Genomic DNA, 56,752 nt, shown 5'->3' with positions numbered 1-56,752 from the left:
CACCCGTGTGATCCATGCCGGGCAAACGCCCGACCCTTCCACCGGGGCGCTGATGCCGCCGATTTACGCCAACTCCACCTATTTGCAGCAGAGCCCCGGTGTGCACAAGGGCTTCGACTACGGGCGCTCGCACAACCCGACGCGCTTTGCGCTGGAGCGTTGCGTTGCAGACCTCGAAGGCGGCACCCAGGCCTTCGCGTTCGCGTTCGCGTCCGGGCTGGCGACGATTTCCACCGTGCTCGAATTGCTCGATGCTGATTCGCACATCGTCTCCGGCAACGACCTGTACGGCGGTACTTTCCGCCTGTTCGACAAGGTGCGCCGACGCAGCGCCGGGCATCGCTTCAGCTTCGTCGACCTGACTGATGTGTCGGCATTCGAAGCAGCGCTGCAGGACGACACGCGGATGGTCATGGTCGAGACGCCGAGCAATCCTTTGCTGCGCCTTACCGACCTCGTTGCCATCGCGCGCATCTGTCGCCAGCGAGGCATCATCTGTGTCGCCGACAACACCTTTGCCAGCCCCTGGATACAGCGCCCGCTGGAGCTGGGCTTCGACATCGTGCTGCACTCGACTACCAAGTACCTGAACGGCCACTCCGACGTGATCGGCGGCATCGCGGTGGTCGGACAAAACGCAGACCTGGCGGAGCGTCTGGGTTTTCTGCAGAACGCTGTGGGCGCGATCGCCGGGCCGTTCGACGCTTTCCTCACCCTGCGTGGCGTGAAGACCCTGGCGCTGCGCATGGAACGCCACTGCAACAACGCGCTGGACCTGGCGCAATGGCTGGAGCGTCAACCGCAGGTGGCGCGTGTCTATTATCCGGGCCTGCCGTCGCACCCGCAGCACGAACTGGCGCAGCGGCAGATGCGCGGTTTCGGCGGGATGATATCCCTCGACTTGAACAGCGACCTGGCCGGTGCCACGCGCTTCCTCGAGAGTGTGCGGATCTTTGCCTTGGCCGAGAGCCTGGGCGGGGTGGAAAGCCTGATCGAGCACCCGGCGATCATGACCCACGCCAGCATCCCCGCGGATACTCGTGCGCAACTCGGCATCGGCGATGCGTTGGTGCGGTTGTCCGTGGGGGTCGAGGATGTCGAAGACCTGCGCGCTGACCTGGCACAGGCGCTGGCGCGGATCTGAATTTCAGCAGGCAAAAAAAATCCGGAACCCTTATCGGATTCCGGATTTTTGTGTCGAGCCGGATCAGCTGCCTTTGACAGCCTTGCCGTTGACCGTACCGTCGAGGAGCATGATGTTGTACTCCTTGCCGTCGGTTTCAACCTGTTGCAGACGAACCAGCAGGTAATCCCAGTCCTTGGCGAACCACAGGACGGTGATGCGCTTGCTTTGTGTCGGGTCGCGCACGCGCTCGACCTTGATTGCTTCGATCTGGCCAGCTTTGGTGTCGACCTTTTCCGAACCCAGCACGCGGAAATCATAGGTATCGACTTCACCATCGTCGACGACTTGATAGCTCATGCTTTTCTTGCCAGCGGCCACGTCGTGCTGCAGGGCCAGCTGATAAGTGGATTTGTCGACCATGCCGCGGTTGAGCGGGATCTTGACCGGGTCACCGCGATCGGTGCCGGTGACCATTTTGTTGGTCCAGTCGAAATCCAGGTCAGCCTTCTTGGCTTTACCCAGGCCGCCACGTTCGAAGTGGTAGGACTGCGGCAGCAGCGTGTCCTTGTCCAGGGTCAGGGTGCTTTCTTCAGTCAGGCTGGCGATCATCATCGAGGCCTTGAAGCTGAGCTTCCAGGCGCCGTTGGCTTGCTTGGTCAGGCTGCGTTCAGCGGTGCCGCTCATGGGCAACTGCTTCCAGTCAGCGGTGTAGCTGGCGGAGAAAGGTTGAAGTTCTGCAGCCTGCGCAAATGGCAGTGCGAGCAGAGCGCAAGCGAAGAGCAGGGCGCGACGCATAAAATCTCCTAGGTTCGAATCAAGTGGCCGCTGGCCGCGAGTAACTTTCCATCCAGTAAAGCACCTTGCTCGCCGAGTGATAAACGACCTTCGGCAAACCAGCGTACAGCCAACGGGTAAATCAGGTGTTCCTGGGTATGAACTCGCTGCGCCAGACTCTGCGGCGAATCGTGCAACTCTACCGGTATTACTGCCTGTACGACCAGTGGCCCGCCATCGAGTTCCTCGGTGACGAAGTGCACGGAACAGCCGTGCTCGGTGTCGCCGGCTTCCAGTGCGCGCTGATGAGTGTGTAACCCTTTGTATTTGGGTAGCAGCGAGGGGTGGATGTTGAGCAGGCGACCCGCGTAGTGGCGCACGAAGTCAGCGCTGAGAATGCGCATGAAACCGGCCAGTACCACGAGTTTGGGGTTGAACGCGTCGATCTGTTCGATCAGCGCGGCATCGAAGGCCTCGCGGCCTTCGAACGCCTTGTGATCCAGGGTGCGGGTGTCGATACCCGCGTCCCTGGCGCGTTGCAGGCCGTAGGCGTCGGCGCGGTTGGAAATCACCGCAGCGATGCGGGCCGGGCTGTCGCCGGTCCGCGTGCTGTCGATCAAGGCCTGCAAGTTACTGCCGGTGCCGGACAACAGCACCACCACATCACAGGTCTGGGACATCCGCTCTTGCATCAGTGTGCCTTGAGGTTCTTCAGTTCAACCTGAGCCGCGCCTTCGGCAGCGGTGGAGATCTGACCGATGACCCAAGGCTGCTCGCCGGCTTCGCGCAGGACGTTCAGGGCGGTTTCGACGTGCTCTTGAGCAACGCAGATGACCATGCCCACGCCGCAGTTCAGCACGCGGTGCATTTCGTTTTCGTCAACGTTGCCTTTCTCTTGCAGCCAGTCGAACACGGCAGGACGGGTCCAGCTCGCGACGTCAACCACGGCTTGTGCGCCTTTTGGCAGAACGCGCGGGATGTTGTCCAGCAGGCCACCACCGGTGATGTGGGCCATGGCTTTGACCGCGCCGGTTTCCTTGATCAGCTTGAGCAGCGGCTTCACGTAGATACGGGTCGGGGCCATCAGCAGGTCGGTCAGCGGTTTGCCGTCGAGCTGGATGTTTTCGATGTCGGCACCGGACACTTCGATGATCTTGCGGATCAGCGAGTAGCCGTTGGAGTGCGGGCCGGAAGACGGCAGGGCGAGCAGGGCATCGCCGGCAGCGACTTTGGAACCGTCGATGATTTCGGATTTTTCCACGACGCCGACGCAGAAGCCGGCCAGGTCGTAGTCTTCGCCTTCGTACATGCCAGGCATTTCAGCGGTTTCGCCGCCAACCAGGGAGCAGCCGGACAATTCACAGCCAGCGCCAATGCCGGTCACGACCTGGGTCGCGGTTTCGACGTTGAGTTTGCCGGTGGCATAGTAGTCGAGGAAGAACAGCGGCTCGGCACCGCAGACCACCAGGTCGTTCACGCACATGGCAACCAGGTCGATGCCGATGCTGTCGTGCTTGTTCAGGTTCAGCGCCAGACGCAGCTTGGTGCCGACGCCGTCGGTGCCGGAAACCAGCACGGGCTGCTTGTAGCCGGCAGGGATTTCGCAGAGGGCGCCGAAACCGCCCAGGCCGCCCATGACTTCCGGGCGCGCAGTGCGCTTGGCGACGCTCTTGATGCGTTCGACCAATGCTTCACCGGCGTCGATGTCTACACCGGCGTCCTTGTAGCTCAGGGAGGGTTGCTTGCTCATGATCCAGGCCTTTAGGGGGGATTCAGGGGTAACGACCGAGTCCAGTGGGACCACCGAAACTGACGAAGGCGATTGCCATCCGCGAATTTCAGGGTGCCCGGCTGTTGCCGGTCTGCGAAGGCGCGCGATTTTATCAGGCTTGAGGGGCAGCGGCCATCCTCAGGCCGACGGCAGGGGCATATCAGCTTAAAAAAACCTTCATTGCCCGTGTTGGCTGCATCCTTCATGGCTGTATAAGGTATCGCTATTAACCGTCTATCGTTAGCACAGTGCAAAAACTTACCAGGGTCAGGTGAATGTTTTGCTTGGGGGCGTGGTCACAGCCTTGCTCAATCCGGTTCACGCGGCCTGTTCCAGCCGCTCTTGTCGTCAGGAATCCTCCATGCGTTTTTTTTCTAGATTTTTGTTTGCGGGCTGTATGTCATTGGTCAGCCTGGCGAGTCATGCCGAAACCGTCAAAAATCTGTATCAGGTGCGTCAGCCTGTCAGTGGTCAAACCCCGGAAGTGCGTGATCAAGCGACCCAGCAAGCGCTGGATACGTTGGTGTTGCGTCTGACCGGCGATCCCAAGGCTGCGCAAAACCCGGGGTTGGCGGCACTGCGCAAGGACCCGCAGCAAATCATCAGTCAGTACGGCTTTGACGCTGGTCCGCCGGAAGTGCTGAAGGTCGATTTCGACCCGGCCACCACCGAGCAAGCGTTGCGCCGTGCCGGGCTGTCGTTGTGGGGGGCGAACCGGCCTTCGATCCTCGGCTGGTGGTTGAACGATTCCACCGAGGGTTCGAGCCTCGTCGGTGATGGCCAGGCCAGTGCTGCACCGCTGCGCCGAGCAGCGCAACACCGTGGTTTGCCGCTGCGCCTGCCGCTGGCAGATCTGAGTGAGCAGATCGTCGCCACGGCACCGAATCTGGAAGGTACGGACGCGACGCCACTGCGCGGGGCATCGGAGCGTTACAACGCTGACGCCTTGCTCGCGGTGCATGCTCGTGAAGAGGGCGGCCAGTGGCAGGCCAAGTGGCAGTTGTGGCTGGGCGACAAGAAGGAGGCGGGCAGTGTTCAGGGTGCGGATCAGGCTGCTGTAGCCGATGCAGTGATGCTGGCGGTCAGTCAACGGTTGGCGCCTCGGTTTGTGGTCAAGCCAGGTGCTTCGGGCGAACAATTGCTCGAAGTGCAGAGCATGAACCTGGAGCGCTATGCCGCACTTGGGCGCTTGCTGGAGCCGTTTGGTGCGCGCCTGCAAAGTGTCGACGGCGACCGGATTCTCTACCGGGTCAATGGCAGCGCCGAACAGTTGAAGGCGCAATTGTCGCTGGCCAAATTGCAGGAAGTTCCAGCGGGTGAAGCGCCTGCACCCGTCGCACCGGTTCAGCCGGCCGAGGGTTCGGCACCAGTAGTAGCGCCCGCTCCGGCACCTGTGCCGCAGCTGCGATTCCGTTGGTAACGGTTTTCTTTCTTTATATAGATGCATAGGGAGTTGTAAATGGCCGATACGCGGCGTTGGTTCTGGTTGGGTGGGGTGATCCTGCTCTGCGTGTTTGTCTGGTTGTTGCATCCGATTCTGACCCCGTTCCTGATCGCGTTGCTGCTGGCCTATCTGTTCGACCCGCTGGTGGATCGGCTGGAGAAGGCTGGCCTGTCTCGGACCTGGGGCGTGGTGGCGGTGTTTGCGCTTTTCACCCTGATCTTCACGACCTTGCTGCTGGTGTTGATACCGATGCTCGCCAAGCAGTTGTTTCGTTTGTACGAACTGACGCCGCAGATGCTCGACTGGTTGCAGCACACCGCGCTGCCGTGGGCGCAATCGAAATTTGGTCTGTCGGATAATTTCTGGAAGTTCGACAAGCTCAAGGCTGCGATCAGTGAGCATATGGGTCAAACCACTGACATTGTCGGTGTGGTGCTGAGTCAGGCAACGGCCTCCGGCCTCGCATTGATTGGCTTGCTGGCGAATCTGGTGCTGATCCCGGTGGTGGTCTTCTATTTGCTGCGGGACTGGGACCTGATGATGGCCAAGATCCGCAGCCTCCTGCCCCGTGATCGCGAAGAGCGTGTTATGACCCTGGCAGGTGAATGCCATGAAGTGCTGGGTGCATTCGTGCGCGGCCAGTTGCTGGTCATGGTGGCATTGGGCGTGATCTACGCGGCCGGCCTGATGTTGGTCGGGCTGGAGTTAGGGCTGTTGATCGGGTTGATTGCCGGTCTGGCGGCGATCGTGCCGTACATGGGGTTCGTTATCGGGATCGGTGCGGCCTTGATTGCCGGGCTGTTCCAGTTCGGCGGCGATCTGTATCCCATGTTCGGTATCGTCGCGGTGTTCATGGTGGGGCAGGCGCTGGAAGGCATGGTGCTGACGCCATTGCTGGTGGGGGACAAGATCGGTCTACACCCGGTGGCGGTGATCTTCGCGATTCTGGCAGGGGGCGAGCTGTTCGGATTTACCGGTGTGCTGCTGGCACTGCCGGTGGCGGCGGTGATCATGGTGCTGGTGCGCCATATGCATGATTTGTATAAAGATTCGGGTATGTACAGCGGTGTTGATGAGCCCGAGATTTAAGAGGGCCTGATCAAGCATCGCGGGCAGCCTGGTTCCATGCCAGGCTGACCCGGATCCCTCGTGCGGCTGTCACATGCGCCGCCAAAGAAACTGTCATAAAACCAGGGTGTTAACGCAAACCTTTGATTTTGCTTGTGGTCTGTCGCATTGTGCGACTCGCCTCACGGGTATAAACTTCGCAAACTTTACACAGAGGCCACTAACGGTTCCTTTGGAACTGTTCAGTCAGCATGAAACCGATTCAGCTGCCCCTAGGTGTGCGTCTGCGTGATGACGCTACCTTTATCAATTACTATCCAGGCGCCAATGCCGCTGCACTCGGCTATGTCGAGCGGCTATGCGAAGCCGACGCCGGCTGGACCGAAAGCCTGATTTATCTCTGGGGCAAGGACGGGGTAGGGCGTACGCACTTGTTGCAGGCGGCCTGCCTGCGCTTCGAGCAACTGGGGGAGCCGGCGGTGTATTTGCCGTTGGCCGAACTGCTTGATCGCGGCATCGCCATCCTCGACAACCTCGAACAGTACGAACTGGTCTGCCTGGATGATTTGCAGGCGGTGGCTGGTCGGGCGGATTGGGAAGAGGCGCTGTTCCATCTATTCAACCGTCTGCGTGACAGCGGTCGACGCCTGCTGATCGCCGCGTCGACATCCCCGCGTGAACTGCCGGTGAAACTGGCGGACCTCAAATCCCGTCTGACGTTGGCGTTGATCTTTCAGATGCGTCCGCTCTCCGACGAAGACAAATTGCGTGCCTTGCAACTGCGCGCATCTCGTCGCGGTCTGCACCTGACCGATGAAGTCGGGCATTTTATTTTGACCCGCGGTACGCGCAGCATGAGTGCACTTTTCGAGCTGCTTGAGCGTCTCGATCAGGCCTCCCTCCAAGCTCAGCGCAAGCTGACAATTCCCTTTCTGAAAGAAACGCTTGGCTGGTAACAAAAGCCTGGTAAAGCCAAGGCCCTAGCGGGTTTCGGCATATTTCAGGCGTCAAGAAATCCGCTTTCCTACAGGGTTGCAGGCTGCGCGAGTGTCTAAAACAGGCTTAAGCGCTTAGATGTAAACGAGAAACCGAGAAGTCACATAAAGATCGATTGAATTTGCAAATGAGGTTGATAGCGGGCATAGTCTCGCCTTCTTTACAACTATCAGCCACGGTCGTGCCCATGCTAAATCGCTTTGCACCCCTCGTGCCCCTCGCACTCGTCACCCTGTTGTTCGGTTGCGCTGCTCACTCTCCAGTGTCCCAGCAAGAGCAACAACAGCAGGTTAAAAATTCTGCTACCGACCAATCTTCCGTTCTTTATCAGCAAGCGCTTGAACAGGAAGAAGCGGCCACCGAAAAAGAACTGGCAGACTTCGCCGGCGGCAAGTCGTACCAGCTTCCGGTTCTGGCTGACAGCATCCTCGAACGGGGCATGTCCCTGATTGGTACCCGTTACCGTTTCGGTGGCACCTCCGAAGCTGGCTTTGATTGCAGCGGCTTCATCGGTTACCTGTTTCGTGAAGAAGCCGGCCTGAGCCTGCCACGCTCCACTCGCGAAATGATCAACGTCGACGCTCCGCTGGTTTCTCGCAGCAAACTGGAGCCGGGCGACTTGCTGTTTTTCGCCACCAATGGCCGTCGCGGCCGCGTCAGTCACGCCGGGATCTACCTGGGTGACAACCAGTTCATCCATTCCAGCAGCCGCCGCAGCGGTGGTGTCCGGATCGATAGCCTGGGCGACAGCTACTGGAGCAAAACCTTCATCGAAGCCAAGCGCGCACTCGCGATGGCACCGACTGCGGCCCCGACGATCGTCACGGCGCGCAAGTAAGCGGACTTTTTGTAAGGTTAACTTAAAGTCTTACTTGAAGTTTGCCACGTAGCAGCTAGAATCCTGATCTATTATTGATGGCAAACCGCCTGCGTCCTGCGCAGGCGGTTTTCTTTTCTGCGCCCCCTGCAGAAAAAGCCGCAGCCAGATCAGGATGCTCTGCCTATGTCGACGTCGGCCCGCCTCGCAATCATGTTCTTCGCAGCGCTGCTCAGCGCCTGCGCCAGCCGTACACCGCCACCTGCACCGGTGGTTCGCGCGCCCATTGTTTTCGGTTCCTCCCAAGCATTCTCCCCAGAGGCAGAAGACGTATTGTTCCGCGCGCTCGGCCTGGTGGGCACGCCGTACCGTTGGGGTGGCAACACGCCGGATTCGGGTTTCGATTGCAGCGGGCTGATCGGTTATGTCTACCGTGACGTCGCCGGCATTTCTCTGCCGCGTACCACGCGCGAGATGATCAGCATGCAGGCGGCCAGTGTGGGCAAGGAAGGTCTGCAAACTGGCGACCTGATCTTCTTCGCCACCAATGGCGGTTCTCAGGTCAGTCACGCAGGGATCTACGTCGGTGAAGGTCGCTTCGTCCATGCACCGGCCACCGGCGGCACGGTGAAGCTCGACAGCTTGTCCAAAGCTTATTGGCAGAAAGCCTATCTGAGCGCCAAGCGCGTCTTGCAACCTGAGCACTTGGCACGCAACCCCTAAATGGCAGAGGTTGTCATGACCGCTCGCACACTCAATCTCGACGATTCCCTGTATCAATACCTGCTCGACGTTTCTCTGCGCGAAACGCCGCTGTTCAAGCGTTTGCGCGACGAAACCCAAGCGCTGCCCATGGCTCGCTGGCAGGTGGCGCCCGAGCAAGGTCAGTTCCTCGCGCTATTGGTGAAACTCACCGGCGCCAAGCGTCTGCTGGAAATCGGCACCTTTACCGGTTACAGCGCCTTGTGCATGGCGGCTGCATTGCCGGATGACGGCTCGCTGATCTGCTGTGACATACCCGGCGACTACAACGCCACCGCGCGTCGTTACTGGCAGGAGGCGGGGCTTGCTGAGCGGATCGATCTGCGTCTGGCACCCGCGCTGGAAACCCTGGCTCAGCTGGATCAACAAGAGCCATTCGACCTGATCTTCATCGATGCCGACAAAGCCAACTACCCACGCTATCTGGAGCACGCATTGCGTCTGCTGCGCGTCGGCGGTCTGGCGGTGTTCGATAACACGCTGTGGAGCGGCCGGGTGCTTGAGGACAATCCCGAGAGCGAAGACACCCGAGCCATCCAGGCGCTCAATCGCGCCTTGAAGGATGACTCGCGTGTGGACCTGTCGCTGTTGCCGTTGGGCGATGGATTAACCTTGTGCCGCAAAAGGTAGGCGACTATTGAAAAAGATCGCAGCCTTCGGCAGCTCCTACAGTGGATGGTGTACACCCTGAGCTGCCGAAGGCTGCGATCTTTTGACGTTTACTTGGCCGCCGACACGCGCCACACCTTGTTGCCCACGTCATCCGCCACCAACAAATCACCCTGCTGGTCAATCACCACGCCTACCGGACGGCCCATGGCTTTTTCCTCGTCATTGAGGAAACCGGTGAGTACATCAATCGGCTGCCCGGTCGGTTTCCCTGCGCTGAACGGTACGAAAATCACTTTGTAGCCACTGTGCGGTTTACGGTTCCATGAGCCGTGCTGGCCGACGAATGCCCCTTCCTTGAATTGCGCCGGCAGTCTGTTGCCTTCAGCAAACGTCAGGCCCAACGAGGCAGTATGCGGGCCGACCGCGTAGTCTGGAGCGATGGCCTTGGCCACCAGGTCGGGGTTTTGCGGCTCGACGCGGATGTCGACGTGCTGACCGTAATAACTGTAAGGCCAGCCGTAGAACCCGCCGTCCTTCACTGAAGTGATGTAGTCCGGCACCAGATCGCTACCGATTTCGTCGCGCTCGTTGACTGCCGTCCACAGTGCGCCGCTCTGAGGTTCCCAGGCCAGACCGTTTGGATTACGAATCCCCGAGGCGAAGATTCGATGGTTGCCGGTGGCGCGATCCACTTCCCAGATCGCCGCGCGACCTTCTTCCTTGTCCATGCCGTTTTCGGCCACGTTGCTGTTGGAACCCACCGTGACGTACAGCTTGCTGCCGTCCTTGCTGGCGATGACGTTTTTGGTCCAGTGGTGATTCAGCGTACCGCCCGGCAGGTCGATCACCTTCATAGGCTGCGACTTGATCGCCGTCTCGCCGTTTTCATAGTGGAAGCGCAGCAAGCGGTCTGTGTCGGCGACGTACAGGTCATTGCCGACCAGGGTCATACCGAAGGGCGAGTTGAGGTTTTCCAGGAACACCGTGCGGGTTTCGGCGATGCCGTCGTGGTCCTTGTCCCGCAGCAGCGTGATGCGGTTTGGGCTCGGTACGCCGGCGCCGGCACGGCCCATGACTTTGCCCATGACCCAGCCACGAATACCTTTGCCGTCATCGGGTTTGGGTGGTGCGTTGGTTTCGGCCACCAGCACGTCGCCGTTAGGCAACACGTAAAGCCAGCGCGGGTGATCGAGGCCTTCGGCAAATGCCGCCACCTGAGTCCCTGTCGCGGCGATAGGCTTCGCGCCGTCCGGCCAGCCAATCGCCGGGGCGATGTTCACTGTCGGGATCAGGGTTTTGTTCGGTTCTGGTAGCTTGGGTGACGGGCCGGTGCCGTCGGAGACTTGCAGTCTGGAGGTTTCACCGCAGGCGGCAAGCCCTCCGGCGAGCACGATGACGAGAACGAGCGGGGGCTTGCGCATGCTGATCTTCCCTATGAATGCATTGACCTAATCAATAGAGAAGCGCAGGTGCGCGATGGTTCAACCGCTCAGCCGCGGGCTTCCTTGAACAGCACGGCAATGCCGGGGTGATAGTTGCCGGCTTCGTTGCGCAACTTGCGATAGGCATAGGGGAAGTACCAGGCCACGGCGCAGGTGTGTTCCTTTTGCAGATCGTCGACCATGTCCTGGAGTTCTTCCGGGGTGGCGCTTTGTTGGGCTTTTTGCGGCGCAACGAACAGGCAACCGAGTTTCAGGTCGCTGGCGTAGCTGATGCGTTTGGCGTCGCTGGTGATGTCCTGCAAGGCTTGAGTCAGGTTCAGGCTGTTGACGCGTGGCCAGCGCTGGGTCGCTTGAAGGTAAGCGCGTTCTTCGCTGGTCGCGATAAACAGATCGGCGCGGCCATTGCGTTCGCCTTCTTCGGTCTGCTTACGGGTCGGTGTTTGTTGCAGCGTGACCATTTCCGCCATCCAGGCCGCGGCGGAAAGCAGGCTCAGGTTGGCTTTTTCGTCGAACCAGTAAGGCGTGTCGTTATCGCCGCGCACGGCGTTGTAGCGGTCGATACAGTCAAACCAGCGTTCCAGCACCGGGCGCAGGAATTCCAGCTTCGGATTGCTGATGATCATGCCTTGCATGTGGCTCACCCTTGTTATTGTGTTGTGAGATTGTGGCTCTTTGATATCACTGCTGAGAGTGTGGCACAAGATTGGCGTCAGATAATTGATCGACGGCAGTTATTCGCTCGCAGGCCGCCCGTCTTCAATTGACGCTCCATCCCCAACCCTCTAACCTTCGCGGCTTGTTTCAGGTGCTCTGTGACCTTGGTCGACAGAGTGAAACAGGGAAGCCGGTGAGTGACTCTCTTCAAGCGACGAAGAGCCATGATCCCGGCGCTGCCCCCGCAACGGTAAATGAGTGAAGGCTGCGCCTTGAGCCACTGTGTTGATATCAACATGGGAAGGCGCGCAGTCAGGCAAAAAATGCCGCTCATGAGCCCGGAGACCGGCCTGATCCATCCAGCGGCATCACGGTGGGCGATGCCAGGCTTTTTGCCGTCTATTCTTGTGCCTGCCCGCCGTTATCCAGCCTCAACGGAGAGCTCCCCCATGACTGATACCCCCGATCGTGACGAACGTCATCTGGCGCGCATGCTGCGCAAAAAAGCCGTGATCGATGAACGCATCGCCAACTCCCCGAATGAATGCGGCCTGCTGCTGGTGCTGACCGGCAACGGCAAAGGCAAAAGCAGCTCGGCCTTCGGCATGCTCGCCCGGTCCATGGGCCACGGCATGCAGTGTGGCGTGGTGCAGTTCATTAAAGGGCGCAGCAGCACCGGCGAAGAACTGTTCTTCCGGCGCTTTCCGGAACAGGTGCGTTTTCATGTGATGGGCGAGGGCTTCACCTGGGAAACCCAGGATCGTCAGCGCGACATCGCCGCCGCTGAAGCCGCGTGGGCGGTGTCCCGCGAATTGCTGCGTGATCCGTCGATCGGCCTGGTGGTGCTGGATGAATTGAACATTGCGCTCAAGCACGGTTATCTGGATCTCGATCAAGTGCTCAGCGACTTGCAGGCCCGTCCGCCGATGCAGCACGTGGTGGTCACCGGTCGCGGCGCCAAGCCGGAGATGATCGAACTGGCCGACACCGTCACCGAAATGGGTGTGATCAAGCACGCGTTCCAGGCCGGGATCAAAGCGCAAAAAGGCGTCGAATTGTGAGTCAGCCACGTCATTGCCCGGCGGTATTGATTGCCGCGCCGGCCTCCGGTCAGGGCAAGACCACCGTCACCGCTGCGCTGGCCCGTTTGCATCGCAATCAAGGGCGCAAGGTTCGCGTGTTCAAATGCGGCCCGGATTTTCTCGACCCGATGATTCTCGAGCGCGCCAGCGGTGCGCCGGTGTATCAACTGGACATGTGGATGGTCGGGGAGCAGGAAAGTCGTCGACTGTTGTGGGAAGCCGCCGGCGAAGCGGATCTGATCCTCATCGAAGGCGTCATGGGACTGTTCGACGGTACGCCGTCCAGCGCTGATCTGGCGCGACACTTCGGTGTGCCGGTGCTCGGTGTGATCGACGGCACTGCCATGGCCCAGACCTTTGGCGCACTGGCCCTGGGGCTGGCGCGTTATCAGCCGGACTTGCCGTTTGCTGGCGTGTTGGCCAATCGTGTGGGCACGTTGCGACACGCGCAATTGCTCGAAGGCAGCCTGACTGAAGGCTTGCGCTGGTACGGCGCCTTGTCCCGGGAAACCGGGATCGAATTGCCGAGTCGCCATTTGGGTCTGGTTCAGGCCAGTGAGTTGAACGATCTCGATCAGCGCCTCGATGCGGCGGCCGATGCACTGGCCAGCAGCTGCGAGGTCGCGCTGCCACCGGCGGTGGAATTCGGCGCGCCTGATGTGATCGCTGCAGAACCGTTGCTGGTCGGTGTGCGAATTGCCGTGGCCCGTGACGAAGCGTTTGCCTTCACCTACGGTGCAAGCCTGGATTTGCTGCGAGCCATGGGCGCCGAGTTGTCGTTTTTCTCGCCGATCCGTGACACGCAATTGCCGGAGGCAGACAGCCTCTATCTGCCGGGCGGTTATCCAGAATTGCACCATGTGTCGCTGTCACAGAACACCACGATGCTGGCCGCAATCCGCGCTCACCATGCGGCGGGCAAGCCTTTGTTGGCAGAGTGTGGTGGCATGCTGTATTTGCTCGATTCGTTGACCGATGTCGAGGGCACTCGCGCTGAACTGGTCGGCTTGCTGGCCGGTGATGCGGTGATGCAAAAGCGTCTGGCCGCGTTGGCGTTGCAGGCGGTCGAGTTGCCGGAAGGTTCATTGCGCGGGCACACCTATCACCACTCGCTGACCAGTACCGAGCTTGAGCCCATCGCTCGTGGCCTGAGCCCTAACGGTGGGCGTGGGGCGGAAGCGGTTTATCGTGAGGGGCGGATGACGGCTTCTTATGTGCATTTCTATTTTCCGTCCAATCCCACCGCTGTAGCCGCATTGTTTGCGCCTGACTTTGAAGCCGCCATCGCGAGCAAGTCGAATCGTCGCACCGTCGCTCCCACAGGGGACCGCGTTTCTTCAGGCAGCACACCTTCCAATGTGGGAGCGAGCCTGCTCGCGAAGAGGCCATGACTGACAACGCCTTTTCCGAAGCTGAGCGCGCGGCGGTCTACCGAGCCATCGGTGAACGCCGCGACATGCGTCATTTCAGCGGCGGCACCGTCGAGCCCGAGTTACTGCGGCGCCTGCTCGAAGCTGCGCATCAGGCGCCGAGTGTCGGTCTGATGCAGCCCTGGCGGTTCATCCGCATCAGCGATCGAGCCTTGCGCGGCAAGATCCAGTCACTGGTGGAAGACGAACGCATCCGCACCGCCGAAGCCCTCGGCGAGCGCACCGACGAATTCATGAAGCTGAAAGTCGAAGGCATCAACGATTGCGCCGAGGTGCTGGTCGCTGCGCTGATGGACGATCGAGAGCGCCACATTTTCGGCCGTCGCACGATGCCGGAAATGGACATGGCTTCGTTGTCCTGCGCGATCCAGAACCTCTGGCTGGCCTCCCGCGCTGAAGGATTGGGCATGGGCTGGGTCTCGCTGTTCGAGCCGCAAGCCCTGGCGGACCTGCTGGGTTTGCCCGCCGGAGCCAAGCCGTTGGCTGTTCTTAGTCTCGGCCCGGTCAAGGAATTCTATCCGGCGCCGATGCTGGTACTCGAAGGCTGGGCGCAGGCGCGTCCGCTCAGTGAGCTGCTGTATGAAAATTATTGGGGAGTGAGTCAATGAGTGTGGCGTTGTTGAGTGTCGCCGCGGTTGCGCTGGATGCGCTGCTGGGTGAACCCAAACGCTGGCATCCGCTGGTGGCGTTCGGCCGTTTTGCCGACCGCATCGAGCAACGTTTCAATGGTGAAGGTCGCGGCTGGCGCAGCCATGGCGTCACCGCTTGGGTGATTGCAGTGTTGCCGCTGACCTTATTGGCCACGGCGTTTTCCTGGGCGCCCTATGTCGGCTGGATCGTCGAGATTCTCGTGCTCTATTGCGCCCTCGGCATGCGCAGCCTTGGTGAACACGTCGAGCCGGTGGCCAAGGCGCTGCGCAGCGATGATCTGGACGAGGCGCGCAAACGGGTCAGTTATCTGGTCAGTCGCCAGACCAGCGAACTGGATAAAACCGAAGTCGCCCGCGCCGCCACCGAATCCGTATTGGAGAACGGTAGCGATGCGGTATTCGCTGCGCTGTTCTGGTTTGCTGTGGCCGGCGCGCCTGGCGTGGTGCTCTACCGTTTGAGCAACACGCTGGATGCGATGTGGGGTTACCGCAATGAACGCTTCGAGCGTTTCGGCTGGGCCGCGGCAAAGATCGACGACGTCCTCAACTACATTCCCGCGCGCCTGGTGGCATTGACCTACGCGCTGCTGGGCAAAACCCGACTGGCGCTGAAATGCTGGCGCACCCAAGGTCCGACCTGGGACAGCCCGAATGCCGGTCCGGTGATGGCGGCCGGCGCCGGAGCGCTCGGTGTCGAGTTGGGCGGGGCGGCGATTTATCACGGTGAACTGCATCAGCGTCCGCCACTGGGCGAAGGCATGCCGGCAGACGCCGACTCCATCGACCGCGGCTGGCAATTGGTGCAGCGCGGGGTATGGTTATGGTTGCTGATTCTCTGCGTGGGGGCTGAATTTTATGCTTGAGCACGGTGGTCGGTTACGCAAGGCGGCGCTCGATTACGGCATCGCCGAAACCGATTGGCTCGACCTGTCCAGCGGACTCGCGCCCTGGCCGTTTCCGGTTCCGGAAATTCCGTTGCGGGCTTGGGCGCGTTTGCCGGAAACCGATGACGGTCTGGAGCAGGCGGCCTGTGATTATTACGGCGCCGCTCAGGTGCTGCCGGTGGCCGGCTCGCAAATGGCGATCCAGTTGCTGCCGCGTTTGCGCCGGGCCGGCAAGGTCGGCGTGCTCTCGCCGAGTTACGCCGAACACGCCGAAGCGTGGCGCCGTAATGGCTACATCGTGCGTGAAGTGCTGGAGCAGGAAGTCGACTTCTTTCTCGACAGCCTCGACGTGCTGGTGGTGGTCAACCCGAACAATCCTACCGGCCTGAGCCTGACACCAAGTCGGCTGCTCGACTGGCATTCGCGGCTGGCCCAGCGTGGTGGCTGGCTGGTGGTGGACGAGGCGTTCATGGACAACACACCGCAGCTGAGCCTGGCACCTTTTGCCAATCAGGTCGGGTTGATCGTGCTGCGTTCTTTCGGAAAATTTTTCGGCCTGGCCGGTGTGCGGCTGGGTTTCGTGCTGGCCGAGCGCAAGTTGCTCAAGTTGCTGGCCGAGCAAGTGGGACCGTGGGCGGTCAGCGGGCCGACGCGGGTGCTGGGTCAGGCCTGCCTGCTGGATACCGAAGGGCATGCCCGGCAACGGGTTCGCGCTGAAGAGGCCAGCGAGCGTCTGGCGCTGCTGCTTGAACAGCACAGCTTCGAGCCCCAGGGCGGTTGCGCCTTGTTTCAATGGCTGATCACCGACCGCGCCGAAGCCCTGCATGAGTTCATGGCCCGGCGCGGCATTCTGCTGCGGTTGTTCACGAACAACAGCAGCCTGCGTTTCGGCTTGCCCGCCGATGAAGCTGACTGGACACGTCTCGCGCAAGCGTTCGAAGCCTACGCCAAGGAAACCCAATGACTACGTTGATGGTGCAAGGCACCACTTCCGACGCCGGTAAAAGTACGCTGGTGACGGCGTTGTGCCGCTGGGTCAGGCGTCAGGGCGTCAGCGTCGTGCCGTTCAAGCCACAGAACATGGCGCTCAACAGTGCCGTGACCGCCGACGGTGGCGAGATCGGTCGCGCGCAAGCGGTGCAAGCTCAGGCCGCCAACCTTGAGCCGCACACCGACATGAACCCGGTGCTGCTCAAGCCCAACAGCGATACCGGCGCCCAAGTGATCATCCATGGCCGCGCGGTCACGACGATGAACGCCGTTGCGTATCACGACTACAAAGCCATCGCCATGCAAGCGGTGCTGGCCTCCCATGAACGGCTGAGCGCAGCGTATCCAGTGGTCATGGTCGAAGGCGCGGGCTCGCCGGCCGAGATCAATCTGCGTGCCGGTGACATCGCCAACATGGGCTTTGCCGAGGCCGTGGATTGTCCGGTGGTGTTGATCGCCGACATCAATCGCGGCGGGGTTTTTGCGCATCTGGTCGGCACGCTGGAACTGCTGTCGCCCAGTGAGCAGGCGCGAGTCAAAGGCTTCATCATCAACCGGTTTCGCGGCGATATCGCTTTGCTGCAACCGGGGCTGGACTGGCTGGAAGCGCGCACCGGCAAACCGGTAATCGGCGTTCTGCCTTACGTGATGGACCTGCACCTGGAAGCCGAGGATGGCATCGATCAGCGTCAGACCGACAAGGCCGACCAGGTGCTGAAAGTGCTGGTGCCGGTACTGCCGCGCATCAGCAACCACACCGATTTCGATCCGCTGCGCCTGCATCCGCAGGTGGATCTGCAATTCATCGGCCCCGGTCAGGCGATTCCGCCGGCCGACCTGATTATTCTCCCCGGTTCGAAAAGCGTGCGCAGTGACCTCGCGTATCTGCGCGCCAATGGCTGGGACACCGCGATCAGTCGCCATCTGCGTTATGGCGGCAAAGTGCTGGGCATTTGCGGTGGCCTGCAAATGCTCGGCGAGCAGGTACACGATCCGCTGGGCCTCGAAGGCGCACCGGGTTCCAGCGCCGGTTTGGGCTTGTTGGCGTTCGAAACCCAGCTCGAAGAAGAGAAGCAATTGCGCAATGTGCGCGGGCGTCTGGCGCTCGAAGACGCGCCGGTCAGCGGTTACGAAATTCATGCCGGCGTCACCACCGGGCCGGCGCTGGAAAACGCCGCGGTGCAGCTGGACGACGGTCGCTGCGACGGCGCGCAAAGTGTGGACGGGCAGATTTTCGGCAGCTATCTGCATGGGCTGTTTGAATCGTCCGCGGCGTGCAGTGCGCTGTTGCGCTGGGCAGGTTTGCAGGCTGTGCAGGACGTGGATTATCACGCGTTGCGTGAGCGCGATATCGAGCGGCTGGCGGATCTGGTGGAGCAGCATCTGGATACCCGACTGCTGCGTGAGCTCTGTGGGTTTTAGGGTGAATTTGATGGCCTCTTCGTCGGAACGCCGCCCGGACCAAGCTCGCTCCCACATTGGAATGCGATCACCTGTGGGAGCGAGCTTGCTCGCGATGAGGCCCGTCGCCACACCGCCAATTTGAAGGAATGAACCATGCTGCAACTGATCCTCGGCGGCGCCCGATCCGGCAAAAGTCGCCTGGCCGAAAAACTCGCCTCCGACAGCGCTCTGGCAGTGACGTACATCGCCACCAGCCAACCCCTCGACGGTGAAATGAACGAGCGGGTGGCCCATCACCGCGCCCGTCGTCCAGCCGAATGGGCGTTGATCGAGGAGCCGGTGGAGCTCGCCCGCATCCTGCGCGAAACCGCCAGTGCCGAACGTTGCCTGCTGGTGGATTGCCTGACCCTGTGGCTGACCAACCTGCTGATGCTCGACGACGCCGAGCGGCTGTCGGCCGAGCGTGATGCGCTGCTGGACTGCCTGGCGTCGTTGCCGGGTGAAATCATTTTTGTCAGCAACGAGACCGGAATGGGTGTCGTGCCGCTGGGCGAATTGACTCGCCGCTATGTCGATGAAGCCGGTTGGTTGCATCAAGCTTTGGCTGAACGCTGTCAGCGCGTCGTCCTGACCGTCGCCGGCCTGCCCCTGACTTTGAAAGGAACTGCGTTATGACTCAATCCTGGTGGCTTAACCCGTGCAAACCGATCGATGTTCAAGCGGTCGAGCAGGCGCAGGCCCGTCAACAGCAGCTGACCAAACCGGCCGGCTCCCTCGGTCGGCTTGAGTCGGTGGCCGTGCAATTGGCCGGGATGCAGGGGCAGGTCAAGCCGAGACTGGATCAGCTGTGGATCGCGATTTTTGCCGGTGACCATGGAGTGGTCGCCGAAGGAGTGTCGGCGTTTCCCCAGGAAGTCACCGGGCAGATGCTGCTCAACTTCGTCAGTGGTGGGGCGGCGATCAGCGTGTTGGCGCGGCAACTCGGGGCCTCCCTGGAAGTCGTCGACCTCGGCACGGTGACGCCGTCGTTGAATTTACCGGGTGTGCGTCACTTGAACATCGGTCCGGGCACGGCGAATTTCGTCGAAGGGGCGGCGATGACGCCGGCTCAAGGCGAACTTGCTTTGCAGGCCGGCCGCGACAGCGTGCAGCGCGCCATCGTGGCGGGTGCGCAGTTGTTTATCGGTGGTGAGATGGGCATTGGCAACACCACCGCGGCCAGCGCGTTGGCCTGTGCCTTGCTCGATTGCCCGGTGGTGCATCTGGCCGGGCCGGGCACGGGTTTGAACGCGGCGGGTGTCAGTCATAAAGCCCAGGTTATCGAGCGCGCTTTGGCATTGCACAGCGCTCAGCGTGGCGATGCGTTGCAAACCCTGTTCAACCTCGGCGGTTTTGAAATCGCGGCACTGGTCGGCGCGTATCTGGCGTGTGCCCAGGAAGGCATCGCGGTGCTGGTGGACGGTTTTATTTGCAGCGTCGCGGCATTGGTCGCGGTGCGCTTGAATCCTGAATGCCGTCAGTGGTTGTTGTTCGGTCATCGCGGCGCCGAGCCGGGCCATCGTCATGTACTGGAAACCCTGAACGCCGAACCGCTGCTGGACCTCGGCCTGCGTCTGGGCGAGGGCAGTGGCGCTGCGTTGGCCGTGCCGTTGCTGCGTCTGGCCTGCGACCTTCACGGGCAGATGGCGACCTTCGCCGAGGCCGCTGTGGCGGACCGTCCGGCATGACCTTGCACCTGGACCTGTTGCGCCACGGGGAAACCGAACTCGGTGGCGGTTTGCGCGGCAGCCTCGACGATGCGCTGACCGAAAAGGGCTGGGCGCAGATGCGCGCGGCGGTGGTCGAGCAGGGGCCTTGGGATCGTTTGGTCAGCTCGCCGTTGCGGCGGTGTGCGCGGTTCGCCGAAGAACTCAGCGCACAGCTGGGTTTGCCGGTGCAATTGGATAAAGACCTGCAAGAGCTGCACTTCGGCGCCTGGGAAGGGCAGAGCGCCGCCGCGCTGATGGACACCGATGCCGAGGCGTTGGGATTGTTCTGGGCCGACCCTTATTCGTTTACGCCGCCTCAGGGTGAGCCGGTGGTGGATTTTGCGACGCGGGTGTTGGCAGCTGTTGAGCGCTTGCAGGCTGCCTACGCCGGCGAGCGGGTGTTGCTGATCAGTCACGGCGGGGTCATGCGCTTGTTGCTGGCTCAGGCGCGGGGATTGCCTCGTGAGCAGTTGCTCAACGTCGAAGTCGGGCATGGCGCGTTGTTTTCGCTGTCGGTCGAATCCGGCGTGTTGTTAAGGGAAGCGAGCTGACCATGTTGCCGTTCTGGATCGCCCTGCAATTTTTGAGCAGTCTGCCGATTCGTCTGCCGGGCATGCCGGCGCCACAGGAATTGGGGCGATCGCTGCTGTTTTATCCGCTGGTCGGCCTGCTGTTTGGCGGGATTTTGTGGGCGTTCAACTGGCTGTTGCTCGGCACTCCGTTGTTGCTTCATGCAGCGCTGTTGCTGACGGTTTGGGTATGGCTCAGCGGCGCGTTGCACCTGGACGGCCTGGCCGACAGCGCCGATGCGTGGCTCGGTGGGTTCGGCGATCGCGAGCGCACGCTGACGATCATGAAGGACCCGCGCAGCGGGCCGATCGCGGTGGTGACGCTGGTGCTGGTGTTGCTGCTCAAATTCGCCGCGTTGCTGGCATTGATCGAGCAGCAACACGCCGTTGTCCTGATCATTGTTCCGTTGATTGGACGCAGCGCAATGCTGGGCTTGTTCCTGACCACGCCTTATGTGCGTGCCGGTGGCTTGGGGCAAGCGCTGGCCGATCATCTGCCGCGTTTGGCGGGCAAGCAGGTGTTGGCGGTGAGTGCGTTGGCTTGCGTTTTGATTGCCGGTCTCAGCGGCGTGTTGGCAGTCGTGCTGGCGGCGCTGGTGTTTGTCTGGTTGCGGCAAGTGATGCTGCGCCGATTGGGCGGCACGACGGGCGATACGGCGGGGGCGTTGCTGGAAATCCTTGAGGTCGCGGTGCTGGTGGGATTGGCGATCTCCTGAACTTCCCACATCATGTAACTTGATTTAACACAACCGCGGGTATATACACGCACCATGCTCGATTCCCAATGTTTATGCATCAACCTGCGTCGCGCCGCCCGTGGCGTCAGCAGGCACTACGACGGCGCTCTCGACGGCTTCGGGATCAACGTTGCCCAGTATTCTCTGCTGTGTAATCTGCAGCGTCTGGATAAACCGAGTATTTCCACGTTGGCCGAGGCCATGGGGCTGGATCGCAGCACCTTGGGGCGCAATTTGCGGGTGCTGGAAGGCGAAGGCCTGCTGATGCTGGTCGAGGGCGAAGACATGCGCAATCGCATCGTCATGCTCACCGAGGCGGGTGTTGAACGCCTGAAAGCGGCCTTGCCGGCTTGGGAAGCGGCGCAACAGCGGTTGATTGACCGTCTGGGTGCCGAGAAACGCGAAACCTTGCTGCGACTGCTGGACGAACTGGCGTGATGCCGGTTTTTCCGATCTTAAGCGGGTATATACCCGCTACCGGAGAATAAGAATGACCTCGATGTGGCGTACGTGCGGTTGGGTTTTGTTGGGGAGTACGCTGATTCTCGCGTTGTCCTTGGGCGTCAGACACGGCTTCGGGCTGTTTCTGGCGCCAATGAGTGCCGAATTCGGCTGGGGGCGTGAGACGTTTGCCTTCGCCATTGCCTTGCAGAACCTGATCTGGGGCTTGGCGCAGCCATTCACCGGCGCGCTGGCCGACCGCTTTGGCGCCGCGAAAGTGGTGCTGATCGGCGGTGTCTTGTATGCATTGGGCCTGGTGTTGATGGGCCTGTCGGATTCCGCCGTGACCTTGTCCCTGAGTGCCGGCCTGTTGATCGGTATCGGCCTGTCGGGCACTTCGTTCTCGGTGATCCTTGGCGTGGTCGGTCGCGCGGTGCCGCCAGAGAAACGCAGCATGGGCATGGGCATTGCCAGCGCAGCCGGCTCTTTCGGTCAATTCGCCATGTTGCCCGGTACGCTGGGGTTGATCGGCTGGCTCGGCTGGTCCGCGGCATTGCTGGTGTTGGGCCTGTTGGTGGCGCTGATCGTGCCGTTGGTGAGCATGCTCAAGGACAAGCCGCTACCGGTGTTCGGTCATGAGCAAACACTGTCCGAAGCCCTGCGCGAGGCCTGTTCCCATTCGGGATTCTGGCTGCTGGCATTCGGTTTTTTTGTCTGTGGTTTCCAGGTGGTATTCATCGGCGTGCACTTGCCGGCTTATCTGGTGGATCAGCACCTCCCGGCGAGCGTCGGCACGACGGTGCTGGCGCTGATCGGGCTGTTCAATATTTTCGGTACCTACACGGCAGGCTGGCTCGGCGGGCGGATGTCCAAGCCACGTTTGCTCACCGGCCTGTATTTGCTGCGGGCGGTGGTGATCGGGCTGTTCCTGTGGGCGCCCGTCACGACGACCACCGCGTACCTGTTCGGCATGGCGATGGGCTTCCTGTGGCTGTCGACGGTGCCCTTGACCAACGGCACCGTCGCGACCTTGTTCGGCGTACGAAATCTGTCCATGCTCGGTGGGATTGTTTTCCTGTTTCACCAGCTCGGATCGTTCCTCGGCGGCTGGTTGGGCGGGGTGGTGTACGACCGAACCGGGAGCTATGACTTGATCTGGCAGGTAGCGATTCTCTTGAGTCTGTTGGCCGCCGCCCTGAACTGGCCGGTGCGTGAGCGGCCGGTGGCGCGCCTGCAAACACAGATGAGTGCGATATGAACAGCCTCTGGCCGCGGATCGCTGTCGTCGCTGTATGCGCCTTGCTGCTGACCCTGTCGTGGTGGGGCTGGCATCAGGGCGGGCTGGCGTTGATGCAACTGGGCATGGGTGCTTGCTAGCAGGATGTGAGGGCGAGTAACTTCGTTATTGACGATTTCTCTAGGATGCACCGACATGATGATGCGCTGGCTCGCAGTTTCCGCGTTACTGGTAGCGTTTAGTGGATTGGCTCAAGCGGCCGAGTGCCCGGACCTTTTGCAAGGCTCGTTGCCCAAGTTACGCGCCAAGGAATCCATCGACCTGTGCCAGCGCTTCGCCGGCAAACCGCTGGTGGTGGTCAATACCGCGAGCTTCTGTGGTTTCGCCCCGCAGTTCAAAAGCCTTGAGGCGCTGAATCAGCGTTACAAGGATCAGGGGCTGGAGGTGATCGGTGTTCCGTCCAATGACTTCAAGCAAGAGTCCAAGGATGGCGAAGAGACTGCCAAGGTCTGCTACGTGAACTACGGTGTGACGTTCACCATGACTGAACCGCAGAAAGTCCGCGGTGATGACGCGACGCATTTGTTCAAGATCATCGCCAAGCAGAGCACCGCGCCTAAGTGGAATTTCTACAAATATGTGGTCGATCGCAAGGGCAAGGTGATCGCCAATTTCTCCAGCCTGACCACGCCTGACGATCCCGAGTTCATCGCTGCGGTGGAGAAAGCCCTGGCCTCGCAACCCTGATCGACACCCGTTAAAAAGCCCCGCCTCTGTACAAGAGGGCGGGGCTTTTTCAATTCAGGCGGCGAGTGGTTCAAGCTCGCCGTGAATCATCAGAAGCGGTAGGTCGCGCCAACACCGAAACCGTTCGCATAGTTTTCATACTCGGCGCTGTAGTTCTGACGGCCGTTGTTGTTGTTGACCTTGACCGACTCTTCGCGCAGGTACGAGTACGCTACGTCGATGGTCAGGTCGTCGGTCGGGCTCCAGCCGGCGCCCAGGCTGAAAATCTTGCGATCGCCAGTCGGGATGCGTGGAGAGCGGTTTTCGTTGTTGGTCGGCGACTGGTCAACCGACAGGCCGGTACGCAGCACCCACTGCTTGTTCAGCTGGTACGAAGCACCGATGGCGTGAGCCCAGGTGTCGTGCCAGTTCTGCTCTTCGGTGATAGTGCCAAAGCCGCGTGCGGCCAGGGCGGCAGGAACGCCTTCGTTCTCGACGGAGATTTCTTTCAGGCGGCTCCAGCGAGTCCAGGTGCTGCCTGCGTAGAGGGTCCACTGATCGTTCAGCTGGTGAGTGACCGAGAAGTCCACCGACTCAGGCGTGGTGATGTCCAGCGAAGCGTCGAACTTCTGGTTCGGGTTCTGGCCCAGCGCCGCGAGCACGCCGTAGTTGACCTTGGTGTCACCTTCGAGCTTGTACTTCACTTTCGAGTGATAGGTCAGGCCGAGGCGAGTGCTTTCGAGGGCTTGAACCATGATGCCGATGTTGTAACCCAGCGCGGTGTCGTCACCCTTGATCTTGACGGTACCGTCTGCTGCGCGAGGGTTCAGCGACAGATTCGATTCCAGGGTGCCGTCAATGCGGTTGATGGTCGGACCGAAACCGATCGACACCTTGTCGTTGAAGGCGTAGCTGACGGTTGGCTGGAGAGTCACGATTTTGACTTCGCTCTTGCTGCCGAAGTATTTGCCGGCGAAGCCGTTCTCGTAGTCGGTCACCAGGCCGAATGGAGCGTAGACGCCGAAACCGACTGCCCACTGGTCATCGATTGGCTTTACGTAGTAGCCCATGGGGACGCCCATGAAAGGGACCATGTCACCTTTGTTGGTACCACTATTCGGACTGGAGCTCGCATCACTGATATCAGTGTGCGCGTCGATAAATGCAACACCACCGGTCACTTGTTCGCGCTTGAGGCGAGACATGCCGGCAGGGTTACCAAAAACTGTGGATGCGTCGTCGGCAGATGAAGATCGCCCGGCAAAACCTGTCCCCATCCCGCTGATGCTTTGTTCGTTGAGGGCAAAGCCACTTGCGAAGATCTGGGTGGATGCCAAGGCAACGGCGAGGCTAAGGGTGGTTTTGAGCATTACTTTTTTCATTATTAGAACTCCTGGTGATCACCGGGGCGAAAATTACCAACATTTTCGTCCCAGCGCTATAGGCTGTGAGGCTTGATTTAGAGCGGTTTTGTAGGACAATCCGACCAAAATCGCAGCAGTTGCGCGATCTTGTGGAAACAGCAGATCAGCAGGCGACCTGATTCAGCGGTGAGACACAGGTTTGCCAGGCGCAGGTGAAGTCTCTCAGGCGTCCTTGAGGCTGGAAGGTCTGGCGCCAGATGCGGGCCATTCCCAGTAGGTCGTCTGCTTCGGGGAGGGGGGTGTTCTGTTCTTCTACCAGCAGCCAGGCGATGGCTGTGGCGTAACGCAGGTTGACGGTCAATTCGAGGTGCGGACCACTCAGGAACGCATGTTGGCTGGCCAGGCCGCGAACCAGGCTTGCGCGTTCCGGATCAAGTGCCAGGTAGTGGTCCCAAAGTGCTTGATGGCGGGGTTCGGCGATTCGGTACAGGCCGTGTCCTCGGCGGTCATGCAGGGCAGTACCAAGGGCTGACTGGCTGGCGGCGACGCCCAGCAGCAGGGATTCGGCAGTTGCGCTATGGCGCCCGAGATAAATCAATGTCGGACGGATCACATAACGGCACAGTTCGCTGGCAGCGATACCCATAAAGCCCTCGAAACATGAAATGGTCGGCGATACCTGAAGGGGCCTTGGCAGCGGGTGAATCGACTCAGGCTCGCCGGAAGCGGCTCAAGCCGCTTGAGTTGAAGTGTAGTGTCATATTCGCGCCGTAAAGGCCTGTTTTTAAAATATTTCCGGCTGGGAGTTATAACCGTTATATCGGTTTGTGCTTAGGCGGTGGCAGCGAAAAGAGAAATATCGGGCAATAAAAAGCCCCGCTTTTTGAGCGAGGCTTTTGAGGTTTTCAGTCTTTCTGGCGTATCAGGCAACCAGTGCCTGACGGGTACGCTCGATCACGGCCTGCAGCGGCTCGGCGCTGGAGTATTGATCGGGGTACAGGCGTTCGCTGTGACGAGCGATGCCGTGTTCGTTGACCAGAGTGAAGCTGAAGCAGCCTTTGCGAGCAGCCATGATCAGGCAGTTCATTGGTGCAAAAGCATTGGTTAGGGTGCGAATGGCATCCTGGGTGTGGATTTGAGTAGACATAGTCATTGGGTGTTCCTACAAGCGACACGGATAAGAACCGTGCAAAGTTAAAACGTTCCAGTGACGACGACCACCATTGGTCGAACGAAGAACCCGACTGGAACAAAGCAGCCAGTTTGAAGCGCTGATAAATTGGCGCGCTTGGGCTGGCAGGTAGGTACTTAGGAGGGCAGGCAACACATCAAGGGCAAAGGTTCTGGGCCCAGGGTGAAGATCCTGATCAATTTGCAGGTTGGTTCGGTCAGAGTAAGTGAGCTTCGCAACACCCTTTGCTTTCGATTCAAAGGCTGTGTTGACGCAAGGTTTACCTGGAAACCATCGAGGTGGTCGATCCCGCCTTGTCGGTGGAGACTTCCTTTGGGAAGGCTGACCGGGGGGATTTGTTCGACCAGAATTGACTTTCAGCTTGGTACTAACGCCGCGGATACTAACGGATTGAATTGCTGAAGGGAAGTGTGTTAGCAAAAAAGTTCTCTGGATGCCCCTCATTCAACGCCCGGATTGGCGCTCGGAAAAAGCCATGACCCGCAGACTTGCCCTGTAATAGCACAAATTCCGACTATTGGTAGTCACGGCTCATCGGGCCAGGACCAGCCTGGATCATGGGTTTGCCAAGGTTTATCCCCAGGTGCAGGCGAAAAATGCGCCGAAAAAGCGCATCGATATAACTGCCTCGAAGATACTTGTGCACATAAGTCACGGAGGGTGTCACGCCGCTGTCATCTTCCCTTCAAACGCAGTGGGTGCCTGTAACCAAAATTTAAGTCAATGAAAAACATCGCTTTTTTTTGCTGGTGAAAAAATCGTCAGTTTGACTGCGGGCCCCATTCCATAGGGCTTTGCGAGAGTTCAAGGGCGGTTGTCCACTGAGTTATCCACAGCTTCTGTGGATTGTCCCGAGCGCTTGCTCTAGGACGGTCGTACTGGGTTTTTTTAGGCTTTACCTGTAAGAAAAAAAGAGTAGAGTGGCGCGCCTTCCGATCTGCCCCACAGTGCTTTATGAAGTTTCGCTCAGTATCAGTCTCTGCAACCTCCACACCTCCCAGCGTAACCCCGCCCAAGCGCTTTTCGATGCGTGTGGCTGAGTGGCTGCTGGACAGCCCGCGTCTGGGCGAAAACCCCAACGTCAAACACTTCGCCGGACGTTTGCTCAAGCAGCCAGCCCGTGAAGGGGTCGTGGCCGCGCAAAGCCGACTCGGTCAACTGATGTGCCGTGAATGCGGGAATGCCCGGGATCGCCGTATCGGTCAGGACCTTCTGCGTTCGGCCGCGCGGGCAGGGGATCGGCGCGCCCAGCAAGAACTTGGGCTGATCGAAGACTGAGCTGTCCAAGACCTGACGCCTTGGTTAACCTTCAAGCTTTATTTCATTGGCAGGAGTGGCTATGGCTATGGACTTGACCAGCGCATTGCTCGGTCTGGCGGGCGCTGCGCTGCCGTTACTGGTACTGGCCTGGCAACTTCAGCGGCGAGCGAGCGCCACACATTCAGAAGTTGCACTGCTGGAAGAGCGTCTGGCCACGGCCCATCTGGCTCAGGATGGATTGAACGCGCAACTCGAAGCCTGTCGCGATGAAATGGGTGATCTGGGCCAGGCCAACGCCGCCAAACAAGCAGACCTGGCCGCTGTGCGCCGTGAAGTCGAACTGCTGCAGATCGAACGTGACGACGCCCGCGATGCCGCCCACGCCTGGAATCTGGAACGCGCCGGCAAAGAGGCTGAGTTGCGTCGTCTGGACGCCCAGGCCGCTTCGCTCAACGCCGAGCTACGTGAGCAGCAGGAAAGCCATCAGCAGCGCCTTAACGACCTGCAGGGCTCGCGAGACGAGCTGCGAGCGCAGTTCGCGGAGCTGGCTGGCAAGATCTTCGACGAGCGCGAGCAGCGCTTTGCCGAAACCAGCCAACAACGCCTCGGTCAGTTGCTCGATCCGTTGAAGGAACGCATCCAGTCCTTCGAAAAACGCGTCGAAGAAAGTTATCAGGCAGAAGCCCGCGAACGTTTTTCCCTGGCCAAGGAACTGGAGCGGCTGCAACAGCTGAACCTGCGCCTGAGCGACGAAGCCACCAACCTGACCCGCGCCTTGAAAGGGCAAAAAACCCAAGGTAACTGGGGCGAGCTGATTCTTGAGCGAGTGCTTGAACACGCGGGCCTGGAGAAGGGGCGCGAGTACCAGACCCAGGTCAACCTCAAGGGCCCGGACGGTGAGCGTTTCCAGCCGGACGTGATCATTTATCTGCCGGGCGACAAACAGGTGGTGGTCGACTCCAAGGTCAGCCTCACGGCCTATCAGCAATACGTCGCGGCCGAAGACGATGCCATCGGCCAGATCGCCATCAAACAGCACGTGCTGTCCCTGCGCACTCACGTCAAAGGGCTGGCCGGCAAGGATTACAAGCGTCTCGACGGTTTGCACAGCCTGGATTTCGTCCTGCTTTTCGTACCGATCGAAGCGGCGTTTTCCGCCGCATTGCAGGCTGAGCCGACGCTGTTCCAAGAGGCCTTCGACCGCAACATCGTGATCGTCAGCCCGACCACGTTGCTGGCGACCCTGCGTGTCATCGACAGCCTGTGGAAGCAGGAACGCCAGAGCCAGAACGCCCGGGAAATCGCCGAGCGGGCCGGGTGGCTGTACGACAAGTTCGTGTTGTTCATCCAGGATCTGGATGAAGTCGGCAATCGCTTACAACAATTGGACAAAGCCTACAGCTCTGCGCGCAATAAGCTGACGGAGGGCCGCGGCAATCTGGTTAGTCGTAGCGAGCAGCTCAAATTGCTTGGCGCGCGGGCGAGCAAGAGCCTGCCGGCAGACTTGCTGGAACGGGCGATGACGGATGTCGATGGTTTGGCCGAGTTGCCTGAATAACATCAAAAGATCGCAGCCTGCGGCAGCTCCTACAGGTGTACGTAATTCCGTGTAGGAGCTGCCGAAGGCTGCGATCTTTTGATTTTGACGTTACAGCGGCAAATGCCGGCTCAGCAACGCCCGCAACGCCGCCGGTTTCACCGGTTTAGCCAGGTAGTCCAGCCCCGCCGCATGCACCTGGGCCACCGTCTCCGGTCGCCCATCGGCGCTGATCACTACCCCTGGCACTGGCTCACCCAAACGGGTTCGCAGCCATGCCATCAGTTCGGTCCCGGTCTCGCCATCGTCCAGGTGGTAATCCACCAAGGCCAATTGAGGTCGCATCCCGTCGCTGAGCAGCGCCGCGCATTCATCGCGGTTGCGCGCGGTCCAGACCTGACAACCCCAGCGCGTGAGCAAACTGTTCATGCCGATCAGGATGCTGTCTTCGTTGTCGATGCACAGTACCTGCGCGCCGCTCAGCAATTTGCCATTGAGTTCGGCGACCTTGGTCGGGGTCGGGGTCGCGGACTGCGCCCGAGCCAACGGCACACTGACACTGAACACGCTGCCGCGCCCCGGCCAGGAGCGTACGCGCAAGGTATGACCCAGCACGCGACACAACCCGTCGGCGATCGCCAGGCCCAGCCCCAGGCCTTTCTCAGCACGCGTCTGGTGGCTGTCGAGGCGTTTGAATTCTTCGAAAATGACCTGCTGTTTATCCACCGGAATGCCCGGACCACGGTCCCAGACTTCCAGACACAGCTCGCCCTTGCGTCGGCGAACCCCTAGCAGCACCGGGCCTTTGGCATAGCGGAAGGCATTGGTCAGGAAGTTCTGCAGGATTCGTCGCAGCAGTTTGATGTCGCTGTCGACGCGCAACGTACTGCCCCTGACACGGAATTTCAGCCCCTGGTCGCGGGCCAGCGCCTTGAACTCGGCACCGAGGATGTCGAACAGTTCATTGAGCACAAAAGGCTTGGGATCAGGATTGATCTTGCCGTTCTCCAGGCGGGAAATGTCCAGCAGGTCGCTGATCAAATCTTCGGCTGAGCGCAGTGAACTGTCCAAGTGATGGACCAGTTTCTGCGCCTCGCCGGATAAGCCGTCGTCTTGGTGGGAAAGGGCGGCCGAGAACAGTCGCGCAGCGTTCAACGGTTGCATCAAGTCGTGGCTGACCGCCGCCAGGAAACGGGTTTTCGACTGGTTGGCCGACTCCGCGGTGCCCTTGGCTTCGGTCAGGGCGACGTTGAGTTGCGACAGTTCGTGGGTCCGCTCGGTGACCCGTCGCTCCAAGCCCTCGTTGGCTTCGGTCAGCGCTTGCTCAGCCTCACGGAACGCGGTGATGTCGGTGAAACTCATGACAAAACCGCCGCCCGGCATCGGGTTGCCGATCAGCTCGATCACACGGCCATTTGGGAAAAGTCTTTCAGATGTGTGGGCGCGGCCCTGACGCATCCAGTGCAAGCGGCGGGCGACGTGCACTTCGGCTTCGCCGGGGCCGCACAGGCCGCGCTCGGCGTTGTAGCGAATGATGTCGGCAATCGGGCGGCCAAGCCTGATCAGTCCATCCGGGTAGTTGAACAGCTCCAGGTAGCGCCGGTTCCAGGCCACCAGTTTCAGCGACTGGTCGACCACACTGATGCCTTGGGTGATGTTCTCGATCGCGCCTTGCAGCAGCGCGCGGTTGAATTGCAGCACTTCCGAGGCTTCGTCGGCGATTCGGACGACGTCCTCGAGTTGCATTTCCCTGCCTTCGATGGCGGCTTTTACCACCGCCCGGGTCGAAGAAGCACCCAGCACACCGGCCAGCAAGCGTTCAGTGTGGGCGATCCATTCACCGTCGGCGTTCTGGTTCGGGTTGAAGCCTTTGCCCTGACGGTAGGCGAAGCGGATAAAACTCTGACGGGCGCGTTCTTCGCCGACGAAGCGTGCGGCCAGCTGCAACAAATCGTCGATCTGCACCGACAGCATCGAACGGGCGCTGGGGCGGGCGCTGATTTCCTGACCGATGAAGCGACCCGCCTGCCAATGTTCCGAAACCCTCGTACGCGACAGCACCGACACCCAGGCGAACAGCGTGAAGTTGCCCGCAAGAGACAGCACCACGCCTTGGGTCAGCGGGGTAATCGGCAGGTGCAACGGGTTGCTGTGTAACCAGGCCAGGCCAGGGAAACTGCTCAACGACAAGCCGAGGCTGTTGGCGGCAATCGGCAGGATCAAGGTATAGAACCACAGGAACGTCCCGGCGGCGAGACCGGCGAAAACACCGCGACGATTGGCCTGTTTCCAGTACAGGGCGCCGAGCATGGCCGGTGCCAGTTGGGTCACGGCGGCGAAGGCGATCTGGCCGATGGTCGCCAGGCTCGCCGTCGAGCCGAGCAGGCGATAACTGACGTAGGCCAGCAGCAGAATCACCACAATGCTCACTCGGCGCACCGAGAGCATCCACTGGCGGAACACTTCGAACGGCCGCTCGGCGTTGTTGCGCCTCAGCAACCATGGCAACAGCATGTCGTTGGAGACCATGGTAGACAACGCCACGCTGGCGACAATCACCATGCCGGTCGCCGCCGAGGCGCCACCGATAAACGCCAGCATCGCCAGGGCAGGATGGGATTGGGCCAGCGGCAGACTGATAACAAAAGAGTCCGGCAGTACCGAGCTCGGCAGCAGCATCTGACCGGCGAGGGCGATAGGAACGACGAACAGCGCCGCCAGCGCCAGATAGGCTGGAAACACCCATTTGGCCAGACGTAGATCCTGAGGGTCGATGTTTTCCACCACGGTCACGTGGAACTGCCGGGGCAAGCAGATGATTGCCATCATCGCCACACCGGTCTGCACCACCATCGATGGCCAGTTGATGGTTTCCTTCCAGTATTCTTCCAGACGTGGGGCGAGCATGGCCTGGTCGAACAGGTCCTCGAAACCGTCGTACAGGCCGTAGGTCACGAACGCGCCGACCGCGAGAAAAGCGAACAGCTTGACCAGCGATTCGAACGCAATCGCCAGCACCATGCCGCGGTGGTGTTCCGTGGCGTCGAGGTTGCGGGTACCGAAGACGATGGTGAACAGCGCCAGCACCAGCGACACGATCAGCGCCGTGTCCTGGGCGCGAGTGCCCATGGCGTCGGCACCGGCGCCGATCAGCAAGTTCACCCCGAGCACGATGCCCTTGAGTTGCAGCGCGATGTAGGGCAACACGCCGACCAGGCAGATCAGCGCCACCACCACGGCCAGCGACTGGGATTTGCCATAACGCGCGGCGATGAAGTCGGCAATGGAGGTGATGTTCTCCTGCTTGCTGATCATCACCATTTTTTGCAGGACCCACGGCGCGCACACCAGCAGCAGGATCGGCCCGAGGTAGATCGGCAGGAAAGACCAGAGCTGTTCGGCGGCCTGGCCCACGGCGCCAAAGAAGGTCCAGCTGGTGCAATAGACGGCCAGCGACAGGCTGTACACCCAAGCGCGCACTCGCGGCGGCAACGGTGTGCTGCGACGGTCGCCGTAGAAGGCGATGGCGAACAAGATGGCCATATAGGCCAGGGCGACGGCGGCGATCAGCCCGCTGGACAGCGACATGGGAACTCCAGACAAAATACACCCGGGACTCCCGCCCGGACAGACAGTCTCGCACGATGGCAGGGGTTAGTCAGTGTCGACCAAGGTCGCGGCGCGGCGGGGTGTCGCAGGGTGCGTGCCAGTTGGATCTTTGGTGTTTGTGCAGGCCTCATCGTCGGAACGCCGCCCGGAGCAAGCTCGCTCCCACATTGGGTCTGCGTCGTTCACAAATCCCTGTGGGAGCGAGCTTGCTCGCGATGGCGGTATCACTGACTCAGCGCAATCTCGATCAACCGATGCAGCTCCTCAACCTCCAGCGGCGCCGCTGAAAAGAGGATACGAAACACCGTCGGCGCCGCCACCATGTTGATCAGCCGATCGACGTTCGGCTTCGGCTGATCGGGGTAACGATCCAGAATCGTCTGCAGCTGCCCACCAATGATCGTCGCGCAGAGGGCTGGTGTGGTGCTGCATTGCACGTCGCGCAAGATGTTGCGGCCGGGCTCGGAGCTCATCTCGTCCAGATACTGCTCGGCCCAGGCGCGCACGTCACCGCGCAGGCTGCCGGTATTGGCCGGCTCGCTCTCGGGGCGCATGCGGGCGAGGGCGACGTCCGCCAACAACACCGACAAATCGCCCCAGCGCCGGTAGATGGTCGACGGCGTGACGCCGGCTCGCGCGGCGATTTGCGGGACGGTCACGGTGGCGCGGTCCTGCTCTTCGAGGAGATCGCGGACTGCCGAGTGAACCGACTCTTGCACCCGGGCGCTGCGTCCGCCGGGGCGTAAACCTTCTTTAATAGCCATGCATCGGACCTTAACACAAAGAATTTGCTTTAAGCGTCAGCCAGTCGCACACTCCGCAAAAGCAAAAATTTAGCTTTTACGGAGTGTATTCATGTCCAGTTCAACGTCTAATCGTTCAAGCCTGTGGTTCCTGGCGATCACCTTACTCAGTTTTCTTGCCGCTTCCACCGCGCCGACGCCGTTGTATCACTTGTACCAGGAACACCTGCAGTTCTCGGCAGCGACCCTGACCCTGATTTTCGGCGTGTACGCCATCAGCTTGCTGGCGGCATTGCTCACGGTCGGTTCGCTCTCGGATTACCTGGGGCGCAAACCGGTGATCTTCACCGCTGTGATGTTGAACATGCTGGCGATGCTGCTGTTTATCAATGCAGACAGTGTCGCCTGGTTGATCAGTGCGCGAGTGCTTCAAGGTTTTGCTACAGGGATGGCCACTGCCGTATTGAGCGCGTCGCTGTTGGACACCGATCGCCAGCAAGGTTCGCTGGTCAACAGTGTCGCGCCGTTGCTGGGCATGGCGGCGGGTGCCATGGGCTGCGGCTTGTTGGCCCAGTTCGCACCACTGCCGTTGCAATTGACCTATTGGGTGTTGTTCGCGCTGTTCGTGATGCAAGCGCTGTACGTCTGGCGTTTGCCGGAAAGCGTCAGTCCCCAGCCGGGAGCCTGGGCCTCGCTGCGCCCGACCCTGCATGTGCCGATCCAGGCGCGGCGTGCGTTGTGGCTGGTGCTGCCGATCAACATCGCGGTCTGGGCGCTCGGTGGTTTTTACGCTTCTTTGGCGCCGTCTCTGGTGCGCACGGCCACCGGATCGACCTCAAATCTGATTGGCGGTGCGACGGTGGCGGTGTTGACGGTGACCGGCGCGTTGATGATCTACACCCTGCGTGATCGGCCGGCCGACAAGGTTTTGCGATTAGGCGGCAGCCTGCTGCCCGCCGGCGTCGCGCTGATTCTGATGGCGGTGCATAGCGCCAGCCTGACACTGTTTTTCATCGGGACGCTGTTGGCCGGTGGCGGTTTCGGTGCCGGTTTCCTCGGTGCGCTGCGCAGCGTCGTGCCGCTGGCCTTGCCCCATGAACGGGCGGGGTTGATGTCGGCTTACTATGTGCTCAGTTATCTGGCGTTCTGCTTGCCGTCGTTGCTGGCCGGAAACTTGACCCGGACCTTCGGGCTGGTGGCCACCACCGATGGTTACGGCGCGGTGCTGATTATTCTCTCGGTCGGCGCTTTGTTCGCGTTGATGCGTCAGCAGTCCTTGAAAGTATGTGGCGTCGATGTTCGATGACCGCTAGCCTTGGCACCGCCATACCTTTCGACGGACCGACGCATGAAAATCATCCGCAGCAAATCCTTCACCGCTGACCGAGCCTGGGGCGCTTTGGATATCGCCAACATGAACGGCATCACCACGCGTTTGCACTGGACCGATCAGCCCTATAAATGGCACATCAATGATGGGCAAGAAGTGTTCGTGGTGCTGGATGGTCAAGTGCAGATGCGCTATCGCGAAGCAGGTCAGGAGAAAGAAGTGATGTTGGGTGTAGGAGATATCTTCTATGCCGACGTCGGTACCGAACACGTTGCCCATCCGCAGGGTGCGGCGAGAATCCTGGTGATCGAGACTGAAGGCAGCGTCTGACGCTATATCTGCAAAACAGATAACAGTTAGAGATATTACCCGTTATATCGATATTCGATTCGGATCTACCATGAGCTCCACCTCAACAGAGGACAGGAGTTCACCATGACATGCCCCAACACCGCCCCAGCCGGTTTCAAACCCTTCAGTCATTTGCAGCACCCGCGTGAAGTCATCCGCCAGTTCACGCCTAACTGGTTCGCCGCCACCATGGGCACCGGTGTGCTGGCGTTGGCGCTGGCGCAGCTGCCTGCCGCAAGTCCCGGTTTGCACGTGATTGCCGAAGCCCTTTGGCTGTTCAATATCGTCCTGTTCGTTTTGTTCACTGCGGTATACGCGACGCGTTGGGTACTGTTTTTTGATGAGGCGCGTCGGATTTTCGGCCACTCCACGGTCTCGATGTTTTTTGGCACCATCCCCATGGGCCTGGCGACCATCATTAATGGCGTTCTCTTGTTCGGTTTGCCGCGTTGGGGCGAGGGCGTGATTCATGTCGCCGAGGTGCTGTGGTGGCTGGATGTGGCGATGTCTCTGGCATGCGGCGTGCTGATTCCCTACATGATGTTTACCCGTCAGGAACACAGCATCGACCAGATGACTGCCGTCTGGCTGTTGCCGGTGGTGGCGGCGGAAGTGGCGGCCGCCAGCGGTGGTCTGTTGGCGCCGCACCTGGCCGATGCCCATTCGCAACTGGTGGTGCTGGTGACCAGCTACGTGCTTTGGGCATTTTCCTTACCGGTGGCGTTCAGCATTCTGACCATTCTGTTGCTGCGCATGGCGCTGCATAAATTGCCCCATGAAAACATGGCCGCCTCCAGCTGGCTCGCGCTCGGCCCGATCGGCACCGGGGCGCTGGGCATGTTGCTGCTGGGCGCGGACGCGCCGGCGATCTTTGCGGCCAACGGTCTGGCGGGCATCGGTGAAATCGCCGCCGGGCTGGGGTTGGTGGCCGGGATCACCCTATGGGGTTTTGGTCTGTGGTGGATGTTGATCGCGGTGCTCATCACCCTGCGTTACCTGCGCATCGGTATTCCGTTCAATCTCGGCTGGTGGGGTTTCACCTTCCCGTTGGGCGTCTATTCCCTGGCGACGTTGAAACTGGCCAGCACCTTGAACCTGACGTTTTTCAGTGCCTTCGGCTGCGTGCTGGTGGTGATGCTGGCGGTGATGTGGCTGATCGTCGCCAAACGGACAGTGCAGGGCGCCTGGCGGGGCGAGTTGTTTGTCTCGCCGTGCATTGCAGGATTAAAGAAATAACCTGCAAGTTTTAGGTAATGTGTGGCCTGGATCGCCGTTAGATATTCCAATAACTGCATCCACGCCACTCTCAACCCACTCTTTTATGCAAATCAGGGACACATGGAAGATGAGTCACCCCTCACAGTTCACCTTGCTTCGCACCCGGCGCTTCCTGCCGTTCTTCGTCACACAGTCGCTCGGGGCGTTCAACGACAACATCTTCAAGCAGTCGCTGATTCTCGCCATTCTCTACAAGTTGACTATCGACGGCGACCGCTCGATTTGGGTCAACCTGTGTGCGCTACTGTTCATCCTGCCGTTCTTCCTGTTCTCGGCATTGGCCGGGCAGTTCGGTGAAAAGTTCGCCAAGGACGCGCTGATCCGTCTGATCAAGCTCGGGGAAATCGCCATCATGGCGGTAGGTGCGGTCGGTTTCATGTTCGATCACCTGTGGCTGATGCTGGTGGCGCTGTTTGCCATGGGCACGCACTCGGCGCTGTTCGGGCCGGTGAAATACTCGATCCTGCCCCAGGCCTTGCGTGACGAAGAGTTGGTGGGTGGCAACGGCCTCGTGGAAATGGGCACCTTCCTGGCGATCCTCGCCGGGACCATCGGTGCCGGGATCATGATGTCCTCCAGTAATTACGCGCCGATCGTCTCCACGGCGATCATCGGTGTTGCGGTGCTCGGCTATCTGGCCAGCCGCAGCATTCCACGGGCTGCGGCCGCCTCCCCGGAAATGCGTCTGAACTGGAACATTTTCAGCCAGTCCTGGGCCACGTTGAAACTGGGCTTGGGGCAGACGCCAGCGGTGTCACGCTCGATTGTCGGCAACTCGTGGTTCTGGTTTGTCGGGGCGATTTATCTGACGCAGATCCCGGCCTATGCCAAGGAGTGGATGCACGGCGACGAAACCGTGGTGACGCTGATTCTTACGGTGTTCTCGGTCGGCATCGCGCTCGGTTCGATGCTTTGCGAGAAACTGTCCGGCCGCAAAGTCGAGATCGGTCTGGTGCCGTTCGGCTCTTTCGGTCTGACGGTGTTTGGTTTGCTGCTGTGGTGGCATTCCGGTGGAATTCCGGACAGCGTTACCGGCCATGGCTGGATCGAAGTCCTGGGTTTTGGCCACGCCTGGCTGGTGTTGATCGACATTCTGGGGCTTGGGGTATTCGGCGGTTTCTACATCGTGCCGCTGTACGCGCTGATTCAGTCACGTACTCCCGAGAACGAGCGGGCGCGGGTGATTGCCGCCAACAATATTCTCAACGCGCTGTTCATGGTGGTCTCGGCGATTGTCTCGATCGTCTTGCTGAGCATGGTCAAACTGTCGATCCCGCAGCTGTTCCTGGTGGTGTCGCTGCTGAACATCGGCGTCAACGCCTACATCTTCAGCATCGTCCCCGAGTTCAGCATGCGCTTCATGATCTGGCTGCTCAGCCATTCCATGTACCGCGTGGAACATCGCAATCTGCAGCTGATTCCCGATGAAGGCGCGGCGTTGCTGGTGTGTAATCACGTGTCCTTCGTCGATGCCTTGCTGATTGGCGGCGCGGTGCGTCGGCCGATTCGCTTTGTGATGTATTACAAGATCTACAACTTGCCAGTGCTGAACTTCATCTTCCGCACGGCCGGGACCATTCCGATCGCGGGGCGTCAGGAAGACATTCAGATCTACGAAAACGCGTTCACGCGCATTGCTCAGTATCTGAAGGACGGCGAGTTGGTGTGCATTTTCCCTGAGGGCAAATTGACCGCCGATGGCGAGATCAACGAGTTCAAGGGTGGGCTGAAGCGGATTCTCGAAGAGACGCCGGTGCCGGTGATTCCGTTGGCATTGCAGGGTTTGTGGGGGAGCTTCTTCAGCCGCGATCCGCAAAAGGGCGTGTTTCGCCGGTTGTGGTCACGGGTGACGCTGGTGGCAGGGCCTGCGGTGTCGGTTGAAGTGGCAGAACCAGCCCGGTTGCAAGGGTTGGTGGGGGAATTGCGCGGCGCTGTGCGCTAATTCCTTTCGTTGCGGGCCGCTGCACCAGCGAGCCCGCTCTGGCGGATGTTAGCCCGCCATCGCCAACCGGTTACGTCCCTCGCGCTTGGCCACATACAACGCACTGTCGGCCCGTCGCAACAGGCTCTCGGCAGACTCGCCGGGCAATAGCGTCGAGCAGCCAAGGCTGACCGTCAGCTCGATCGCATGGCCGTCGGCCGAGTATTCCTCTGCCTGCACTGCAAATCGTAGCCGTTCGCCAACCATGGCTGCCGCCTCACGACTCGTGTTGGACAGCAGGATCAGGAACTCCTCGCCACCAAACCGGAAAACCATGTCCACGTTGCGCAATTGGCTTTTGATCGAGGCTGCGACGGCCTTGAGCACGTCATCGCCGGCGCTGTGTCCGTGGTTGTCGTTGATGTGTTTGAAGTGATCGATGTCCAGCATCAGCAGCGACAAGGGTTGCAGATGCCGACGCGCCATCTCGATTTCCCGTTGCAGGGTCTGATCCATGGCGATGCGGTTGCCGGTGTCCGTGAGCGGATCGCGCAAGGCGCTTTGGGTGGCGGCGCGGTAGAGCAGGGCATTGCGCATCGGATACATCAATGCGGACAGCAGCGACTCAAGGTTGCACTGTTCCTGTTCACTGAACCGCTGATTGCGGCGGAATACCAAGTCACCCAGGTGCTCGCCTTCATGGCTGAGGCTGTAGCTGATCGAATGATGGCCGCGCTGGCCGAACTCCAGGCGCAAGTCGCTGGCCTTGTGCTGATAGATCAAGGTGTCGAGCGGTACAAGTCGCTGAATTTCACGAAAGAAGAGCCCGAGAATGCGTTGCGGCTCAAGACTGGTTTGCAGCTGCAGGCTCAGCTTCTGGCGCAGTTGCGCGACGTTGACAGGCCGCTCCCGAAGGGGAGGCTGCTGACCAAGACCCAGGCGTTGCAATTTGGCAACATCGAAGTCAATTGCGTTGGTCTGGGAAGGTGATTTCATATGGCGTCCGCCCGATTGCTTTCACACTGCGTGTCTGAGCAAATTTAGAGCGAAAGTCGTGCCATTCAGTTCAGTCGAATATAAAGCGTTATAAATCAATAGGTTGATAGTTGTTTAAAAAATTTTTCCGAACGCGGTGACAGTTGTTTGACTTGCATCAGTGTGGTTGTGGCGCACTTTGAGTGCCGCGACGGGAAGCCGTCGCAGCACAAAAGCAATGCGCAGGCGTTACTGAGCGTTGAACGCCTGGCCGTTGATGCCGGTGCTGTCCGGACCCATCAGGTAGAGGTAGACCGGCATGATCTCCTCGGGCGTCGGGTTGTTCAGCGGGTTTTCACCGGGATAAGCCTGGGCGCGCATGCTGGTGCGGGTGGCGCCCGGGTTGATGCTGTTGGAACGCACCGGTGCCACGGTGTCGACTTCGTCGGCCAGGGTTTGCATCAAACCTTCGGTGGCGAACTTGGACACGCCGTAAGCACCCCAATACGCACGACCCTTGCGGCCGACGCTGCTGGAGGTGAACACCACCGAAGCGTCCTGGGACAGCTTGAGCAGCGGCAACAGGGTGCTGGTGAGCATGAACATGGCGTTGACGTTGACTTTCATGACCCGCATGAAGTTTTCGCCGGACAGCTGCTCGATCGGCGTACGCGGGCCAATGATCGACGCGTTGTGCAGCAAACCGTCGAGATGGCCGAATTCGGTTTCGATCATCGCTGCCAGCTCATCGTATTGATGGGGCAGGGCGGTTTCCAGGTTGAACGGGATCACGGCCGGTTGTGGATGGCCGGCGGCTTCGATTTCGTCGTAGATCTGAATCAGGTTGGCTTCGGTCTTGCCCAGCAGCAGCACGGTGGCGCCGTGTGCGGCGAAGGTTTTTGCGGCGGCAGCGCCGATGCCACGGCCAGCGCCGGTGACCAGAATGACCCGGTCCTTGAGCAATTCTGGGCGGGCGGAATAATCAAACATAAGAAACCTCACAAAAACAGAAGACAGATCGCGGCGCGGCCAATCGCGGGCAAGCCCGCTCCCACAAGAGTCGAGGGTGTTTACACAATTTGTATTCGCCACCAGAACCCTGTGGGAGCGGGCTTGCCCGCGAAGGCGTCAGCATTCACGCCACATACCCGAAGCTTGAAATCGATTTTCAGCACCCACACAGCGCGCTATCCAGCACCTTGCGCAACTCCAGCGGATGATCGACCACCACATCCGCGCCCCAATGCCGCGGGTTATCGTCTGGATGAATGTAGCCATAGGTCACGGCGGCCGTCTTGGTGCCGGCATCGCGACCGGATTCGATATCACGCAAGTCATCACCCACAAACAGCACGCTGGCCGGGTCCAGGTCGAGCATCTTGCACGCCAGGATCAACGGCTCGGGGTCCGGTTTGCTGTTCTTCACATGGTCCGGGCAGATCAACAGCGCCGAGCGCTCGGCCAGGCCAAGCTGTTGCATGATCGGTTCAGCGAACCGCAGCGGCTTGTTGGTGACCACGCCCCAGATCAGGTTGGCCTTCTCGATGTCGGCCAGCAGTTCGCCCATGCCGTCGAAGAGTTTGCTGTGAACCGCGCAACCGGCGAGGTAACGCTCCAGGAACTCCAGGCGCAATTCCTCGAAACCCGGTGATTCCGGGTCCATGGAGAAGGTCACGGCGACCATCGCCTTGGCGCCACCGGAAATTTCGTCGCGAATGTGTTTGTCGTTCATTGGCGGCAGGCCGCGGTCGGCACGCATCGCCTGACAGATCGCAATGAAGTCCGGCGCGGTGTCGAGCAGGGTGCCGTCCATGTCGAAAAGAACTGCTCTGATACGCATCGGCTTACTCCTCCCGCAGGGTCTGGATCATGTAGTTGACGTCCACGTCGGAGGCCAGTTTGTAGTGCTTGGTCAGCGGGTTGTAGGTCAGGCCGATGATGTCCTTGACGGTCAGGCCGGCCATGCGGCTCCAGGCACCCAGCTCGGACGGGCGAATGAATTTCTTGAAATCGTGGGTGCCGCGAGGCAGCAGCTTCATGATGTATTCCGCGCCGACGATGGCGAACAGGTACGCCTTCGGGTTGCGGTTGATGGTGGAGAAGAACACCTGGCCGCCGGGCTTGACCATGCGGAAGCAAGCGCGGATCACCGAAGACGGGTCCGGCACGTGCTCGAGCATTTCCAGGCACGTGACCACGTCGAACTGCTCGGGCATTTCTTCAGCCAGGGCTTCGGCGGTGATCTGCCGGTATTCGACGCTCACGCCGGATTCCAGTTGATGCAGTTGCGCGACCGCCAACGGCGCTTCGCCCATGTCGATGCCCATCACGGTGGCGCCGCGCTGGGCCATGGCTTCGCTGAGGATGCCGCCGCCGCAACCGACGTCGAGGACTTTCTTGCCGGCCAGGTTGACCCGCTCGTCAATCCAGTTGACCCGCAGCGGGTTGATGTCGTGCAGCGGTTTGAACTCGCTTTCGCGGTCCCACCAGCGATGGGCCAGGGCTTCGAATTTGGCGATTTCGGCGTAGTCGACGTTGCTCATGGTTAAGTCCTCTAAAACTTGAAAAATCCTGTTGCCCCGGCGGGTAGTCCGGGGTGCTTACGATTCGGTATGGCCGCTGATGCGTTGGCCCCAGGCCTTGGCGGTGGCGCAGAGCTGTTCTTCATCCAGACGAGTCAGGCGGCGGTCGTCGAGCAGTTGCTTGCCGGCGACCCAAAGGTGTTTCACGCAATCACGGCCGGTGGCATATATAAGCTGCGAAACCGGGTCATAGACCGGTTGCTGCGCCAGGCCGGAGAGGTCGAACGCGACGATGTCCGCTGCTTTGCCGACTTCCAGCGAACCGACGTCAGCCTCTATCCCCAGCGCACGGGCACCGTTGAGCGTGGCCATGCGCAGGGCGCGATGGGCATCCAGCGCAGTGGCCGAGCCGGCGACGGCTTTGGCCAGCAAGGCGGCGGTGCGGGTTTCGCCGAGCAGGTCCAGGTCGTTGTTGCTGGCCGAGCCATCGGTGCCGACCGCCACATTGACGCCAGCCTGCCACAAGCGCTCCACCGGGCAGAACCCGCTGGCCAGCTTCAGGTTGGATTCCGGGCAATGAATCACGTTGGTGTTGCTTTCTACCAGCAACACCAGGTCTTCGTCGCTGATCTGAGTCATGTGGACGGCCTGGAAGCGCGGCCCCAACAAACCCAGGCGCCCAAGTCGGGCCAATGGGCGTTCGCCGCGCTGCTCGACGGACTGCTGCACTTCATAAGCCGTTTCATGCACGTGCATATGGATCGAGGCGTCCAGTTCTTCGGCGATCACCCGGATTTTCTCCAGGTTCTCGTCGCCCACGGTGTAGGGTGCATGGGGGCCGAAGGTGACTTTGATACGCTCGTGGTGCTTGAGATCGTTGAACAGTTCGACGCCCTGACGAATGGCTTCATCCGCCGTGCTGGCGCCCGGAATCGGGAAATCGAGGATCGGAATGGCGATTTGCGCGCGAATGCCGCTGTTATGGACGCGCTCGCTGGCAACCTTCGAGAAGAAATACATGTCAGAGAAGCAGGTGATGCCACCTTTGATCTGCTCGGCGATCGCCAGGTCAGTGCCATCACGTACGAAAGCTTCATCGACCCACTTGGCTTCGGCCGGCCAGATGTGGTTTTCCAGCCAGGTCATCAGGGGCAGATCATCGGCCAGGCCACGGAACAGTGTCATCGCCGCATGCCCGTGGGCATTGATCAAGCCAGGGCAGAGCAACATGTCCGGCAGTTCGCGGACTTCGGTTGCGTCAAGCTTCAGCGCAGCCGAACGTGGGCCAATGAATACGATGCGTCCGTCGCGGATGCCCAGGGCGTGCTCTTTGAGGACAACGCCAGCGGGTTCGACGGGTACCAGCCAGGTCGGCAGCAATAGCAAGTCGAGCGCAGCGGCAGTGTTCGGCATCGAGAGTCGGTTCCAGAGCTTTTGTAAAGGATGGCGAAGTATACCCGAGCGTCTTCGCAGGGGGATCGCTATAATCGACGGCTTTTGTTCATGAGTGCGGGGTGAGGGATGCGCGATCGACTGTTGGCTGCGGAGAAGGTGAAGGCCATCGATTGGCGTGATGGCGCCCTTTACCTGCTGGATCAGCGTATTTTGCCGTTCGAGGAAACCTGGATCGCCTACACCAGCGCTGCTGGCGTGGCCGAGGCCATTCGTTCGATGGTGGTGCGCGGCGCGCCGGCGATTGGCATCAGTGCCGCCTATGGTGTTGTGCTGGCGGCCCGCGCGCGGTTTGCCGAGGGCGGTGACTGGCAGGCGGCGCTGGAAGAGGATTTCGCGCTGCTCGCCGATTCTCGTCCGACCGCGGTCAACCTGTTCTGGGCCCTGGGCCGCATGCGCGACCGGCTTGAGCGTCTGAAGCATCACGCCGATCCGCTGGCGGTGCTGGAGGCGGAGGCTATCGCCATTCACGAGAGTGATCGCGAAGCCAACCTGACCATGGCGCAACTGGGCGTGGAACTGATTCGCAAGCACCAGGGCAACGCCCAGGCGATTCTGACCCACTGCAACACCGGCGCTCTGGCCACCGGCGGCTTTGGCACGGCACTTGGCGTCATTCGTGGCGCTTTCATTGAAGGCATGGTCGAGCGCGTCTATGCCGACGAAACCCGTCCATGGCTGCAAGGTTCGCGGCTGACTGCATGGGAGCTGGCCAACGAAGGCATTCCCGTGACGCTCAATGCCGACTCCGCCGCCGCCCACATCATGAAGACCAAGGGCATTACCTGGGTAATCGTCGGCGCTGACCGGATCACCGCCAATGGCGACGTGGCCAACAAGATCGGCACCTATCAACTGGCGGTGAACGCCATGCACCACGGCGTGCGTTTCATGGTGGTGGCGCCGAGTTCGACCATCGACATGAACCTGGCCAGCGGTGATGACATCCCGATTGAAGAACGCGATGGTCGCGAGTTGCTGGAAGTCGGCGGCAAGCGGGTCGGGGCGGATGTCGATGCGTTCAACCCGGTGTTCGACGTGACCCCGGCGGATTTGATCGATGCGATCGTCACCGAAAAAGGCATCGTCGAGCGCCCGGACACCGCGAAAATGGCGCAGTTGATGTGTCGCAAGCGTCTGCATTAAAGATATCTGGTGTCTGATGAGACGCTATCGCGAGCAAGCTCGCTCCCACATTTGACCGAGATCTTCAGTTAGATACGATCAGTGTGGGAGCGAGCTTGCTCGCGATAGGGCCCGCAAAGTCAACAAATCAGCTTGAATTCTGTATTCGGCAACCCTCTAAGCCTCTCTCGTCCCCTTCAAGCCTGTCACCGGTCAACTAACTATGCTCCATGCGCATCAGGGGGATAGGTGCGTGGCGGCTCTTGTGATAACATCCGGCGGTTTCCAAGGTAGCCCGATGTGGCTGCCTTTACTGCGCAGATCCATGGCATAACTCGTTGATTTGTCGTAAGTCGGTGCATGGCACTCAGCCTGCAGCGGCGAGCTTCGTTCGTCCCATATGGATGTGACGAAGTTTCACCAGAAAAAGGAATCAGGCTTCTCATGGGCGAACTGGCCAAAGAAATCCTCCCGGTCAATATCGAAGACGAGCTGAAGCAGTCCTACCTCGACTACGCGATGAGCGTAATTGTCGGGCGGGCGCTGCCGGATGCGCGCGATGGCTTGAAGCCCGTGCACCGGCGTGTGCTGTTCGCGATGAGCGAGCTGGGCAACGACTTCAACAAGCCGTACAAGAAATCTGCCCGTGTTGTCGGTGACGTGATCGGTAAGTATCACCCTCACGGTGATACCGCGGTGTACGACACCATCGTTCGGATGGCGCAGCCATTCTCGCTGCGCTACCTGCTGGTAGACGGTCAAGGCAACTTCGGTTCCGTGGACGGCGACAACGCCGCCGCCATGCGATACACCGAAGTGCGCATGACCAAGCTGGCGCACGAGCTGCTGGCTGACCTGCACAAAGAAACCGTGGACTGGGTGCCGAACTACGACGGCACCGAAATGATCCCGGCGGTCATGCCGACCCGTATTCCCAACCTGTTGGTCAACGGCTCCAGCGGTATCGCCGTGGGCATGGCGACCAACATCCCGCCGCACAACCTCGGTGAAGTCATCGACGGTTGCCTGGCACTCATCGACAACCCTGAGTTGACCATCGATGAGCTGATGCAATACATCCCCGGTCCGGACTTCCCGACCGCCGCGATCATCAACGGTCGCGCCGGCATCATCGAAGCCTACCGCACCGGTCGCGGCCGCATTTACATGCGCGCCCGCTCGATGATCGAAGATATCGACAAGGTCGGTGGCCGTCAGCAGATCGTCATCACCGAACTCCCTTACCAGCTGAACAAGGCTCGTCTGATCGAGAAGATCGCCGAGCTGGTAAAAGAGAAGAAGCTCGAAGGCATCACCGAACTGCGCGACGAGTCCGACAAGGACGGTATGCGCGTCGTGATCGAACTGCGTCGCGGCGAAGTGCCTGAGGTGATCCTCAACAACCTCTACGCCCAGACCCAGCTGCAAGCTGTGTTCGGTATCAACATCGTCGCGCTGATCGACGGCCGTCCGCGGATCCTGAACCTCAAGGACCTGCTGGAAGCCTTCGTTCGTCACCGTCGCGAAGTCGTTACCCGCCGTACCGTGTTCGAACTGCGTAAAGCGCGCGAACGGGGTCACATTCTGGAAGGTCAAGCGGTTGCCCTGTCGAACATCGACCCGGTCATCGCCCTGATCAAAGCCTCGCCAACGCCGTCGGAAGCCAAGGAAGCGCTGATCAAGACTGCGTGGGAATCTTCCGCCGTGGTCGCGATGGTTGAGCGTGCCGGCGCTGACTCTTGCCGTCCAGAGACCCTGGACCCGCAATACGGTCTGCGCGAAGGCAAGTACTTCCTGTCGCCGGAACAGGCGCAAGCCATTCTGGAACTGCGTCTGCACCGCCTGACCGGCCTGGAACACGAAAAGCTGCTGGCCGAGTATCAAGAGATCCTCAACCAGATCGGCGAGCTGATCCGCATCCTCAGCAGCGCCACGCGCCTGATGGAAGTGATCCGCGAAGAACTGGAAGTGATCCGCGCCGAATACGGCGACGTGCGCCGCACCGAGATTCTCGATGCCCGTCTCGACCTGACCCTGGGTGACATGATCCCGGAAGAAGAACGCGTCGTGACCATTTCCCACGGTGGCTACGCCAAGACCCAGCCATTGGCTGCGTACCAGGCTCAGCGTCGTGGCGGTAAAGGCAAATCGGCTACTGGCGTGAAGGATGAGGACTACATCGCACACCTGCTGGTCGCCAACAGCCACACCACGCTGCTGCTGTTCTCCAGCAAAGGCAAAGTGTACTGGCTGAAAACCTACGAAATCCCGGAAGCGTCCCGCGCTGCCCGTGGTCGTCCGCTGGTCAACCTGCTGCCGCTGGACAGTGATGAATACATCACCACCATGCTGCCGGTCGACGAATACACCGAAGGTCACTTCATCTTCATGGCCACTGCCAAAGGCACCGTGAAGAAGACCCCGCTGGAATCCTTCAGCCGTCAACGCAGCGTCGGTCTGATCGCGCTGGAGCTGGATGAAGGTGACGTACTGATTTCTGCCGCCATTACCGATGGCGAGCGCGAAGTCATGCTGTTCTCCGACGGCGGCAAGGTCACTCGCTTCAAGGAAACCGACGTTCGCGCCATGGGCCGAACCGCTCGCGGTGTCCGCGGCATGCGTCTGCCGGAAGGCCAGAAGCTGATTTCCATGCTGATCCCGGAAGAAGGCAGCCAGATCCTCACCGCTTCGGCCCGTGGTTTCGGCAAGCGCACGGCGATCACCGAGTTCCCTGAGTACAAACGTGGCGGTCAGGGCGTTATCGCCATGGTCAGCAACGACCGTAACGGCCGTCTGGTCGGTGCAGTCCAGGTGCTCGATGGTGAGGAAATCATGCTGATTTCCGACCAGGGCACTTTGGTTCGTACCCGTGTCGACGAAGTTTCCAGCCTGGGTCGTAACACCCAGGGCGTGACACTCATCAAACTGGCCAGCGATGAAACGCTGGTAGGTCTGGAGCGGGTTCAGGAGCCGTCGGAAGTCGAAGGTGAAGAGCTGGAAGAAGGTGAAGAGGGTGCAGTGTTCGACGGCGAAGTCGTGATTGACGACGTTGTCGAAGATCAGCAACTCGACGCCGCAGCCGACGAAGAACCGCAGGAGTAAGCGGACAGACAGGGGGCGGATGAGAATTCGCCCCCTTGTTGTTTGTCCCGGTTGAAAATATCGACACCCACGAAGATCCTGTGTGGAAGGGCTTTTGTGGGAGCCGGGCTTGCCCGCGATGCAGGCACCGCGGTGTGTCTTGCGTACCGCGGTGATGCAATCGCAGGCAAGCCAGCTCCCACAAAAACTTGCTTCAACCGAGATCGGGGTCGATTGATGTTGTGATTTATTGCGTGATACCACCAAATCAGAGCGAGATTGGATGTGAGCAAGAGAGCCTATAACTTCTGTGCCGGTCCTGCGGCACTTCCCGAAGCTGTCCTGCAGCGCGCCCAGGGTGAACTCCTTGATTGGCACGGCAAGGGCCTGTCGGTCATGGAAATGAGCCATCGCAGTGATGAGTTCGTGTCCATCGCCACCAAGGCCGAGCAGGATCTGCGTGATCTGCTGAATATCCCCTCGAACTACAAAGTGCTGTTTCTGCAAGGTGGCGCCAGCCAGCAATTTGCTCAGATTCCTCTGAACCTGTTGCCGGAAAGCGGCACGGCCGACTATATCGACACCGGTATCTGGTCGCAGAAAGCCATCGAAGAAGCTTCGCGCTACGGAAACGTCAACGTTGCCGCTACCGCCAAGCCTTACGACTATTTCGCTATTCCCGGTCAGAACGAATGGAACCTGTCGAAAGACGCGGCCTACGTTCACTACGCGCCGAACGAAACCATCGGCGGCCTGGAATTCAACTGGGTCCCGGAAACCGGTGATGTTCCGCTGGTGGCCGACATGTCTTCCGACATTCTCTCGCGTCCGATCGATGTTTCGCGCTTTGGCATGATCTACGCCGGTGCCCAGAAAAACATCGGCCCGAGCGGCATCGTCGTCAACATCGTTCGCGAAGACCTGCTGGGTCACGCCCGTTCCCTGTGCCCGACCATGCTCAACTACAAGGTCGCCGCCGACAACGGCTCGATGTACAACACCCCGCCAACCCTGGCCTGGTACCTCTCGGGTCTGGTATTCGAGTGGCTGAAAGAGCAGGGTGGTGTTGAAGCCATCGGCAAGCTCAACGAAGTTAAACAGCGCACGCTGTACGACTTCATCGACGCCAGCGGCTTGTACAGCAACCCGATCAACAAGTCGGATCGCTCGTGGATGAACGTGCCGTTCCGCCTGGCTGACGACCGTCTCGACAAGCCATTCCTGGTCGGTGCCGAAGAGCGTGGCCTGTTGAACCTCAAGGGTCACCGTTCCGTGGGCGGCATGCGTGCCTCCATCTATAACGCCGTCGACATCGTTGCGGTCAACGCACTGATTTCGTACATGGCAGAGTTCGAGAAGGAACACGGCTAATGTCTGAGCAAGAACTCAAGGCACTGCGCCTGCGCATTGATGCCCTGGACGAGAAAGTCCTGGAACTGATCAGTGAGCGCGCACGCTGCGCCCAGGAAGTTGCGCGAGTAAAGATGGCCTCGCTGGCCGAAGGCGAAGTGCCGGTGTTCTATCGTCCTGAGCGTGAAGCTCAGGTGCTCAAGCGTGTCATGGAGCGCAACCAGGGGCCGCTGGGCAACGAAGAGATGGCGCGGTTGTTCCGCGAAATCATGTCCTCGTGCCTGGCCCTCGAGCAGCCGCTGAAAGTGGCATACCTCGGCCCTGAAGGCACCTTCACCCAAGCGGCGGCCATGAAGCACTTCGGCCACGCGGTGATCAGCAAGCCAATGGCAGCGATCGACGAAGTGTTCCGTGAAGTGGCGGCCGGTGCGGTGAACTTTGGCGTGGTCCCGGTGGAAAACTCCACCGAAGGCGCGGTCAACCACACCCTCGACAGCTTCCTCGAACACGACATGGTGATCTGTGGCGAAGTCGAGCTGCGGATTCACCACCACCTGTTGGTCGGTGAGAACACCAAGACCGACAGCATCAGCCGTATCTATTCCCACGCCCAGTCCCTGGCCCAGTGCCGCAAGTGGCTGGACGCGCATTACCCGAATGTCGAGCGCGTAGCGGTGTCCAGCAACGCCGAAGCGGCCAAGCGGGTCAAGGGTGAGTGGAACTCGGCGGCGATTGCCGGCGACATGGCCGCAGGCTTGTACGGGCTGACCCGTCTGGCCGAGAAAATCGAGGATCGTCCGGACAACTCCACGCGGTTCCTGATGATCGGCAGCCAGGAAGTGCCGCCGACCGGCGACGACAAGACTTCGATCATCGTCTCCATGAGCAACAAGCCTGGCGCACTTCACGAGTTGCTGGTGCCGTTCCACGACAACGGCATCGACCTGACGCGCATCGAGACGCGTCCGTCGCGCAGCGGTAAATGGACCTACGTGTTCTTCATCGACTTCGTCGGCCACCACCGCGACCCACTGGTCAAAGGTGTGTTGGAAAAGATCAGTCAGGAAGCAGTGGCACTCAAAGTGCTGGGTTCCTACCCGAAAGCAGTTCTCTAAGGGCGGTAGCAAATGAGTGGTGACTTCCTCGCTCTGGCACAGCCGGGCGTGCAACAACTTTCGCCTTACGTTCCGGGCAAGCCCGTGGACGAACTGGCGCGCGAGCTGAACATCGATCCGGCCAGCATCGTCAAACTGGCCAGCAACGAAAACCCGTTGGGCGCCAGCCCCAAGGCTCTGGCGGCGATTCGCGAAGAATTGGCCGAGCTGACCCGTTATCCGGACGGCAACGGTTTTGCGCTCAAGACCTTGCTGGCCGATCAGTGCCGCGTCGAGCTCAATCAGGTGACGCTGGGCAACGGTTCCAACGACATTCTGGAACTGGTCGCCCGTGCCTATCTGGCGCCGGGTCTGAACGCCGTGTTCAGCGAGCACGCGTTTGCGGTCTATCCGATCGTCACCCAAGCCGTTGGCGCCCAGGCCAAAGTGATCCCGGCCAAAGACTGGGGTCATGATCTGTCGGCCATGCTGGCCGCGATCGATGCTGATACCCGCGTGGTGTTCATCGCCAACCCGAACAACCCGACCGGGACCTGGTTCGGCGCCGAGGCGCTGGACGAATTCCTGCAGGACGTACCGGAACACGTGCTGGTGGTGCTGGACGAGGCTTATATCGAATACGCAGAAGGCAGCGACTTGCCGGATGGCCTGGACTATCTGGCGGCCTACCCGAACCTGTTGGTTTCGCGCACATTCTCCAAGGCTTATGGCTTGGCGGCATTGCGGGTCGGCTATGGCTTGTCCACGGCGGTGGTTGCGGATGTGCTGAACCGAGTGCGTCAGCCGTTCAACGTCAACAGCCTGGCCCTGGCCGCTGCGTGCGCTGCGCTGCAAGACACCGATTACCTGGCTGAAAGCCGTCGCCTGAACGAGTCTGGCATGCAGCAGCTGGAAGCGGGTTTCCGTGAGCTGGGGTTGATCTGGATTCCGTCCAAGGGCAACTTCATCTGCGTCGATCTGGGCCGTGTTGCGACGCCGGTCTTCCAGGGCTTGCTGCGCGAAGGCGTGATCGTACGTCCGGTGGCCAATTACGGCATGCCGAACCACTTGCGCATCACCATCGGTTTGCCGGCGGAAAACAGCCGCTTCCTCGAAGCGCTGACCAAGGTTCTGGCTTGTGGTTGATGTCACTGCACTGCAATCTGCTGAACCTATTATCGGTCGCCTGGTGGTGGTCGGTCTGGGGCTGATCGGCGGTTCGTTTGCCAAGGGTTTGCGTGAAAGCGGCCTGTGCCGCGAAGTGGTCGGGGTCGATCTCGACCCGCAGTCGCGCAAACTGGCGGTTGAGTTGGGTGTGGTGGATCGCTGCGAAGAAGACCTGGCCGCTGCATGCCAGGGCGCCGACGTGATTCAGCTGGCCGTACCGATCCTCGCCATGGAAAAAATGCTCGGCCAATTGGCCGGCATGGACCTGGGGCAAGCAATTCTGACCGACGTTGGCAGCGCCAAAGGCAATGTGGTGCGGGCGGCAACCGAAGCGTTTGGCGGCATGCCGGCGCGTTTCGTGCCGGGGCATCCGATTGCCGGCTCCGAGCAGAGCGGGGTGGAAGCCTCCAACGCCGAACTGTTCCGTCGCCATAAAGTGATTCTGACGCCGCTGGATCAAACCGATCCGGCAGCCCTGGCAGTGGTCGACCGGTTGTGGCGCGAATTGGGCGCCGATGTCGAGCACATGCAGGTCGAGCGTCATGACGAAGTGTGGGCGGCGACCAGCCATTTGCCGCACTTGTTGGCGTTCGGTTTGGTCGATTCGTTGGCCAAGCGCAATGAAAACCTTGAGATCTTCCGTTACGCTGCGGGCGGTTTCCGCGATTTCACAAGAATCGCGGGTAGCGACCCGGTCATGTGGCACGACATCTTCCTCGCCAACCGCGAAGCTGTCCTGCGCACACTCGATACATTTCGCAGCGATCTCGACGCCTTGCGCGACGCGGTCGATGCAGGGGATGGGCACCAATTGTTGGGCGTTTTCACTCGCGCCCGGGTTGCCCGCGAACATTTCAGTAAAATCCTGGCCCGCCGGGCTTATGTGGACGCTATGAATTCCAACGACCTGATTTTCCTGGCACAACCTGGTGGCCGCCTGACTGGGCGGATTCGAGTACCGGGCGACAAATCGATTTCCCACCGTTCGATCATGCTCGGCTCCCTGGCTGAAGGTGTCACCGAAGTGGAAGGTTTCCTCGAGGGCGAAGACGCCCTGGCAACCTTGCAAGCCTTCCGCGACATGGGCGTCGTGATCGAAGGTCCGCACCACGGTCGCGTGACCATTCACGGCGTCGGCCTGCATGGCTTGAAGCCCGCGCCGGGCCCGATCTACCTGGGCAACTCCGGCACGTCGATGCGTCTGCTGTCTGGCCTGTTGGCTGCGCAGAACTTCGACAGCACGCTGACGGGCGATGCTTCGCTGTCCAAGCGGCCGATGAATCGCGTGGCCAATCCGCTGCGTGAAATGGGCGCCGTGATCGAGACCGCTGCTGAAGGTCGTCCACCGATGACCATTCGCGGCGGCAACAAGCTCAAAGGCCTGACCTACACCATGCCGATGGCCAGTGCCCAGGTTAAATCCTGCCTGCTGCTGGCGGGTTTGTACGCCGAAGGCAAAACCACCGTCACTGAACCGGCTCCAACCCGCGACCACACCGAGCGCATGCTGCGTGGCTTCGGCTACCCGGTCTCCGTCAACGGTGCGACCGCGTCGGTCGAGTCCGGCCACAAACTGACCGCGACCCACATTGAAGTGCCGGGCGACATCTCGTCTTCCGCGTTCTTCCTGGTGGCCGCGTCGATCGCCGAAGGTTCTGAGCTGGTGCTTGAGCACGTAGGCATCAACCCGACCCGTACCGGTGTGATCGATATTCTGCGTCTGATGGGTGCTGATATCACTCTGGAAAACCAGCGTGAAGTCGGCGGTGAGCCGGTTGCGGACCTGCGCGTACGTGCAGCTAAACTCAAAGGTATCGAGATTCCCGAAGCGCTGGTTCCGCTGGCCATCGACGAATTCCCGGTGCTGTTCGTGGCCGCGGCCTGTGCCGAAGGGCGCACCATCCTACGCGGCGCCGAAGAGCTGCGGGTTAAAGAGTCGGACCGGATTCAGGTCATGGCGGATGGCTTGCTGGCACTTGGCGTCAAATGCGAACCGACCCCGGACGGCATCATCATCGACGGCGGCCAGATCGGCGGCGGCGAAGTGCACGGTCACGGCGATCACCGGATTGCCATGGCCTTCAGCGTCGCTTCGCTGCGCGCCACTGCACCGATCCGCATTCATGACTGTGCCAACGTCGCGACGTCGTTCCCGAACTTCCTCGCGCTGTGTGCGCAGGTCGGTATTCGTGTTGCACAAGAGGCTCAGTCGTGATTATCAAGCCACCGGTCATCACCATCGACGGGCCTAGCGGTTCGGGCAAAGGCACTATTGCCGGGATTCTGGCCAAGCGCCTGGGCTGGTGCCTGCTGGATTCCGGTGCGCTGTACCGTCTGCTGGCATTCGCCGCGCGTAATCATGGCGTCGATCTGACCAATGAAGAGTCGCTGAAGCTGCTGGCCGCTCATCTGGACGTGCAATTCGTCGGTGCGACCGAAGGTCATCCGCAGCGGATCATTCTCGAAGGTGACGATGTCACTGATGATTTGCGCAACGAACAAGTTGGCGCCTGGGCTTCCCAGGTCGCTGCACTGCCGGCAGTGCGTGATGCGCTGCTCCAGCGCCAGCGGGCGTTTCAGGAGGCTCCGGGTCTGGTGGCCGATGGTCGCGACATGGGCACGGTGGTTTTCCCGGATGCACCGCTGAAGATATTCCTCACTGCCAGTGCCGAGGAGCGTGCGCGCCGTCGATACTTGCAGTTGAAGGGCAAAGTCGATGGTGTTAGTCTGTCGAGTCTGCTAGATGAGATACGTGTCCGCGATGAGCGTGACACCCAGCGAGCGGTAGCCCCGCTCAAGCCGGCGGCTGACGCCATACAGCTGGATTCCACGGAATTATCCATCGATCAGGTGCTGGAACGCATCATGAGCGAGATCGCCATTCGCGATATCGTCGGGTGACCAAGAAACTCCGTAGGGGACCAGTCATAGTCTTGCGGTGTTTCTTCTAATGAACATAACCCACGTCGTCTGGGACGTGGAGATGGGCGTATCCTTCGCCCTTATTCAACAGGAATTAAAATGAGCGAAAGCTTTGCGGAACTCTTTGAAGAAAGCCTAAAAACCCTGAACCTTCAGGCAGGCTCCATCATCACCGGTGTTATCGTTGATATCGATTACCAGGCTCGCTGGGTAACCGTTCACGCTGGCCTGAAGTCTGAAGCACTCATCCCGCTTGAGCAGTTCTACAACGATGCTGGCGAACTGACTATCAACGTCGGTGACGAAGTTCACGTTGCTCTGGACTCGGTTGAAGACGGCTTTGGTGAAACCAAGCTGTCCCGTGAAAAAGCCAAGCGCGCTGAATGCTGGATTGTTCTGGAAGCAGCCTTCGCAGCCGAAGAAGTGGTCAAGGGCGTTATCAACGGTAAGGTTAAAGGCGGCTTCACTGTCGACGTTAACGGCATCCGTGCGTTCCTGCCAGGTTCTCTGGTTGACGTTCGTCCAGTGCGCGACACCACGCACCTGGAAGGCAAAGAGCTGGAATTCAAGGTCATCAAGCTTGACCAGAAACGCAACAACGTTGTCGTTTCCCGTCGTAGCGTCCTCGAAGCCGAGAACTCCGCTGAGCGTGAAGCTCTGCTGGAATCCCTGCAGGAAGGCCAACAAGTCAAAGGTATCGTCAAGAACCTCACCGATTACGGCGCATTCGTCGATCTGGGTGGCGTCGATGGCCTGCTGCACATTACCGACATGGCTTGGAAGCGTATCAAGCATCCTTCCGAAATCGTCAACGTTGGCGACGAGATCGATGTCAAGGTTCTGAAGTACGATCGCGAACGCAATCGTGTTTCCCTGGGCCTCAAGCAGCTGGGCGAAGATCCATGGGTTGCTATCAAAGCCCGTTACCCAGAAAGCACTCGCGTTACCGCTCGTGTAACCAACCTGACCGACTACGGCTGCTTCGCTGAGCTGGAAGAAGGCGTTGAAGGCCTGGTACACGTTTCTGAAATGGACTGGACCAACAAGAACATCCACCCTTCGAAAGTCGTACAAGTCGGCGACGAAGTGGAAGTTATGGTTCTGGACATCGACGAAGAGCGTCGTCGTATCTCCCTCGGCATCAAGCAGTGCAAATCTAACCCATGGGAAGATTTCTCTGGCCAGTTCAACAAGGGCGATAAAATCTCCGGCACCATCAAGTCGATCACCGATTTCGGTATCTTCATTGGTCTGGACGGCGGCATCGACGGTCTGGTTCACCTGTCCGACATCTCCTGGAACGAAGTGGGCGAAGAAGCCGTTCGCCGCTTCAAGAAGGGCGACGAGCTGGACACCGTTATCCTGTCGGTTGACCCAGAGCGCGAGCGCATCTCCCTGGGTATCAAGCAACTGGAAAGCGATCCGTTCTCCGAGTACGTTCAAGAGAACGACAAAGGCGCAATCGTTAAAGGCATCGTGAAAGAAGTTGACGCTAAAGGCGCCATCATCACTCTGGCCGACGATATCGAAGCGACTCTGAAAGCCTCCGAAATCAGCCGTGACCGCGTTGAAGACGCGCGCAACGTTCTGAAAGAAGGCCAGGAAGTAGAAGCCAAGATCATCAGCGTTGACCGCAAGAGCCGCGTAATCCAGCTCTCCATCAAGTCGAAAGACGATGCTGAAGAGAAAGAAGCAATCCAGAGCTTGAAAGACAAGCCTTCGGATAGCATCGCTGCTGGTCCTACCACTCTGGGCGACCTGTTGCGTGCACAAATGGAAAAACAGAACTAAGTTCTGTCAGACCATAGAAAAAGGGCGACTTCGGTCGCCCTTTTTTGTGTGCCAATTTTGATGCGTCCCGCATAAACGTCATTAGCTCGCAGAATTATAGGCGCTATGAATTCAATCCTTCGACTCTCGGAGCAGGATTCTTGACTCCCTCACAAAAGATACTGATCACCGGAGCTACCGGCTTTATCGGGCAGGAGCTTCTACAGCAACTCATAGCAAAAAAGAATACGGATCTCACTGCGCTGGTTCGCAGTCAGAGTCAGGAAGTTCCGAGCGAAGTAGCTCAAGTCATAATCAACAGTAACGTAACCTGGGCCGATGCGCCTTTTCCTGAAGGCGTCACCGCGCTGATCCACCTTGCCGGTCGCGCGCACGTATTGAAAGAAACCTCGAGCTCGCCTCTCGATCTCTATCGCGCAGACAATGTTGAATTCACACTGAATCTGGCTCGAAAAGCACTAGCCTCCGGTGTGAAGCGCTTCATTTTTATTAGCTCCATTGGCGTGAACGGACCAAGCACAACAAACACGCCATTCGATGAGTTCTCAATACCTGCCCCTAAAGCGGACTATGCGATATCCAAGTGGGAGGCCGAACAAGGTCTGCTTAACCTTCTGAAGGGTACTGAAATGGAGCTCGTCATCGTTCGTCCACCGCTTGTATATGCTGGCAACGCCCCTGGAAACTTCCGGCGACTATTGAAGCTGGTTGCCACCGGTCTGCCGTTGCCACTTGCATCGGTCGATAATCGTCGCAGCATGGTGTCATTGGGGAATCTGGTGGATTTCATTTCCCTGTGTGTGGAGCACCCAGCAGCCGCTAACGAAACATTCCTGATTTCTGATGGGGTGGATCTTTCTACACCACAGATTGTCTAGCGCTTGGCGGAAGGAATGGGTAAGCGGATCTCGCTCGTGCCTATGCCGCTTGGATTGATGCGTTGGGGGGCTCGCGTTGCAGGGTTGGGAGGTGCCTTTGAACAGCTCTGTGGGTCTCTGGTTGTAGACTCCAGTAAAGCCCGCAATCTTCTTGGATGGCGCGCACCGCTCGGTGCAGATCAGGCGTTGATCAGGGCGGGCCGGGATTTCAAAACGATGCACACGAAGGCTGGGTGAGCAGTACTCGTTCTGCCTTCTGTGGGTGATGTGACGGTTTCCTTGGGATCCTTGGCTGGCCTCCTTTGTGGTGCAATGTGTGGCCGATTTGTATGCGTCCGGGCATCACGTCTTGCGTGATTAAACCGGCTGCCACTTATGCGGAAGCAGTTGCTCGATTTCACTCGCCCGCTGCGTCGGCAGGCGCGTGAGAACATCCTTTAGATAGG

General features: G+C 60.0%; 52 protein-coding genes and 1 riboswitch (1 of these 53 cut by a window edge). Of the genes, 36 read left to right on the top strand and 16 right to left on the bottom strand.

Annotated features, from left to right (window positions below; genetic code table 11):
* Positions 1–1,144, top strand: the 3' portion of a protein-coding gene (locus WLY71_RS05505) for a trans-sulfuration enzyme family protein (protein WP_347802790.1). It extends 41 nt beyond the left edge of the window; 1,144 of the gene's 1,185 nt are visible here — the last part of the coding sequence; the start codon falls outside the window, past its left edge; it ends in the stop codon at positions 1,142–1,144.
* 63 nt (positions 1,145–1,207) lie between these two features.
* Here WLY71_RS05505 and WLY71_RS05500 read toward each other — a convergent pair whose 3' ends face one another.
* Genes WLY71_RS05500 through purM form a run of 3 tightly spaced genes read right to left on the bottom strand, consistent with a single transcriptional unit; the run spans position 1,208 to position 3,650 of the window.
* Complete coding sequence (locus WLY71_RS05500; RefSeq protein WP_102614662.1) at positions 1,208–1,921, bottom strand: DUF3108 domain-containing protein; 714 nt, start codon at positions 1,919–1,921, stop codon at positions 1,208–1,210.
* An 8-nt stretch (positions 1,922–1,929) separates the two neighbouring features.
* A complete protein-coding gene (gene purN, locus WLY71_RS05495; RefSeq protein WP_008148637.1) occupies positions 1,930–2,580 on the bottom strand; it encodes a phosphoribosylglycinamide formyltransferase in 651 nt (216 codons plus the stop codon).
* A gap of 11 nt (positions 2,581–2,591) precedes the next feature.
* Positions 2,592–3,650: a phosphoribosylformylglycinamidine cyclo-ligase gene (gene purM / locus WLY71_RS05490; protein ID WP_008148639.1), complete on the bottom strand. Its 1,059-nt coding sequence runs from the start codon at positions 3,648–3,650 to the stop codon at positions 2,592–2,594.
* Positions 3,651–4,032: 382 nt separating this feature from the next.
* Between purM and WLY71_RS05485 the strand changes: the two genes are divergently transcribed.
* The 6 genes from WLY71_RS05485 to WLY71_RS05460 all read left to right on the top strand — a co-directional run bounded on the left by WLY71_RS05485 (position 4,033) and on the right by WLY71_RS05460 (position 9,388).
* Positions 4,033–5,091: a DUF8605 domain-containing protein gene (locus tag WLY71_RS05485; RefSeq protein ID WP_347802789.1), complete on the top strand. Its 1,059-nt coding sequence runs from the start codon at positions 4,033–4,035 to the stop codon at positions 5,089–5,091.
* A gap of 39 nt (positions 5,092–5,130) precedes the next feature.
* Positions 5,131–6,204 (top strand): AI-2E family transporter, encoded by a 1,074-nt coding sequence (locus WLY71_RS05480; protein WP_347802788.1) that lies wholly within the window; start codon positions 5,131–5,133, stop codon positions 6,202–6,204.
* Between the two features lie 230 nt (positions 6,205–6,434).
* The gene (gene hda / locus WLY71_RS05475; RefSeq protein ID WP_008148645.1) at positions 6,435–7,139 is read left to right on the top strand and encodes a DnaA regulatory inactivator Hda; all 705 of its coding nucleotides are present in this window, start codon (positions 6,435–6,437) and stop codon (positions 7,137–7,139) included.
* A gap of 227 nt (positions 7,140–7,366) precedes the next feature.
* The gene (locus WLY71_RS05470; protein ID WP_347802787.1) at positions 7,367–8,017 is read left to right on the top strand and encodes a C40 family peptidase; all 651 of its coding nucleotides are present in this window, start codon (positions 7,367–7,369) and stop codon (positions 8,015–8,017) included.
* A gap of 165 nt (positions 8,018–8,182) precedes the next feature.
* Positions 8,183–8,719, top strand: a complete 537-nt coding sequence (locus WLY71_RS05465) for a C40 family peptidase (protein WP_123364619.1) — start codon at positions 8,183–8,185, stop codon at positions 8,717–8,719.
* Positions 8,720–8,734: 15 nt separating this feature from the next.
* On the top strand, positions 8,735–9,388 hold the full coding sequence (locus WLY71_RS05460) for an O-methyltransferase (RefSeq protein ID WP_347802786.1): 654 nt from the start codon (positions 8,735–8,737) through the stop codon (positions 9,386–9,388).
* Positions 9,389–9,477: 89 nt separating this feature from the next.
* Here the strand turns inward: WLY71_RS05460 and WLY71_RS05455 are convergent, their stop codons facing one another.
* Together WLY71_RS05455 and WLY71_RS05450 are read right to left on the bottom strand one after the other, a co-directional pair.
* Entirely contained in the window at positions 9,478–10,791 is a 1,314-nt protein-coding gene (locus tag WLY71_RS05455) for a PQQ-dependent sugar dehydrogenase (RefSeq protein ID WP_347802785.1), read from the bottom strand.
* 68 nt (positions 10,792–10,859) lie between these two features.
* Positions 10,860–11,444, bottom strand: a complete 585-nt coding sequence (locus WLY71_RS05450) for a hypothetical protein (RefSeq protein ID WP_309678127.1) — start codon at positions 11,442–11,444, stop codon at positions 10,860–10,862.
* 154 nt (positions 11,445–11,598) lie between these two features.
* Positions 11,599–11,834: riboswitch (cobalamin riboswitch) on the top strand.
* A gap of 81 nt (positions 11,835–11,915) precedes the next feature.
* Here WLY71_RS05450 and cobO point away from each other — a divergent pair.
* From cobO to WLY71_RS05380, 14 genes are all read left to right on the top strand, one after another.
* The gene (gene cobO / locus WLY71_RS05445) at positions 11,916–12,527 is read left to right on the top strand and encodes a cob(I)yrinic acid a,c-diamide adenosyltransferase (protein WP_046048017.1); all 612 of its coding nucleotides are present in this window, start codon (positions 11,916–11,918) and stop codon (positions 12,525–12,527) included.
* Positions 12,524–13,939: a cobyrinic acid a,c-diamide synthase CobB gene (locus WLY71_RS05440; protein ID WP_347802784.1), complete on the top strand. Its 1,416-nt coding sequence runs from the start codon at positions 12,524–12,526 to the stop codon at positions 13,937–13,939. Before cobO ends, WLY71_RS05440 begins: the two co-directional genes overlap by 4 nt.
* Positions 13,936–14,586, top strand: coding sequence for a 5,6-dimethylbenzimidazole synthase (bluB, locus tag WLY71_RS05435; RefSeq protein ID WP_347802783.1), 651 nt, complete (start codon positions 13,936–13,938; stop codon positions 14,584–14,586). Before WLY71_RS05440 ends, bluB begins: the two co-directional genes overlap by 4 nt.
* Positions 14,583–15,491, top strand: coding sequence for an adenosylcobinamide-phosphate synthase CbiB (cbiB, locus tag WLY71_RS05430; RefSeq protein WP_282479746.1), 909 nt, complete (start codon positions 14,583–14,585; stop codon positions 15,489–15,491). The genes bluB and cbiB overlap by 4 nt, the downstream gene beginning before the upstream one ends.
* A complete protein-coding gene (cobD, locus tag WLY71_RS05425; protein WP_347802782.1) occupies positions 15,484–16,476 on the top strand; it encodes a threonine-phosphate decarboxylase CobD in 993 nt (330 codons plus the stop codon). The genes cbiB and cobD overlap by 8 nt, the downstream gene beginning before the upstream one ends.
* Positions 16,473–17,924, top strand: a complete 1,452-nt coding sequence (locus tag WLY71_RS05420) for a cobyric acid synthase (protein ID WP_347802781.1) — start codon at positions 16,473–16,475, stop codon at positions 17,922–17,924. Before cobD ends, WLY71_RS05420 begins: the two co-directional genes overlap by 4 nt.
* 135 nt (positions 17,925–18,059) lie before the next feature.
* Positions 18,060–18,581 (top strand): bifunctional adenosylcobinamide kinase/adenosylcobinamide-phosphate guanylyltransferase, encoded by a 522-nt coding sequence (gene cobU / locus WLY71_RS05415; RefSeq protein WP_347802780.1) that lies wholly within the window; start codon positions 18,060–18,062, stop codon positions 18,579–18,581.
* Positions 18,578–19,633 (top strand): nicotinate-nucleotide--dimethylbenzimidazole phosphoribosyltransferase, encoded by a 1,056-nt coding sequence (gene cobT / locus WLY71_RS05410; protein ID WP_347802779.1) that lies wholly within the window; start codon positions 18,578–18,580, stop codon positions 19,631–19,633. Before cobU ends, cobT begins: the two co-directional genes overlap by 4 nt.
* A complete protein-coding gene (gene cobC, locus WLY71_RS05405) occupies positions 19,630–20,205 on the top strand; it encodes an alpha-ribazole phosphatase family protein (RefSeq protein WP_347802778.1) in 576 nt (191 codons plus the stop codon). The genes cobT and cobC overlap by 4 nt, the downstream gene beginning before the upstream one ends.
* Positions 20,206–20,207: 2 nt before the next feature.
* Complete coding sequence (locus tag WLY71_RS05400) at positions 20,208–20,939, top strand: adenosylcobinamide-GDP ribazoletransferase (RefSeq protein ID WP_347802777.1); 732 nt, start codon at positions 20,208–20,210, stop codon at positions 20,937–20,939.
* A gap of 54 nt (positions 20,940–20,993) precedes the next feature.
* Positions 20,994–21,398 carry a MarR family winged helix-turn-helix transcriptional regulator gene (locus WLY71_RS05395; RefSeq protein WP_033055842.1) on the top strand — a complete coding sequence of 135 codons (405 nt, stop codon included), beginning with the start codon at positions 20,994–20,996 and terminating at the stop codon, positions 21,396–21,398.
* Positions 21,399–21,450: 52 nt separating this feature from the next.
* Positions 21,451–22,659: an MFS transporter gene (locus WLY71_RS05390; RefSeq protein ID WP_347802776.1), complete on the top strand. Its 1,209-nt coding sequence runs from the start codon at positions 21,451–21,453 to the stop codon at positions 22,657–22,659.
* A complete protein-coding gene (locus WLY71_RS05385) occupies positions 22,656–22,778 on the top strand; it encodes a hypothetical protein (RefSeq protein WP_347802775.1) in 123 nt (40 codons plus the stop codon). Before WLY71_RS05390 ends, WLY71_RS05385 begins: the two co-directional genes overlap by 4 nt.
* A 55-nt stretch (positions 22,779–22,833) precedes the next feature.
* Positions 22,834–23,385: a glutathione peroxidase gene (locus tag WLY71_RS05380; protein WP_347802774.1), complete on the top strand. Its 552-nt coding sequence runs from the start codon at positions 22,834–22,836 to the stop codon at positions 23,383–23,385.
* A gap of 89 nt (positions 23,386–23,474) precedes the next feature.
* Here WLY71_RS05380 and WLY71_RS05375 read toward each other — a convergent pair whose 3' ends face one another.
* The 3 genes from WLY71_RS05375 to WLY71_RS05365 all read right to left on the bottom strand — a co-directional run bounded on the left by WLY71_RS05375 (position 23,475) and on the right by WLY71_RS05365 (position 25,875).
* Complete coding sequence (locus WLY71_RS05375) at positions 23,475–24,746, bottom strand: OmpP1/FadL family transporter (protein ID WP_347802773.1); 1,272 nt, start codon at positions 24,744–24,746, stop codon at positions 23,475–23,477.
* Positions 24,747–24,891: 145 nt separating this feature from the next.
* The gene (locus WLY71_RS05370) at positions 24,892–25,374 is read right to left on the bottom strand and encodes a hypothetical protein (RefSeq protein WP_074874727.1); all 483 of its coding nucleotides are present in this window, start codon (positions 25,372–25,374) and stop codon (positions 24,892–24,894) included.
* Between the two features lie 276 nt (positions 25,375–25,650).
* Positions 25,651–25,875, bottom strand: a complete 225-nt coding sequence (locus WLY71_RS05365) for a hypothetical protein (RefSeq protein ID WP_007898912.1) — start codon at positions 25,873–25,875, stop codon at positions 25,651–25,653.
* A gap of 999 nt (positions 25,876–26,874) precedes the next feature.
* Between WLY71_RS05365 and WLY71_RS05360 the strand changes: the two genes are divergently transcribed.
* Together WLY71_RS05360 and WLY71_RS05355 are read left to right on the top strand one after the other, a co-directional pair.
* Complete coding sequence (locus tag WLY71_RS05360) at positions 26,875–27,198, top strand: SEL1-like repeat protein (protein ID WP_080931979.1); 324 nt, start codon at positions 26,875–26,877, stop codon at positions 27,196–27,198.
* Positions 27,199–27,373: 175 nt separating this feature from the next.
* The gene (locus tag WLY71_RS05355; protein WP_283184536.1) at positions 27,374–28,738 is read left to right on the top strand and encodes a DNA recombination protein RmuC; all 1,365 of its coding nucleotides are present in this window, start codon (positions 27,374–27,376) and stop codon (positions 28,736–28,738) included.
* Between the two features lie 90 nt (positions 28,739–28,828).
* On the opposite strand, the gene WLY71_RS05350 is transcribed toward WLY71_RS05355, so the two are convergent.
* Together WLY71_RS05350 and WLY71_RS05345 are read right to left on the bottom strand one after the other, a co-directional pair.
* A complete protein-coding gene (locus WLY71_RS05350) occupies positions 28,829–32,305 on the bottom strand; it encodes a hybrid sensor histidine kinase/response regulator (protein WP_347802772.1) in 3,477 nt (1,158 codons plus the stop codon).
* 245 nt (positions 32,306–32,550) lie between these two features.
* On the bottom strand, positions 32,551–33,090 hold the full coding sequence (locus WLY71_RS05345) for a TetR/AcrR family transcriptional regulator (RefSeq protein ID WP_129442373.1): 540 nt from the start codon (positions 33,088–33,090) through the stop codon (positions 32,551–32,553).
* 91 nt (positions 33,091–33,181) lie between these two features.
* On the opposite strand from WLY71_RS05345, the gene WLY71_RS05340 reads away from it, so the two are divergent.
* From WLY71_RS05340 to WLY71_RS05325, 4 genes are all read left to right on the top strand, one after another.
* A complete protein-coding gene (locus tag WLY71_RS05340) occupies positions 33,182–34,375 on the top strand; it encodes an MFS transporter (protein WP_347802771.1) in 1,194 nt (397 codons plus the stop codon).
* A 42-nt stretch (positions 34,376–34,417) separates the two neighbouring features.
* Entirely contained in the window at positions 34,418–34,729 is a 312-nt protein-coding gene (locus WLY71_RS05335; RefSeq protein WP_347802770.1) for a cupin domain-containing protein, read from the top strand.
* Positions 34,730–34,834: 105 nt separating this feature from the next.
* Complete coding sequence (locus WLY71_RS05330) at positions 34,835–35,986, top strand: TDT family transporter (protein WP_347802769.1); 1,152 nt, start codon at positions 34,835–34,837, stop codon at positions 35,984–35,986.
* Positions 35,987–36,095: 109 nt separating this feature from the next.
* Positions 36,096–37,970: an MFS transporter gene (locus WLY71_RS05325; RefSeq protein ID WP_347802768.1), complete on the top strand. Its 1,875-nt coding sequence runs from the start codon at positions 36,096–36,098 to the stop codon at positions 37,968–37,970.
* Between the two features lie 48 nt (positions 37,971–38,018).
* On the opposite strand, the gene WLY71_RS05320 is transcribed toward WLY71_RS05325, so the two are convergent.
* The 5 genes from WLY71_RS05320 to WLY71_RS05300 form a co-directional block, all read right to left on the bottom strand.
* Positions 38,019–38,945, bottom strand: a complete 927-nt coding sequence (locus WLY71_RS05320) for a GGDEF domain-containing protein (RefSeq protein WP_347802767.1) — start codon at positions 38,943–38,945, stop codon at positions 38,019–38,021.
* Positions 38,946–39,173: 228 nt separating this feature from the next.
* On the bottom strand, positions 39,174–39,914 hold the full coding sequence (locus tag WLY71_RS05315; protein ID WP_347802766.1) for a YciK family oxidoreductase: 741 nt from the start codon (positions 39,912–39,914) through the stop codon (positions 39,174–39,176).
* A gap of 178 nt (positions 39,915–40,092) precedes the next feature.
* A complete protein-coding gene (gene mupP / locus WLY71_RS05310) occupies positions 40,093–40,764 on the bottom strand; it encodes an N-acetylmuramic acid 6-phosphate phosphatase MupP (RefSeq protein WP_033055824.1) in 672 nt (223 codons plus the stop codon).
* Positions 40,765–40,768: 4 nt separating this feature from the next.
* Entirely contained in the window at positions 40,769–41,467 is a 699-nt protein-coding gene (ubiG, locus tag WLY71_RS05305; RefSeq protein WP_033055822.1) for a bifunctional 2-polyprenyl-6-hydroxyphenol methylase/3-demethylubiquinol 3-O-methyltransferase UbiG, read from the bottom strand.
* Between the two features lie 57 nt (positions 41,468–41,524).
* Positions 41,525–42,859 carry a TRZ/ATZ family hydrolase gene (locus WLY71_RS05300; protein ID WP_347802765.1) on the bottom strand — a complete coding sequence of 445 codons (1,335 nt, stop codon included), beginning with the start codon at positions 42,857–42,859 and terminating at the stop codon, positions 41,525–41,527.
* A 108-nt stretch (positions 42,860–42,967) separates the two neighbouring features.
* On the opposite strand from WLY71_RS05300, the gene mtnA reads away from it, so the two are divergent.
* From mtnA to WLY71_RS05255, 9 genes are all read left to right on the top strand, one after another.
* Positions 42,968–44,044, top strand: coding sequence for an S-methyl-5-thioribose-1-phosphate isomerase (mtnA, locus tag WLY71_RS05295; RefSeq protein ID WP_347802764.1), 1,077 nt, complete (start codon positions 42,968–42,970; stop codon positions 44,042–44,044).
* A gap of 423 nt (positions 44,045–44,467) precedes the next feature.
* Positions 44,468–47,125, top strand: a complete 2,658-nt coding sequence (gene gyrA, locus WLY71_RS05290; RefSeq protein ID WP_008148713.1) for a DNA gyrase subunit A — start codon at positions 44,468–44,470, stop codon at positions 47,123–47,125.
* A gap of 264 nt (positions 47,126–47,389) precedes the next feature.
* The gene (gene serC / locus WLY71_RS05285) at positions 47,390–48,475 is read left to right on the top strand and encodes a 3-phosphoserine/phosphohydroxythreonine transaminase (RefSeq protein ID WP_056744078.1); all 1,086 of its coding nucleotides are present in this window, start codon (positions 47,390–47,392) and stop codon (positions 48,473–48,475) included.
* On the top strand, positions 48,475–49,569 hold the full coding sequence (gene pheA, locus WLY71_RS05280) for a prephenate dehydratase (RefSeq protein WP_007899727.1): 1,095 nt from the start codon (positions 48,475–48,477) through the stop codon (positions 49,567–49,569). Before serC ends, pheA begins: the two co-directional genes overlap by 1 nt.
* A gap of 12 nt (positions 49,570–49,581) precedes the next feature.
* A complete protein-coding gene (hisC, locus tag WLY71_RS05275) occupies positions 49,582–50,694 on the top strand; it encodes a histidinol-phosphate transaminase (RefSeq protein ID WP_347802763.1) in 1,113 nt (370 codons plus the stop codon).
* A gap of 28 nt (positions 50,695–50,722) precedes the next feature.
* Positions 50,723–52,930, top strand: coding sequence for a bifunctional prephenate dehydrogenase/3-phosphoshikimate 1-carboxyvinyltransferase (locus WLY71_RS05270; protein WP_347802800.1), 2,208 nt, complete (start codon positions 50,723–50,725; stop codon positions 52,928–52,930).
* Complete coding sequence (cmk, locus tag WLY71_RS05265) at positions 52,927–53,616, top strand: (d)CMP kinase (protein WP_347802762.1); 690 nt, start codon at positions 52,927–52,929, stop codon at positions 53,614–53,616. The genes WLY71_RS05270 and cmk overlap by 4 nt, the downstream gene beginning before the upstream one ends.
* A gap of 120 nt (positions 53,617–53,736) precedes the next feature.
* Positions 53,737–55,428 (top strand): 30S ribosomal protein S1, encoded by a 1,692-nt coding sequence (rpsA, locus tag WLY71_RS05260; protein ID WP_008148721.1) that lies wholly within the window; start codon positions 53,737–53,739, stop codon positions 55,426–55,428.
* A 140-nt stretch (positions 55,429–55,568) separates the two neighbouring features.
* Positions 55,569–56,306 (top strand): NAD-dependent epimerase/dehydratase family protein, encoded by a 738-nt coding sequence (locus WLY71_RS05255; protein ID WP_347802761.1) that lies wholly within the window; start codon positions 55,569–55,571, stop codon positions 56,304–56,306.
* Between the two features lie 357 nt (positions 56,307–56,663).
* On the opposite strand, the gene WLY71_RS05250 is transcribed toward WLY71_RS05255, so the two are convergent.
* Positions 56,664–56,752 (bottom strand): transposase domain-containing protein (locus WLY71_RS05250; RefSeq protein WP_347802799.1); only part of this gene is annotated, 89 nt, incomplete at its 5' end.

Origin of the sequence: Pseudomonas rossensis (assembly GCF_039888995.1) — a bacterium.
GTDB classification, from domain to species: Bacteria; Pseudomonadota; Gammaproteobacteria; order Pseudomonadales; family Pseudomonadaceae; genus Aquipseudomonas; species Aquipseudomonas rossensis.
Note: the sequence above shows the minus strand (reverse complement) of the source record. Positions and strands in the feature narration are given on the sequence as shown.

Coding starts and splice junctions, on each gene's coding strand:
- cbiB (WP_282479746.1), top strand. CDS start 14,583: ATGAGTGTGGCGTTGTTGAGTGTCGCCGCGGTTGCGCTGGATGCGCTG.
- purN (WP_008148637.1), bottom strand. CDS start 2,580: ATGTCCCAGACCTGTGATGTGGTGGTGCTGTTGTCCGGCACCGGCAGT.
- WLY71_RS05420 (WP_347802781.1), top strand. CDS start 16,473: ATGACTACGTTGATGGTGCAAGGCACCACTTCCGACGCCGGTAAAAGT.
- cobC (WP_347802778.1), top strand. CDS start 19,630: ATGACCTTGCACCTGGACCTGTTGCGCCACGGGGAAACCGAACTCGGT.
- mupP (WP_033055824.1), bottom strand. CDS start 40,764: ATGCGTATCAGAGCAGTTCTTTTCGACATGGACGGCACCCTGCTCGAC.
- WLY71_RS05450 (WP_309678127.1), bottom strand. CDS start 11,444: ATGCAAGGCATGATCATCAGCAATCCGAAGCTGGAATTCCTGCGCCCG.
- cobT (WP_347802779.1), top strand. CDS start 18,578: ATGACTCAATCCTGGTGGCTTAACCCGTGCAAACCGATCGATGTTCAA.
- WLY71_RS05380 (WP_347802774.1), top strand. CDS start 22,834: ATGATGATGCGCTGGCTCGCAGTTTCCGCGTTACTGGTAGCGTTTAGT.
- WLY71_RS05370 (WP_074874727.1), bottom strand. CDS start 25,374: ATGGGTATCGCTGCCAGCGAACTGTGCCGTTATGTGATCCGTCCGACA.
- pheA (WP_007899727.1), top strand. CDS start 48,475: ATGTCTGAGCAAGAACTCAAGGCACTGCGCCTGCGCATTGATGCCCTG.
- WLY71_RS05315 (WP_347802766.1), bottom strand. CDS start 39,914: ATGTTTGATTATTCCGCCCGCCCAGAATTGCTCAAGGACCGGGTCATT.
- WLY71_RS05460 (WP_347802786.1), top strand. CDS start 8,735: ATGACCGCTCGCACACTCAATCTCGACGATTCCCTGTATCAATACCTG.
- mtnA (WP_347802764.1), top strand. CDS start 42,968: ATGCGCGATCGACTGTTGGCTGCGGAGAAGGTGAAGGCCATCGATTGG.
- WLY71_RS05345 (WP_129442373.1), bottom strand. CDS start 33,090: ATGGCTATTAAAGAAGGTTTACGCCCCGGCGGACGCAGCGCCCGGGTG.
- WLY71_RS05395 (WP_033055842.1), top strand. CDS start 20,994: ATGCTCGATTCCCAATGTTTATGCATCAACCTGCGTCGCGCCGCCCGT.
- hisC (WP_347802763.1), top strand. CDS start 49,582: ATGAGTGGTGACTTCCTCGCTCTGGCACAGCCGGGCGTGCAACAACTT.
- gyrA (WP_008148713.1), top strand. CDS start 44,468: ATGGGCGAACTGGCCAAAGAAATCCTCCCGGTCAATATCGAAGACGAG.
- WLY71_RS05500 (WP_102614662.1), bottom strand. CDS start 1,921: ATGCGTCGCGCCCTGCTCTTCGCTTGCGCTCTGCTCGCACTGCCATTT.
- WLY71_RS05300 (WP_347802765.1), bottom strand. CDS start 42,859: ATGCCGAACACTGCCGCTGCGCTCGACTTGCTATTGCTGCCGACCTGG.
- cobD (WP_347802782.1), top strand. CDS start 15,484: ATGCTTGAGCACGGTGGTCGGTTACGCAAGGCGGCGCTCGATTACGGC.
- hda (WP_008148645.1), top strand. CDS start 6,435: ATGAAACCGATTCAGCTGCCCCTAGGTGTGCGTCTGCGTGATGACGCT.
- WLY71_RS05375 (WP_347802773.1), bottom strand. CDS start 24,746: ATGAAAAAAGTAATGCTCAAAACCACCCTTAGCCTCGCCGTTGCCTTG.
- WLY71_RS05485 (WP_347802789.1), top strand. CDS start 4,033: ATGCGTTTTTTTTCTAGATTTTTGTTTGCGGGCTGTATGTCATTGGTC.
- WLY71_RS05365 (WP_007898912.1), bottom strand. CDS start 25,875: ATGTCTACTCAAATCCACACCCAGGATGCCATTCGCACCCTAACCAAT.
- WLY71_RS05335 (WP_347802770.1), top strand. CDS start 34,418: ATGAAAATCATCCGCAGCAAATCCTTCACCGCTGACCGAGCCTGGGGC.
- ubiG (WP_033055822.1), bottom strand. CDS start 41,467: ATGAGCAACGTCGACTACGCCGAAATCGCCAAATTCGAAGCCCTGGCC.
- WLY71_RS05385 (WP_347802775.1), top strand. CDS start 22,656: ATGAACAGCCTCTGGCCGCGGATCGCTGTCGTCGCTGTATGCGCCTTG.
- purM (WP_008148639.1), bottom strand. CDS start 3,650: ATGAGCAAGCAACCCTCCCTGAGCTACAAGGACGCCGGTGTAGACATC.
- WLY71_RS05480 (WP_347802788.1), top strand. CDS start 5,131: ATGGCCGATACGCGGCGTTGGTTCTGGTTGGGTGGGGTGATCCTGCTC.
- WLY71_RS05465 (WP_123364619.1), top strand. CDS start 8,183: ATGTCGACGTCGGCCCGCCTCGCAATCATGTTCTTCGCAGCGCTGCTC.
- WLY71_RS05325 (WP_347802768.1), top strand. CDS start 36,096: ATGAGTCACCCCTCACAGTTCACCTTGCTTCGCACCCGGCGCTTCCTG.
- WLY71_RS05400 (WP_347802777.1), top strand. CDS start 20,208: ATGTTGCCGTTCTGGATCGCCCTGCAATTTTTGAGCAGTCTGCCGATT.
- cobU (WP_347802780.1), top strand. CDS start 18,060: ATGCTGCAACTGATCCTCGGCGGCGCCCGATCCGGCAAAAGTCGCCTG.
- WLY71_RS05470 (WP_347802787.1), top strand. CDS start 7,367: ATGCTAAATCGCTTTGCACCCCTCGTGCCCCTCGCACTCGTCACCCTG.
- WLY71_RS05390 (WP_347802776.1), top strand. CDS start 21,451: ATGACCTCGATGTGGCGTACGTGCGGTTGGGTTTTGTTGGGGAGTACG.
- WLY71_RS05455 (WP_347802785.1), bottom strand. CDS start 10,791: ATGCGCAAGCCCCCGCTCGTTCTCGTCATCGTGCTCGCCGGAGGGCTT.
- WLY71_RS05320 (WP_347802767.1), bottom strand. CDS start 38,945: ATGAAATCACCTTCCCAGACCAACGCAATTGACTTCGATGTTGCCAAA.
- cobO (WP_046048017.1), top strand. CDS start 11,916: ATGACTGATACCCCCGATCGTGACGAACGTCATCTGGCGCGCATGCTG.
- WLY71_RS05330 (WP_347802769.1), top strand. CDS start 34,835: ATGACATGCCCCAACACCGCCCCAGCCGGTTTCAAACCCTTCAGTCAT.
- WLY71_RS05350 (WP_347802772.1), bottom strand. CDS start 32,305: ATGTCGCTGTCCAGCGGGCTGATCGCCGCCGTCGCCCTGGCCTATATG.
- WLY71_RS05340 (WP_347802771.1), top strand. CDS start 33,182: ATGTCCAGTTCAACGTCTAATCGTTCAAGCCTGTGGTTCCTGGCGATC.
- rpsA (WP_008148721.1), top strand. CDS start 53,737: ATGAGCGAAAGCTTTGCGGAACTCTTTGAAGAAAGCCTAAAAACCCTG.
- bluB (WP_347802783.1), top strand. CDS start 13,936: ATGACTGACAACGCCTTTTCCGAAGCTGAGCGCGCGGCGGTCTACCGA.
- WLY71_RS05360 (WP_080931979.1), top strand. CDS start 26,875: ATGAAGTTTCGCTCAGTATCAGTCTCTGCAACCTCCACACCTCCCAGC.